This is a genomic window from Candidatus Rokuibacteriota bacterium (genome assembly GCA_030647435.1).
Classification (GTDB): domain Bacteria; phylum Methylomirabilota; class Methylomirabilia; order Rokubacteriales; family CSP1-6; genus AR37.
This window is the reverse complement of record JAUSJX010000022.1, coordinates 55662-113010: the sequence shown is the minus strand read 5'-3', so window position 1 is coordinate 113010 and position 57349 is coordinate 55662. Positions and strand designations below refer to the sequence as shown.

Sequence of the window (57349 nt, the reverse complement as noted above, 5' to 3'; positions counted from 1 at the left end):
TCGGCGGCGCGCTTCAGGTCGAGGGGCGCCCGCTCGACCACGAGACTCCCGCCCTCGGCCGCGAGGGCCTCTCGAAGCGGCGCCACGATCTCCCTCGCCCACGTGTCCGGGGAGACACTCCCCTCGACTGCGGCGCGAAGAATCCCATTGCCCGCCTCGCCCACGAGCGACACCGTCAGGCCGTGGCGGGATATCACTCGCTCCACCTCACCGGCCCAGAACGGCAGGCGGCGGATCTCACTCGCGAGCTTCACCACGGTGGAGCTCGCGAGCCCGCCGCCCACCCGGGTCCAGAAGCCCTCGTCGAGCGCCGAGACTCGCGCGCCGAGTCGCGACGCCATCGAGCCGAGTAGGGCGCCCTGAGACGTCACCGCCTCGGCCACCGTCGCGACCGACACGGCCAGCGCCGCTTCGGCCCTCTCGCTCCCGACGCGCTCGAGCGCCCCGGCATTGAGCCACGCCAGGCGCTCGGGCTCGAGGCTGGAGGCGAGGACGGCGGCGGCGAGCGAGCCCGCGGCCTCGCGCGAGGTGAAGGAGAAGAGCCATGATCCGGAGGCGGGTTGAACGGGATGGAGCCTGAGCGTCGCCTCGACGATGACGCCGAGGGTGCCGAGCGAGCCGGTCAAAAGCTTCGGGATGTCGTAGCCGGTCACCGACTTGACGACCTTGGAGCCGCCCCATGTCACGGTGCCGTCCGCCTGAACGAAGCGGGCTCCGAGCAGGAGGTCCCGCCCCGTGCCGTAGCGGAAGCGCCGCTGGCCGCTGGCATTCGTCGCGAGCACGCCGCCCACGCTGCGCGAGCCACCGCCGTAGGGGTCCAGCGCCAGCATCTGCCCGTGCTTGCACAGCTCGCGGGCCAGCAGATCGAGCGTGACGCCCGCCTGCACCGTCGCCACCATATCGGCGGGGACATACTCGAGAACACCCGTGAGGCGCGAGAGGTCAAGAATCACGTCCAGCCGGGCCGGTGGCGCTCCGAGATCGAGCGCCGAGCCGCTGCCCCGTGGGGCGACCGCCAGCCCCTCGACGGATGCGAGGGACATCACCCTGCCGACCTCGTCAAGGGAACCCGGTCGGGCGAGCCAGCGCGGGGGCACTCCCTCGACCGCCGCGGCCGCGAGCTGCGATGGGGCCGTGGTGAGATGCTCGCCGCCGACGATGGCGGCGAACGCGTCCCCGAGCGCCGGAGCCGAGACGGCCACGCTCAGACCCAGGCGCCGGCCGGAAGCCGGGGGACGGACGGCCTGAAGCCTTCGCCGCAGGCCGGGTGCGAGGGCAAGAGCTTGCCGGGGTTCATGATCCCGTCGGGATCGAAAACGCGCCTGAAGCGCGCCATGAAGTTCAGATCGGCGTCGCCGAACTGGAGCGGCATGCTCGAGGCCTTGTCGAGTCCGACGCCGTGCTCGCCGGTGACGCTGCCGCCCATGGTGAGGCACGCGCGCAGCAGCTCGTCGTTGGCCAGGATGGCCCGCTCGAGCTCGCCGGGCTCGAGGTCGTTGTAGAGGATCATCGGGTGGAGGTTGCCGTCGCCCGCGTGGAAGACGTTGGCGATGACGAGTCGGTGCCGCGCGCCGATGGCCTGCACCTCCCGCATGATCTCCGGCAGCCGCGAGCGCGGCACCACGGCGTCCTGCAGGATCCAGGCGGGCGACATGCGGCCGACCACGCCGGCGGCCTCCTTGCGCCCCTTCCAGAGCAGCGCCCGCTCGGCCTCGTCCTGGGCGACCCGGATCTCGAGAGCGGCGTGGTCCCGGCAGATCTGCACGATGCGCCCCGCCTGGGCCTCGATTTCCGCCGCGGGGCCGTCGAGCTCGATCAGCAGCACGGCGCCCGCGCCCTTGGGATAGCCCGCGCCGACGCCCTCGTTGATGGCGCGGACGAAGGTCTCGTCGATCATCTCGAGCGCCGCCGGGATGATGCCCGCCGCCACGATGGCCGAGACCGCCTCCGAGGCGTCGTCGATTGCGGAGAAGGACGCGAGCAGGGTCCGGACGCCGGCGGGCACGTGGAGGAGCCGCACGGTGATCGCCGTCAGCAGTCCGAGCGTCCCTTCGCCGCCCACGAGCGCGCCCGTGAGGTCGTAGCCCGGGTGGTCGTGCGCTTTGCCGCCCACCGACAGGATCTCCCCCGCCCCCGTGACGACCTCGAGCCCCAGCACGTGATTGACCGTGATGCCGTACTTGAGGCAGTGCGGGCCGCCCGCGTTGGTCGAAGCGTTGCCGCCGATGGAGGAGACCATCTGGCTGGAGGGATCCGGGGCGAAGTAGTAGCCGGCGTCTCGGGTGGCCTGGGACAGCCACAGGTTGATGAGCCCGGGCTGGACGGTCGCGCAGCGGTTGGCGAAATCCAGCTCGAGGATCCGGTTCATCCGCGTCAGCGAGACCATGACACCGCCATGGGGCGCCATGGCGCCGCCGATCAGCCCCGTGCCCGAGCCCCGCGGTACCAGGGCGACGTGCTCGCGCCGGCAGAGGCGCACCAGCAGGGCGACCTGCGCCGTCGTCTCAGGCAGCACCACCACGTCGGGCGCGCCCTTGTAGAACGTATGCATGTCGCACTCGTACGCCATGCGCCCTTCCGGGGTCGACACCACCCCCCCGGCCCCAAGAATCCCCTCAAGCTCACGAAGAACAGCGGGACTCAGCGCCATGGTGTCCTCTGGGCTACTGCGTACGGGGCGGCGAGAAGGGGTCAGATGCGAGGCGGCGCCCGAAGGGCCGCACGCGAGGCGTACTCCCGTACGTTGAGCGTGCGGCCGAGGGCGCCAACGAAGCAGCTGGCCCCTTATCGGCGGCCCGCGTTAACCTATTTTCCAGGTCTCGCCCGAGACCAAGAGCTTCGCGACATCGCCCGGGCCGCGCTCCGATATGGCCTTCTGCTCCTGCTGAATCACGATCTCTTCGTACGTGGCCTCGCCCTCGAGATTCAGGAGCACGCCCACGGGGACGGGGTATTCGGGCGCCCACAGCTGGGCGAGCAGCATGGCGGTGGCACGGTCGGTCGCGTCGTGGACCCAGAGCGTGCCCTCCGCCACGTCCTTGACCTTGACAACCTTGGGCTTGAGGCCTTCCAGCACGAGGCCGCGCCGGTCGTCTGCCGGTCCGAACGTGATGGGCTTGCCGTGCTCGAGCCTGCACTCGTAGAGGGCCTTGGAGTCCTTGTCGTAGAGCACGTTCCACGCGAGGTCGTTGTAGACGTTGCAGTTCTGGAGGATCTCGACGAAGGCCGCGCCCTTGTGCTGGGCGGCGCGTCTGAACGTCTCCTCCATGTGCGCGATGCTCCGGTCCACGGTGCGGGCGACGAAGGTGGCGCCGGCCGCCAGGGCGAAGGCGCATGGGCTGACGGGACGGTCGGCCGAGCCCATGGGCGTGGACTTGGTCACCTTGCCCAGCTCGCTCGTCGGCGAGTACTGGCCCTTGGTGAGGCCGTAGATCTTGTTGTTGAAGAGCAGGATCGTGACGTCCACATTCCGCCGCAGCACGTGCAGCAGATGGTTGCCGCCGATCGAGAGGCCGTCGCCGTCGCCCGTGATCACGAAGACCTTGAGCTCCGGCCTCGCCAGCTTGAGCCCGGTGGCGATGGCCGGCGCCCGCCCGTGGATCGTGTGAAAGCCGTACGTGTCCATGTAGTACGGGAAGCGGCTTGAGCAGCCGATCCCTGAGATGAACACGATGTCCTCCTTCGGGATGCCGAGACCCGGCATCGTCTTCTGCATCGCGCTCAGGATGGCGTAGTCCCCGCAGCCGGGGCACCAGCGCACGTCCTGGTCGGACTCGAAGTCCTTCTTGGTGTACTTCGGCGCCGCTCCGGGCGTGCCCGTGACCGTGCTCACTCCTTCGCCTCCAGAAGTTGGTTGATGGCCTCGAGGATCTCCTGGCTGGCCAGCGGCATGCCGCGGACGCGGTTGAACCCGACGGCGTCCACGAGGTACTCGGCCCGGAGCACCCGCACGAGCTGGCCGCTGTTGATCTCGGGCACGAGGACCCGCCGGTACTGGCGCAGGATCTGGCCGAGATCTGGCGGCAGCGGGTTCAGGTGGCGGATGTGGACGGAGGCGACCGCCTTGCCCTCCATCTGCGCTTCCTCGACAGCCGCGGTAATGGCCCCGTACGTACCGCCCCAGCCGACCACGAGCACGTCGCCGGATTCCTTGCCGTTGACAACCGTCGGCGGGATCTCCTGCGCGACCCGCCGGACCTTCTCGGCGCGCGTGCGCACCATGTGGTCGTGGTTGTCGGCCTCGTAGGAGATGTTGCCCGTGACGTCCTGCTTCTCGATGCCGCCGATCCGGTGCTCGAGCCCCGGCGTACCGGGGCGCACCCACGGCCGCGCCAGGGTCGCCGCATCGCGCAAGTAGGGAGCGAACCCGTCCTTCTCGGTCCGGAACGAGACCGGGATGTCGGGCAGCGTCTTGACGTCCGGGATGAGCCAGGGCTCGGAGCCGTTGGCCAAGTACCCGTCCGAGAGCACCATCACCGGCACCATGTACTTGATCGCGATCCGCACCGCCTCGTAGGCGATGTAGAAGCAGTCGCCGGGCGTACACGGCGCGATGACGACGATGGGGCACTCGCTGTTGCGGCCGTACAGGGCCTGCATCAGGTCGGCCTGCTCGGTCTTGGTCGGCAGGCCCGTGCTGGGGCCGCCCCGCTGGATGTCGAAGATCACGAGCGGCAGCTCGGCCATCACCGCGAGCCCGATGCCTTCGCCCTTGAGGGCGATGCCGGGGCCGCTCGAGGCCGTGACTCCGAGAGCGCCGCCGAAGGACGCGCCGATGGCGGAGGTAACGGCGGCGATCTCGTCCTCGGCCTGGAACGTGCGCACCCGCCAGCGCTTGTGCAGCGCCAACTCCTCGAGGATGCTCGAGGCCGGCGTGATCGGGTAGGCGCCGAAGACGATCGGGATCTTCGTCCTCTCCGCCGCGGCGAGCAGTCCCCAGGCGAGCGCCCGGTTGCCCGTCATGCTGCGGTACACGCCCGGCGGCATCTCGGCCGCCTCGATGCCGTAGTGCTCGGAGAACATCTCGGCGGTCTCGCCGAATGCGTGGCCGGCCTTGAGCACCCGGATATTGGCCTCGACGAAGGTCGGGTTCTTGGCGAAGCGCTGCTTGATGGCGTCGAGCGTCGGGTCGAGGGGCCGCGTGTAGATCCAGGAGACGAGCCCGAGGGCGAAGAAGTTCTTGCAGCGCTCCTTCTCCTTGGTGTTGAGCGGCAGGTCTTCGAGCGACTTTTTCGTCATCGCGCCGATGTCCACCTGGTAGAGGCGGTACTTCTCGGCCAGGCCCGGGTCGGCGAGCGGGTTCTTCGGCTCGCCCTTCTCATCCTTCGGGTAGCCGGCCTTCTCCAGGTTGCGCTGGTCGAAGGCGGCCGTGTTCACGATGAGGATGCCGCCCGGCTTGAGATCGGCCACGTGCACCTTCAGCGCCGCGGGGTTCATCACGACGAGCGTATCGAGCTGGTCGCCCGGCGTGTAGACCCGCTGGCTGCCGAACTGCAGCTGGAAGCTCGACACCCCGAAGAGGGTGCCGGCGGGCGCGCGGATCTCGGCCGGGAAGTTCGGCAGGGTCGAGATGTCGTTGCCGGCCCAGGCCGCCTCGGTGGTGAACTGCTCACCCGTGACCTGGATGCCGTCGCCGGAGTCACCGGCGAAGCGGATGACCGCGCGAGTCAGCGTCCGGCGCGGCTTGGCGACCGCGGGAGCAGGCATTACGGTGTCACTCATGGTCTCGGTCGTCCTCTCAGTGACTGCCGTCGTCGGCGCAGAGCGGCCCCGAACGCATCGTCGCTGGGAACCCCCTCCAGGCGAGAGCCGCTACGGCTTTATGCTACCCAAAACCCCTCGGATAGGCAAGGTTCTCTCCAGTCCGACCGCCGGAGTTCGCCGCGCCGCGCCACGGCCCGTGGCCTATAGCTCGAGCAGCTCCATCTTGGGCGACCGCGTGAGGTTGCGACAGCCCCCGGGCTCCACGAGAACCATGTCCTCGATGCGCGCGGCCCCCCGTTTCGGGTAGTAGAGGCCGGGCTCGACGGTCACCACCTGCCCCGCCTTGAGCTCGTAGTCGAGCCGGCTGATGCGGGGCAGCTCGTGTATGTCGAGGCCGACGCCGTGGCCCGTCCCGTGGAAGAACCCCTGGTTGCGCCCGTCCACGACGCCAGTCGCATAGCCGCGGGCCTCCATCGTGCGTGCAACTTCTGCGTGGACCGCCCCGCCCGAGGCCCCGTCCTTGACCAGCTCGATCCCGCGCAGCTGGGCCGCCAGGACGGCGTCATAGATCCGGCAAAGCTCGTCGGGCGCCTTGCCCTTGACCACCGTGCGCGTCATGTCGGCGAAATAGTGGGAGGTCGAGGAGCGCGGAAAAATGTCGAAGATGATGCCCTGGTTGGGGCGGATGGGGCCCGAGCCCTGGTTGTGCGGGTCCACGCCCTGCTCGCCGCAGGCGATGATGGTGTGCTGGGCGATGCAGTCGTTCTCCATCAGCGACACGTTGACGACCTTCTTCAGGTCCTCGGAGGTCAGCGCCCGGCCCTTCCAGACCACCTCGTCACCGCGGATCACGCTCTGCCTGAGCACGGCGAGCGCCGCCGCGAGCGCGGTCTCCGTATGCCGCTGGGCCAGCTCGATGGCCGCCACCTCCTCGGCCGACTTGACGACGCGCTCCGGAAAGAACGGGTGCGGCCTCACCTGCACCGTGACCCCGCGCTCGCGCAGCCGGTCGGCAGCTTCGAGCGGGAAGTCGGCGGGCACCTCGACGGTCGCGACGCCATAGTCCTCGAGAAGCAGGCTGACGGTGTCGGTGAGCTTCGGCTGGGCCCAGCGCTGCTTGGCCTTGGCTTCCCACTCGGAGAGCGACAGCACCTCGTCGACGCGGGCCTGCTGGCGCGCGCGGTCTACCTCGAGGTCGGACATGAGCAGGATCTTCCTGCCGCCGGCCTCGAGGAAGACGAAGGGGTCGGGAGCCATGAACCGGCAGGCGTAGTAGAGATTCGAGTCTCCCTCGCTGGCGGCGATGATCAGCGACGCAGTCATGCGGCGGATCCTCGTCGGGTCTCGTACTGGATGACGGGATTGGCCTGCTCGCTGACCTCGCTCAGGTTGGCGATGCCGAGCTCGCCGCGCTGGAAGAGGTACTCGACGTGCGCCCCCGCCTCCTCGAGCGCCAGGAGCCGCGTGTAGCCCGCCCTCGGCCCGAAGAGACGCTGGGAGACCTCCACCAGCGTCATCGGGTCACGACAGAACTCGAGCACCTGGGCGAGCCGGCGCTCGTGGTGGGCCGCGATGACGCCGATGCGTGCCGGCATGTCCTCGATCGGCGCCTCGTGCCCGGGCAGCGCCAGGCTGATCCCGCCCAGCCGGCGCACCTTGTCGAGGGACTGGAGGTACAGCTCGAGCCCGCAGAACGGCGTGATGGAGGCCGGCGACTGGTGGGGCGTGATGCGCGAGAGCACGTGATCGGCCGTGAAGAGAAGATCGTCCACCTCGAGGCAGATCTGCCCGGGACAGTGGCCGGGCGTGTGGTGGACCCGGTAGCCGTTGATGATGCGCTGGCCGTCCTTGACCACGCCGTCGATCGTGACGGACTTGAAGAAGGCCTTCGAGAACCGGTACATGGTCTCGAGCTCGTCCCGGAGCTCCGGCTTGACCCCGGCCCGCTCGAGGAAGACCCGCATGTCCTTCGAGGCCAGCACCATCCGCTCCTCGAAGCGGCTCAGTACCCGCGCATCCAGCTCGTGGACCCAGACACGGGCCCCGGTCTCGCGGGTGAAGTGGCCGACCCAGCCGAAGTGGTCGATGTGGGCGTGGGTGATGACGACGTGGCGGACGTCGTCGAGCGAGACGCGCTCGCCGAAGCGCTCGCGCATCTCGTCGAAGCGCTGGTGGAGCCCCTTGACCGAGTCCTCGGTGCCGGAGCCGACGTCCACGAGGGTCGGCGTGTCGCCGTCGACGATCAGGTAGATGTTGTTGACGTGGCCCGGGAAGGTCTCGACGGGCATCCCGTAGACCCGGATGCCGCCCCGGCTCACAAACTTCTGCACCGCCATCACTTGCTCCGCCATGCCCCTACCGTACCACGCACGACGCGCCATTTTCCTGGCGAGGAGTCCGTCGGTCCCGCCGCCGCGATGTCATCGGCCACGTGCTGCCGGCAGTGGGGTGCCCTCGGGAGCGAATCCGACGAGCCGTAGCGCGCCCCGAAGCGCAGGGCGCCTCCGCCGCGCGAGCCGTCCCCGCGGAGCGGGGCGGCGAGCGCACCCCCGTCTCGGGGGATGGGGGGCAGGCGGAGGCGCCCGAGCGAGGAGGCGCGTCGAGGCGAGGAGGTTGAGCGGACGAGGGCACTCCACTGCCGGCAGCACCCCTCGGGATACCGCGGGCTCCTGCCCGTCTACTCTGCGGGGGACTCGTCGGCTTTGCGGAGGGTCTCGATGAAGCGCGCGACGGCGGGAGTGAGGCGCTTGCCCCGCCGGTAGATGAGCCCGATCGGCCTCGCGAGGCCGGAGAGCGCGAGCGGCACCGTGGCCAGCGTCCGCATGCCCGACTCCATCACCACGGTGGGCCGCGGCAGGATGCTGACCCCGGCGGCGATGCCGATGGCCTGCTTGATGGTCTCGACGTTGTCGAACTCCATGACCACCTCCACCTTGACCCCGTGCTGCTTGAGCGCGCGGTCGATCGCCTTGCGCACCGCGAGATCGCGGTCGAACGCGATGAACTTCTCGCCCGCGAGGTCGCCGGCCTCCACGTGCTTCCGCTTGGCGAGACGGTGGCTCGGATGCGTCACCAGCACCATCGGCTCCGATCGGAGCGGCAACACGTTGAGTGTCCGGGTCGCCGCGGGATACGACAGGACGCCCACGTCGGCCTCGTCGTTCTGGACCGCCTCCACCACCTTGTGAGGGTGCAGGCATTCGAGCAGGACCCGCGCGCGCGGATGCGCCGACATGAAGGGCTGCATGTGTCGGCTCATGTCGTGGAGCCCCACCGAGTAGATCGCCGCGACGCGCACCGTCCCCTCCACCCGCTCCCTGGAGGCGAGCAGCCCGGCCCGCGCCTTTTCGAAGCCCTCGAGGAGGTCGCGGCAGGCGTCGAAAAAAACGCGGCCGGCCTCTGTGGCGACCAGCGGCCTGCGAGAGCGGTCGAGGAGCGGCACGTCGAGGTCGCCCTCGAGCTGCTGGATGGACTGGCTGGCAGCGGACTGCGTGACGCCGTTGGCCGTCGCGGCGCGCGAGAAGCTCCGCAGCCTCACGACGTCGCAGTAGAGCTTGAGCGTCTCGAGGTTCACGGGCCGAGGTTATCCTATTAGAATCTCTAATGCTATGTTTTTTCTATTTTGTCCTTGGCTAATGCTCGGCCCTAGTGTAGGCTCACTCCTCAAGTCGAGGTTGTTCCGAGAGTTCACAAGGACGCGGGAGGCTAGGAGAGGGATGGCGATGGAAGACGGGTTGTCAGCGACGACGCCTGCCGGGATGCCCGGGGCCCAGGGCCTCTACGATCCCGCCCACGAGCACGACGCCTGCGGCGTCGGGTTCGTCGTGGACATGAAGGGGCGGAAGTCCCACGCCATCGTGAGCCAGGCTCTCCAGGTGCTCAAGAACCTTCTCCACCGCGGCGCCTGCGGCTGTGAAGCCAACACGGGGGACGGCGCCGGCATCCTGATCCAGATGCCGCACGCCTTCCTCGCCCGCGAGTGCGCCGCGCTCGGCTGGAGCCTCCCCTCGCCCAGGCACTACGGCGCCGGCCTCGTCTTCCTGCCGCGCGATGCGGCCCAGTCCGCGCAGTGCCGCGCGATGCTGGACGGGATCGTCCGGGAGGAGGGCCAGACCTTACTCGGGTGGCGAGTGGTGCCAACCGACGACGCGCCGGTGGGGCCGAGCGCGCGCGCGGCCGAGCCTCTCATAGAACAGGTCTTCATCGGCCGGGCCGCAGGCATCTCCGACGCGCAGGCCTTCGAGCGCAAGCTCTACGTCATCCGCAAGCGCGTCGAGCACGCGGTGCGGCGCTCGGACATCCCGGGCCGCGGCTACTTCTACCTGCCGAGCCTCTCGGCCAATACCCTCATCTACAAGGGCATGCTCTCGGCCGACCAGATCGAGACCATGTTTCCGGACATCGTGGACCCGCGGGTCGAGTCCGCGCTCGCGCTCGTCCACCAGCGCTTCTCCACCAATACGTTCCCGTCGTGGCCGCTGGCGCATCCGTACCGCTACATCGCCCACAACGGAGAGATCAACACGCTGCGCGGCAACATCAACTGGATGCACGCGCGGGAAGCCCTCTGCCGGTCGAACCTTCTCGGCGACGACCTCAAGAAGATCCTGCCGATCGTCGTCGAGGGCGGCAGCGACTCGGCCATCTTCGACAACGTGCTGGAGCTCCTCGTCATGGCGGGCCGCCCCCTTCCGCTGGCGGTCCTGATGATGATTCCCGAGGCCTGGAGCGGGCACGAGTCCATGCCCAGCGAGCGCAAGGACTTCTACGAGTATCACGGCTGCCTCATGGAGCCGTGGGACGGCCCGGCCTCGATCGCCTTCACCGACGGGACCGTCATCGGCGCGGTCCTCGACCGGAATGGCCTCCGCCCGTCGCGGTACTACGTCACGAAGGACGGGCTCGTGGTCATGGCGTCCGAGGTGGGCGTGCTCGACATCCCGCCCGAGCGGGTGCTGATCAAGGAGCGCCTCCACCCGGGCCGGATCTTCCTCGTGGACACGGCGCAGGGGCGCATCATCGACGACGCGGAGTTGAAGCACACCTTCGCGACCGCGCACCCGTACGGCGAGTGGCTCGCGACCCACCTCACGCCGCTCGAGAGCCTGCCCGAGCCGCCTCACCTGCCCGAGCCCGCGCACGAGACCGTCCTCGAGCGCCAGCAGGCCTTCGGCTACACACACGAGGATCTCCGCCTGCTGCTGGGGCCCATGGCGACCGCGGGCGAGGAGCCCATAGGCTCCATGGGCACCGACACGTCGCTCGCCGTGCTCTCGGACCGCCCGCGACTCCTCTACGACTACTTCAAGCAGCTCTTCGCGCAGGTGACCAACCCGCCGCTCGACGGCATCCGCGAAGAGCTGGTGACCCAGATCGCGACCAGTATCGGTCCCGAGGGCAACCTCCTCGAGCCCACGCCCGAGGCCTGCCGGCAGATCAAGCTCAAGACCCCGATCCTCGACAATGCCGAGCTGGCACGGATCCGCCACGTTGACCGGCCGGGCTTCAAGGCCACGACCGTGCCCATGCTGTTCCGCGTGGCCGACGGCCCGGACGGCCTGGCGCGCGCGACGGAAGAGCTCTGCCGGAAGGCGAGCCAGGCGGTGGATGCGGGATTCACCTATCTCATCCTCTCCGACCGCGGTGTCGATCGCGAGCACGCGCCCATTCCGGCGCTCTTGGCGACGGCCGGAGTCCACCACCACCTGATCCGCGAGGGCAAGCGCGTCAAGGTCGGTCTGGTCATCGAGACGGGCGAGCCGCGCGAGGTCCACCACATGGCGCTCCTCTTAGGCTACGGCGCGGGCGCCGTCAACCCGTACCTGGCCTTCGAGACGCTCGACGACATGATCCGCCAGGGCATGCTGCCGGCGCTGGACCACAAGACCGCGATCAAGAACTACATCAAGGCGCTCAACAAGGGCGTCCTCAAGGTCATCTCGAAGATGGGCATCTCGACCATCCAGTCGTACCGGGCGGCCCAGATCTTCGAGGCGATCGGGCTCGCGAAGGACTTCGTGGACCGCTACTTCACGTGGACGGCGTCCCGCATTGGCGGCATCGGCATCGACGTGGTCGCGAAAGAGGCGCTCCTGCGCCACCACCACGCCTTCCCGGAGCGGCCCGTGGGCGAGCCCGAGCTCGACTGGGGCGGCGAGTACCAGTGGCGGCGCGACGGCGAGTACCACCTCTTCAATCCTGACACCGTGTTCAAGCTCCAGCACGCCACGCGCTCGAAGCAGTACGCGATCTTCAAGGAGTACACGGACCTCGTCAACACGCAGAACGGGCACCTGGCGACGCTCCGCGGGCTCTTCACGTTCAAGTTCATACCAAAGCCTATCGCGCTCCAAGACGTCGAGCCCGTCGAGGCGATCCTCAGGCGCTTCGCCACCGGCGCCATGTCCTACGGCTCGATCAGCCTCGAGGCTCACGAGACGCTGGCCATCGCCATGAATCGGATGGGCGGACGCTCAAACACCGGCGAGGGCGGTGAAGACCCGGCGCGTTACAAGCGCGACCCGAACGGCGACTGGCGGCGCAGCGCGGTCAAGCAGGTCGCGTCGGGGCGCTTCGGCGTCACGAGCTGGTACCTGCTCAACGCGGACGAGCTCCAGATCAAGATGGCCCAGGGCGCCAAGCCCGGCGAGGGCGGCCAGCTGCCGGGCCACAAGGTCTACCCGTGGATCGCCAAGGTCCGGCACTCGATGCCGGGCGTGGGGCTCATCTCGCCGCCCCCACACCACGACATCTACTCGATCGAGGACCTGGCCCAGCTGATCCACGACTTGAAGAACTCGAACCCGCGGGCGCGGATCAGCGTCAAGCTGGTCGCCGAGGTCGGAGTCGGAACGGTCGCGGCGGGCGTCGCCAAGGCGCATTCGGACGTGGTGCTGATCTCGGGCCACGACGGCGGCACCGGCGCGTCGCCCTTGACCTCGATCAAGCATGGTGGAATTCCGTGGGAGCTGGGCCTAGCGGAGACCCAGCAGGTGCTGGTCATGAACAAGCTCCGCGACCGGATCATCGTGCAAACGGACGGGCAGATGAAGACCGGGCGCGACGTCGTCATCGCGGCGCTCCTCGGCGCCGAGGAGTACGGCTTCTCCACTGCGCCGCTCGTCGTCATGGGCTGCATCATGATGCGCGTCTGCCATCTCAACACCTGCCCGGTCGGCATCGCGACCCAGGACCCGAAGCTCCGGGCCAAGTTCGAGGGCAAGGCAGAATTCGTCGAGACCTTCTTCCGCTACATCGCGCAGGAGGTCCGCGAACACATGGCGCGCCTCGGCTTCCGCACCATGGACGAGATGATCGGCCGCTCGGACTTCCTCGACGTCCGCAAGGCCGTCGACCACTGGAAGGCCCGCGGCATCGACTTCTCCTCGATCCTCCACCGGCCGCAGGTCGGGCCCGAGGTCGCCGTTCGGAGGGTGGTCGAGCAGGACCACGGTCTCGAGAAATCTCTCGACGTGACGACCCTCGTGCCGCTCTGCCGCGAGGCGCTCGAGCGCCGCGAGCCAGTGGACATCCGGCTGCCGATCAGGAACGTCAATCGCACGGTGGGCACCATCCTCGGCTCGGAGGTGACGCGTCGCCACGGCCCGGACGGGCTCCCGGACGACAGCATCCGCATCCACTTCACGGGCTCGGCGGGGCAGAGCTTCGGCGCCTTCGTGCCGCGCGGCATCACGCTGACGCTCGAAGGAGACGCCAACGACTACCTCGGCAAGGGCCTCTCCGGCGGCAAGCTCATCGTCTACCCCCCGCGCGAGGCGACCTTCGTGGCCGAGGAGAACATCCTGGTCGGCAACGTGGTGCTCTACGGCGCCACGAGCGGGGAGGCCTACTTCCGCGGCGTGGCCGGCGAGCGGTTCGGCGTCAGGAACAGCGGCGCGCTCGCGGTCGTGGAGGGCGCCGGGGACCACGGCTGCGAGTACATGACCGGCGGCCGTGTGGTGGTCATCGGGCGCACGGGCCGCAACTTCGCCGCCGGCATGTCGGGCGGCATCGCCTACGTCCTCGACGAGGCGGGCGATTTCAAGCGCCGGTGCAACCTGGGCATGGTGGATCTCGAGTCCCTGGTGGACGTCGAGGACGTCGAGCTCGTCAAGGACCTCCTGTCCCGCCACATCCGCCACACGCAGAGCCCGGTCGCCGCGCGCCTTCTCGTCAGCTGGGAGGCGACGCAGCAACTGTTCGTCAAGATCATGCCGCGCGACTACAAGCGCGTGCTCCAGGCCATCAAGAAGGCCGAGGAGAGCGGCATGTCCGTGGACGAGGCCGTGATGGCCTCGGCACACAACTAGGCTCCCCACATCTAGGCTCATGGGCAAGATCACCGGCTTTCTCGAGATCAAGCGCGAGACACCCAAGCGGCGTCCCGTCGGCGAGCGGGTCCACGACTGGCAGGAGGTCTACCTACCCTTCGAGGCCGACAAGCTCAAGAAGCAGGGCGCGCGCTGCATGGACTGCGGCATCCCCTTCTGCCACCAGGGCTGCCCGCTCGGGAACCTGATCCCCGATTGGAACGACCTCGTCTATCGGGACCGCTGGCGCGAGGCCATCGACCGCCTCCACGCCACGAACAACTTCCCGGAGTTCACGGGCCGCCTCTGCCCCGCCCCCTGCGAGGGCTCCTGCGTGCTGGGCATCAACGACGACCCGGTCACGATCAAGCAGGTCGAGGTCGGCATCATCGACCACGCCTTCGACGAGGGCTGGGTCGTTCCCGCCCCGCCCGCAGCGCGCACGGGAAAGAAGGTCGCCGTGGTGGGCTCGGGCCCGGCAGGTCTCGCCGCCGCCGAGCAGCTCAACCGCGCCGGGCACTCGGTGACCGTGTTCGAGAAGGCCGACCGTATCGGCGGACTCCTCCGCTACGGCATCCCGGAATTCAAAATGGAGAAGCGCGTTCTCGACCGCCGCCTCGCGCTGATGGAAGCGGCGGAGATCGCCTTCAGGACGAGCGTGAACGTGGGCGAGACACTGCCCGTCGAGGCGCTCCGCAAGGACTTCGACGCCACCGTCCTGGCCGGAGGAGCGGAGTGGCCCCGGGATCTCCAGATCCCCGGGCGCGAGCTCCGGGGCATCCACTTCGCCATGGACTACCTCACGCTCCAGAACCGGCGCTGCGAGGGCGACAGCGTCCCGGATCGCGAGGTCATCACGGCCGAAGGCAAGAACGTCGTCATCATCGGCGGCGGCGACACCGGCGCCGACTGCCTCGGCACGGTCCACCGCCAGAGCGCGCGCTCCGTCACGCAGTTCGAGATCCTGCCTCGCCCGCCTGAAGAGCGCGAGCCCGCCAGCAATCCCTGGCCCCTCTGGCCCAACATCTTCCGCGTCTCCTCGGCCCACGAGGAAGGAGGCGTGCGCGAGTACTCCGTCAACACCTCGCACTTCTCGGGGGTCGACGGGCGCGTGACGACCCTCCATGCGGTACGCGTGGAGATGATCAAAGAGGGCGGCCGGATCGGCTTCAAGAACGTCCCGGGCACCGAGTACGCCATGGAGGCCGACCTGGTCCTGCTCGCCATGGGCTTCCTCGGCCCGCGGCGCGAGGGACTCCTGGCAGACCTCGGCGTCAAGCTCACCGATCGCGGCAACGTCTGGCGGGACCCGAACTGGATGACGAGCGTGCCGGGCGTGTTCACCGCCGGCGACATCCAGCGCGGCCAATCGCTCATCGTCTGGGCCATCGCCGAGGGCCGAAGCGCCGCCCGTGGCGTGGATCTCTACCTGATGGGCAAGTCCGACCTCCCCGCCCCGCTTAAGTAGCCTCCGCCCCGACCCTGCTACTTGAGCGGCCTCACCTGCGCGTCCCAGCCTCCGAAGTCCGGTTTGAGCGTGATGACGCGCCCCTGGGCCTCTTCGTAGTAGTACAGGTCCCCGCTCGACGTGGGGAAGCTGAAGCGCGCCTTGCCGCCACTGAGCGTCACCTTGCCCCAGCGCGTCGTCGCGCCCCAGGACGCGACGATCGTGGCGTCGGGATTGACCGTCAAGTAGTAGATCTCGTACGGCCCGCCGGCGAACTTGATCTGGCCTCGCCACTTCCCCTCGATCGTGCGGATGTCCGTGATCGGCTTGCCCGTCACGTTCGAGGCGCCCAGGAGGAGGGCGGCGGCGAGCAGGATCAGCGTGGCGCGCCCGATCATCCGCGGCGTGGTCATCGAATATCCCGGCCGGGCTACTTGAGCGGGGTCACGTAGACGTACCAGCCGCCGAAATCCGGCGTCATCGTGATGACGCGGCCGTCCGACCCATCGAAGTACAAAAGGGTGCCGCTCGTGAGGTGGGAGATCTCGAAGCGCGCCTGGCCCCCGCTCAGCGTGATCTTGCCCCACTGCCAGTTCGGGCCCCATTCCGCGACGATCGTGGAGTCGGGGTTGACCGTGAGGTAGTAGAATTGCGGCGCGCCCATGCCGACGGTGATGGTGCCCCGCCACTTGCCCTCGATGGCCCGGACGTCCGTGAGAGGCTTCGACGGCACTGAGGCGCAGCCCGCGACCAGGACAATGACCAGCACGATCCGTCCCGCGAAGTTGACCACTCGTGAGGGGCTCAACGCTCCCGCCTCCTCACCCGTGAACGGTGGCGTCTCTTCAGTGCCCGGACCCGCCGGCTGATCTCCCGATCGACCAAACGCTCAAGCCTCCGCCCAAAGGCCACACCAAGAGAGGTGGGGATCGACCGTTCGAAGCCCGTCCACCCGGGTTCTCCTCCAAACAACGAGAGCTTGGCGCGGCTCCGATCGAGCGTCACCCGAACCGCCTGAAGCGCGTTGCCCACGGCCTGGATCCCGTCCTCGCCGTAGCCGTGCTGAACGCCGCGCTGCCCCAGCCCCGTGATTTGGAAGGGACACGCCCACTCCCCTGTTGGCTCTTTGCGAGGTTTGCCAAGGCGCACAATGACCGTCTTCCTGGGCGATCCAACAATCTGGAGCGCGCGGGCGCCGAGGACGGGGCCCAAACCCCGTCCTCTTCCGGTGAGTCGCGTCCCGGCTCTCATCCTCTTGCCCCGGCTACGTCAGCGCAGGGGGCTCTGCCAGATGGCGTGGCCCACGAAGAAGGGGCCGAGGCTCGCCATGTACTCCGATGTCTGGACTGTCTTGCGCATGGTCTGGACGAGGTGCGAGAGCGGCTGGAGCTCCTTGCCGACCAGGCCGATGAGGAAATCGTTGTCGTGGGCGTCGAGACCGTGGCAGGCGAGCCTGATGTCATGCGCGAGATCGGCGTCGCCGTACGCGCGTCCGATCGTGCCGTGCTCGCGGAGGATGGCGCCCTGCTCCTGGGCGGACAGCTTGGCGAAGGCGCCCGTCCGCCTCAGCGGGTACCAGACTGCCCAAGGCCAGTCCGGGTTGAGCACGGTGCGGCGGGGGCGGCTCAGCAGCCAGTCTTCGAGGTCGGGCTCGAAGCCGCTCGAGTAGGTCCTGCCGATCATTGCCAGCTCGGGCTTGGGAACGAGGCCGGCGAAGGGCTCGGCTGCCAGGACCTCGCGCGCTCGCGTGACGAGGAACGCCGGGTCCTCGGCGAACGTGAGCACGCCCACGCCGCGAGGGTCCTGGAGGTCGGCGTACAGCACCACCTCGATCCGGCTTCTCTCGAGCGCCGCGGCCAGGGTCTTGGGCTCGGAGCACCCCCCGAAGGCCTGGAGCTGCATGAAGAGGCGGCGGTTCGAGGTCTGCCCGTTGGCGCCGCGCTCGGCGACCTCGACCTTGACTCCGTCTGGGACCTTGACTTCGTCTGGCACCTTGACCTCGTCAGGCTTGCCGGGCCCCGGGGTGGTCATACGCGCTCACTACCCTCCGCGAGTGTGCATCTCGAGATGGGGCTTGGCCTTGAGCTCGCCGATCTGGACCAGGGGCTGCCGGTCTTTGAGCAGGAGCCGCTGCTCCGCGCCCCTGTCCCGGCGCCTCTCCCATGCCGAGCGGATCAGCAATGCCAGATGATCTTTTGAAGTGCCATCCCTCAAGTGTTTCCTCAAGTCCATTCCGGCCGTAGCATACAGGCACAGGAGCCACTGCCCGTCGGCGGTGAGCCGGCTCCTGTCGCAGGTCTGGCAGAAGGGCGCCGTGGTCGAGGAGATGATCCCGAAGCTCAGCCCGTCCGGCAGCCGGAAGCGGTCGGCGGGCGCCGATGACTCTTCCACGATGGGCTCGATCCGGCCATAGCGCGCGCCCAGGCGCTCGAGGATCTCGGCACGCGCGACGACCTGGTCCATGGACCAGCGCGTGGCGCCCCCCACGTCCATGTACTCGATGAAGCGCAGCTCGGCAGCCACGCCGCGGGCGAACTCGATCAGATCGAGCATCTCGTCGTCGTTGACCCCGCGCATCACCACGGTGTCGAGCTTGAGCCCGGGCCAGCCCGTGCGGCTGACGGCTTCGATCCCCTCGCGGACCTGCTGGTACGCGTCGCGACGGGTCAGCGCCCGGAAACGATCCGGCTTGAGGGTGTCGAGGCTGACCGTCACGCGCTGGATGCCCGCGTCACGGAGCGCCTGGGCCTCCTGGGCCAGAAGGATGCCGTTGGTCGTAATGGCCAGGTCGCGGATGCGGGGCTCGGCCGCGATCATCTTGACGAGGCGGGGCAGGTCCTTCCGCAGGAGCGGCTCGCCGCCCGTGAAGCGCACCTTGTCCACGCCGAGGCCGGCGAAGACGTCCACCAGCCGCGCGATCTCTTCGAAGGTCAGGATGTCGGCGCGCGGCAGCCACGCGTACTCCTCTTCCGGCATGCAGTAGGCGCAGCGCAGGTTGCAGCGGTCGGTGACGGAGAGGCGGAGGTTGCGGAGCGGCCGCGCGAAGGCGTCGCGGATCACGGCAGCTCCACGAAGACACGGTCGCCGTCCACCGAGACCGGGAAGCAGGGTATCTTGACGGCCGGGTTGTTGACGTTGGCGCCCGTCTTCACGTCCCAGCGCCAGGCATGCCACGGGCACACGACCACCGTGCTTTCGAGATCTCCCTCGCCCAGCGGCCCGCCGCGGTGCGCGCAGGCATTGTCGAGGGCGTAGAAGGCGCCGTCCACGTTGAAGAGGGCGAGAGCCCTGCCTTCGGCCTCCACGACCCGCCCCTCTCCCACCGGGACGTCGGCGACCTGCCCGACGAAAATGCGGCGGCTCATGCCGGCACCGGCTCGCCCAGCCCGGCGCGCTGCCATTCGCGAAGGAGACCGGCCTTCTTCACGCCGACGTCGAAGTGGTCCCACGGCATGATCTCGCCCTCGGGGCGCTCGCGCCGCGTGTAGAAGGATGGGTCCGCCCCCCACTCGCGAAGCGCCCGGCGCCAGTCCCCGTCGAGCCGGGCGGCGATTTCGAGGAAGTCGGCGACCCGGCGGTCGCCGCGCGCGAGCAGCGCCTGGAGCCCCGCCTCGCGCGGGTTCTCGTGCACCACCCGCACCTGGAGCCGCCGCGCGCCGCTCTTGATCGCTTCGAGCTTGGTCTCGAGGTCGCGCGGCTCGTCGAAGGGCGCCCACTGGAACGGCGTCCACGGCTTGGGCACGAAGGAGGACACGGACAGCGTCAGCTTGCCGAAGGGGTGACCGTCGGGCCCGGGCACGCGCAGGCGCTCCAGCATGCGTCGCGCCAGATCGGGGATGGCTTCCACGTCCTCCATGGTCTCGGTCGGCTGCCCGATCATGAAGTAGCACTTGAGGTTCGGGATGCCGTACTTGCGCAGGAGGTCGCAGGCGGCGTAGAGCTGCTCGTCCGTGATGACCTTACGGATGACTCGACGTAGCCTCTCCGTGCCCGCCTCGGGCGCCATGGTCAGCGTCCGGTGCCCGCCGCGCTGGAGTGAGGCGACTAGGTCTTCGGTCAGGCTGTCGGCCCGCAGCGAGGAGATCGAGACCTCGACACCGTACTCCTCGAGCATCTTCATGAGGTCGCCTATCCACGGGTAGTCCGACACGCAGGCGCCCACGAGACCCACGCGCTTGGACTCCTTGGCAATCTGGGCGACGGACTCGCGCAGCGACTCGAGACTCCGGTGGCGCACGGGCCGGTAGACCTGGCCTTCCAGACAAAAGCGGCACCCTCTTCCGCAACCCTTGCCCACCTCGAGAAGGGCCATGTGGCCGTATTCCGCCTTGGGGGTCTTGAGAATGGAACGCGTTTCGAAACGGTTGACGTCGCCGAGCCGGCGCTTGACCACGACGGCCGGCACGTCGGCGTCACGCGGGGTGACCGCGCCGATGGTGCCGTCGGCGGCGTAACGAACGTCGTAGGCCGCGGGCACGTAGATGCCTTGGAGCGGCTTGAGCCGCTCTATCACCCGCTGCCTCTGGCCGTCCCGCCCGTCGGCGCGGCAGGATGCGTAGGCCGCGACGATCTCCCCGACCAGCTCCTCCCCCTCGCCGACGGCGATGGCATCCATGAAGGGCGCCATGGGCTCCGGGTTCGAGAAGGCGCAGACCCCACCCATGAGCACCAACGGGTCACCCGACCCGCGATCCGCCGGCCGCGCGGGGATCCCCGCCATGCGGAGGAGCCGCAGCACGTTGATGTAGTCGCCCTCGTAGGTGACGGAGAACCCGACCACGTCGAAGTCGCGGAGCGGACGCAGCGACTCCAGAGAGAACGGCTCGGTGCCGGTGCGCGCGTACTCGTCGGAATCCTCGGGATCGGGGAAGAACACGCGCTCACAGACGGCGTCGGGGAGGGCGTTCAGGTGCTCGTAGATCGTCTGGAAGCCCAGGTTGGACATGCCCACGGCGTAGGTGTTGGGGTAGACCAGCGCGACCGAGACGCGGCCGCCCCAGTCCTTGCGGACCACACCCTCTTCACCGGCGACGAGGGATTGAGCTTTTTTCTTGAGTTTCCACGACATGCAACGAGTCTACCACGGAGGGTCGGGGGCTAAGGCCGCGGGAGCGGCGGAGACCGGGGGGGCGCCTCGCGCAGAGTCCGCGCTAGATGCCCATGATCTGGACATCGATGCTGCGCGGCCTCGGCCCGTCGAGCTCGGCGAAGAGGATGGACTGGAAGCGGCCCAGCGACAGCTCCCCGCCGCTGATGCCGACGGCGATGCTCCGGCCCAGCAGCGCGGCGCGGAGGTGCGAATGCGCGTTGCCGCGCTCGCAGTCCGAGTAGCGGGGGTCGTCGTGCCGGTAGCCGTCGTTCTCGGCCACCAGGGTCTCGATCATGGACTTGAGGTCCTCGACCAGGGCGCCCTGGAACTCGTTGACGAAGAGCGCGCACGTCGTGTGCAGCGAGTTGACGAGAAGGATGCCTTCCTTGATGTCGGCGCTCAGCATGACGTCGCGGATCGTCTTGGTGATGTCGAGGATCTGCGTCCGGTGCTCGCTCAACATCGTGAAGGTCTTGCGCGCGACCTTAAGGGTCTGCACCTAGGTCTCCTCCGTCATTCCGAGCGCTGCCTGCTGCGGCGCTCGCGCTGAAGTTCACCGCACTGCTGGTGCCGAGGGAGGGAATCGAACCCCCACGGCCCCAAAGGGCCAGCGGATTTTAAGTCCGCTGCGTCTCCCAGTTCCGCCACCCCGGCGCTTGCTGCGCCCGCCTGCCTGTAGTGGAGGCGGCGAGCGGATTCGAACCGCTGAATAGAGGTTTTGCAGACCTCCGCCTTAACCACTTGGCTACGCCGCCACATACGTCAACAGGGTCCGGTCCAACCCCCGGTCCCCGCATCGAACCAATGGAGCGGGAAACGGGATTCGAACCCGCGACCCCAACCTTGGCAAGGTTGTGCTCTACCACTGAGCTATTCCCGCAAGAAATCATCTGCTTCACAAGCCTGACGGAGTGTAACAAACGCCTTAGGTGGTGTCAACTTAGGTCGCCGTCGGCACTCCCTCCCGGAGATACCGGGCGGCCTCCTCGGGGGGGGTCGGGTTGATGAAGAAGCCGGTTCCCCACTCGAAACCCGCCACCTTGGTCAATTTTGGGATGATTTCGAGGTGCCAGTGGAAGTGGTCGAGGGTCGGAGTCTTCAGCGGCGCCGAGTGGAGGCTCAGGTTCCAGGCGGGATCGCCTAGTACCCGGTTCATCCGCCTCAAGACCTCGCCCAGGAGCCTCGCGAGGGCCCCGAGATCCACGCCCTCGGAGTCTTCGTAGCTCGAACGGTGGCCCTCGGGCAGGATCCAGGTCTCGAATGGGAAGCGGGGAGCATACGGGCAGAGCGCCACGAAGCCCCCCTCGCCCAGGATGAGCCGGCCGAGACCTTTGGCCCTCCCCTGCATCTCCTGGCGGATGATGTCGCACCAGATACAGCGCTTCTTCATGCGGAAGTGACGAAGCGCCCCCTCCAGCTCCTGCTCGACCATCATGGGGACGATGGGCGTTGCGATGAGTTGGGAGTGCGGGTGCTCGAGCGAGGCGCCGGCGGCCTCGCCGTGGTTCTTGAAGACGCTGACGTACTCGAAGCGCGCGTCCTTCTGGAGGTCGACCATGCGCCGGCGCCACGCCTCGAGCACGGCGACCACCTGGGTCTCAGGCAGTCCCGCCAGCGAGGCGCCGTGGTCGGGGGTCTCGATGATGACTTCGTGGGCCCCGATCCCGTTCATCCGGTCGTAGACGCCCTCGCCCGCGGGCTCGAGATCTCCCTCTATCCTGAGCGCCGGGAACTTGTTGGGCACCACCCGGACCTCCCATCCGGGGCCATTGGGCGGGCTCGCCGGCTCGCGCACCGCGAGGATCTCTTCGGGCGTGCGCGACTCCTGCCCGGGGCAGAAGACGCAGGGACCGGTCTCCTTTGGATGGACCGGCGCGGAGGCGAAGTCGGAGGGCCGCCTGGAGCGCTCGGTCGAGATGATCACCCATCGGCCGACGACGGGATCGCGCCTCAGCTCAGGCACGGCCGGCGTGCTCCTCCTCGGGGCGCGGCTCCCGGGCTAAGAGCGAAACCAGCGCGTCCTTCACAGGTTTCGCCTCGAAGAGCACGGCCGAGACCTCGTCGCAAATCGGCATGCTCACCCCGGTCCGCCCCGCCAGGATCCTGGCCGAGGCGACGGTGCGCACGCCCTCGGCGACCATGGGAGTCGACCCTTCCGCCTGGGCCAAGCTCTGGCCTTTCGCGACGGCCAGGCCGAGCCGGTGGTTGCGGCTCTGTGAACCCGTGCAGGTCAGCACGAGGTCGCCGAGCCCGGCCAGCCCCGCGAGCGTCGCGGGCTGGCCTCCGAGGTGGACCGCCAGACGCCCCATCTCAGCCAGGCCGCGGGTGATGAGGGCCGCGCGCGCGTTCTCGCCGAGCCCGAGCCCGTCTGAGAGCCCGGTGGCGATCGCCATCACGTTTTTCAGCGCGCCCCCGATCTCGACCCCGACGACGTCGCGGTTCGTGTAGAGCCGGAAGGCGGGAGCGCTCAGTCGCTCCTGGAGGCTCCGCGCGACGCCGGCATCCGTCGAAGCCACGACCAGCGCGGTGGGCTTGCCCAGCGCCACCTCGCGGGCGAAGGACGGGCCCGAGAGCACCGCGACTTGGTGCGCGGGGAGGATCTGGGAGAGAAGCTCGGACATGCGGAGCGTGCTCGAGGGCTCGAGACCCTTGGTCGCCGAAAGCAGCACCGCCCCGCTGGGGACCGCGGCCGCCATCGGCTGCAGGACGCCGCGCAGAAAGTGAGACGGCACCGCGAGGATCACGAGGTCGCTGCCGTCGAGCGTCTCGACGAGGTCGGCGCCGGCGACAACGCTCTCTGGAAGGGGGACGTCGGGGAGATAGCGCCGGTTCTCGCGCGCGCCGCCGATCGCCCGGGCCAGCGCCGGATCGCGGGCCCAGAGGCGCACCGCCATGCCGCTCCGGCCGAGCTGGACGGCCAGCGCCGTCCCCCAGCTCCCGGCGCCGATGACCGCCACCGCGCCGCCGCGGGATGTCATGCGCCCCGGAATGTCATGCGCCAAAGCTTGTCATCCGCCAAGGCTTGTCATACGCCAAAGGCTGTCATACGGTAGACGCCCGCTCCCCAAGCCGGCGCTCCGTGCCCGAGAGGAGCCGCTTCACGTTGTCGTGGTGGCGCCACACGATGACCGCGGCAGCGCAGGCCGCCGCCACCGCGTACATCGGCGTATAGCCGAAGAGCCACGCGCCGATCGCCAGGCTCACGCACCCCAGGATGGAGGCGAGCGACACGTAGCGGAAGGCCGCCGTGAGGACAATCCACACGGCCATCGCGAGCAGGATGGCTCTCGGAGTCAGCGCGAGGAAGGCCCCCAGCGCCGTGGCCACGCCCTTGCCTCCCTTGAAGCGGAGGAATACCGGCCAGCAGTTCCCCACGATGGCGAGCACCGCCCCCGCGGCGCCCCACACGGGCTCGGGCCCAATCACTTCTGCCCCTCTGACGGCAACATAACCCTTTGCAACGTCGCCGAGCAATGTCAGCACCGCGGGGACGGGGCCGAGAGTCCGGAGGACGTTGGTGGCGCCGATGGTGCCGCTGCCCTTGCCCCGGATGTCGAAGCCTCCCGCGGCGCGGGCGACCAGGAACCCGATAGGGATCGAGCCGATGAGATAGACCCCGACGAGGCCCAGCGCCCTCACGGCCAGCGTTCCTGGTCCTTGATGATCGCCCGCGGCCCCGCCTTGACGAAAAACCGGTAGAAGTAGTCGGCGCCCGAGACAACCGTCAGCACCAGGGCGCCCCACAGCGCGACCACCGAGATGAGGTGGAAGGGCACGTACTCGGGCGGCACCCCGCGCTCGAGAATGAGGATCGTGATGGCGACGTACTGGGAGACGGTCTTGAGCTTGCCGAACTTGGAGGCGGGCACCACCACGCCCATGGAGAGCGCGACGCCTCGGAGTCCCGTCACGGCCAGCTCGCGGCCGATGATGACCATGGCGACCCAGGCGCCGATCATCTCCACCTGCACCAGGGCGACGAGCGCGGCGGCAACGAGCAGCTTGTCCGCCACCGGGTCGAGCAGGGTCCCGAACCGCGTCACCTGGTTCCGGCGTCGCGCCATGCGCCCGTCGAGCCAGTCGGTGAGCGAGGCGGCGACGAAGATGACGGCGGCGATCAGCACCCAGAGGCGATCGGAGGAGATCACGAAGACGATGATGAGCGGGACCAGGACGATCCGGAACAGCGTCAACGCGATGGGAAGGTTCATCGATTCGCACCCGGGCCCGCAGGGCGGCCCGGTCGAGTATCGGCTCCGGCGGCGGGCCAAGTCAAGACGCCGGACCCAGCCGTAATCGCCCCGCCCGTCAGCACCGGCACGACGGCTGACGTGTCGAGCCGCAGACAGCAGTCGAGGTCCGCCCCGCGCGCGCGGGCCTCGAGGTGGCGCGCCCAGCCGGAGTCGCTCCGCAGCCTGTCGAGGCGCGCGCCGTAGAGGATCCCCAGGCAGCGGACCGCTTGGGCGGCGTCGCTCAGCGTCGCCCCAGCCGCCGCCCGAACGATACCCTCGGCCAGGAGGCCCGCGCAGACGGCGTCTTCGAGAGAGAACCCCCCCTTCTCGCCCGCGCACAGCACCGTCAGGTCTCTCCCCTCCGAGACGGCCCAGCGCACCGCCGCCCCGACATTGGTCAGCGCGGCGACAGCCGCCGCGTCGGCCTGCGATGCCCTGAGCATGGCAGCCGTGCCGTTGGTCGTGGTGAGCAGGATGCTGCGCCCGCCGACGCGCTCGGGACTGCAGTCGAGCGGAGAATTGCCGAGATCGAAACCTTCGATCGGCTCTCCGCCGCGCTCGCCGGCCAGCAGGACGGGCTCCGGAGCCAGCGCCCGAGCCCGCTCGCGCGCCTCGGCGGCGCCCGCCACGGGGATGACGCGCGCGCAGCCCGCGTCGAAGGCCGCGATGACCATGCTCGTGGCACGGAGCACGTCCACAACGAGGGCCGCTCGGCCGCCGAGTACGAGATCGGGGAATTCCCCCGGTGTCAGCGCCACGTGGACGCGCATGGCCGGGGGCGACCTACCGGCTGCGGTCGCGGAGAGCGCGGATCTTGAGGCGGAGGGCGTTGAGGTTGATGAAGCCCTCGGCGTCCTGCTGGCGGTACACGCGGTCGGCCTCGAAGGTGACGAAGTCCCCGCGATAGAGCGAGCGAGGTGACCGGCGGCCGGCGACGGTCACCGTGCCCTTGTAGAGCTTGAGCCTCACGGTGCCGGTGACGTCTCGCTGGACCTGGTCCATCAAACCCTGGAGGACCTCGCGCTCGGGAGCGAACCAGAAGCCGTAGTAGATCATCTCGGCGTAGCGCGGCACGAGGGAATCGCGGAGGTGCAGCAGCTCGCGGTCGAGGGTTATCGACTCGAGGGCGCGGTGGGCCGCGTGCAGGATGGTCCCGCCGGGCGTCTCGTAGACGCCGCGCGACTTCATCCCGACGTAGCGGTTCTCGACCAGGTCCACCCGGCCGATCCCGTGCTCGCCGCCCAGCCGGTTGAGGGTTTCCAGGAGCGCCACGGGCCCGAGCTTCTTGCCGTCCACGGCCACCGGGTTGCCCGCTTCGTAGTCGATCTCGACGTAGATGGGCACATCGGGGGCGGACTCCGGCGAGTTCGTCAGCAGGAACATCTTGGGCGGCGGCTCGGCCCATGGGTCTTCCAGGATCCCGCCCTCGAAGGAGATGTGGAAGAGGTTGCGGTCCGTGGAGTACGGCCGCTCGGCCGTGACGGGCACGGGAATGTCGTGCTTCCTGGCGAACTCCATGAGAGCGGTCCGCGAGTTGAGGTCCCACTCTCTCCACGGCGCGATCACGGTCAGCTCTGGAGCGAGGGCGGCGTACGTCAGCTCGAAGCGCACCTGGTCGTTGCCCTTGCCGGTCGCGCCGTGACTGACCGCGTCCGCGCCCTCGGCGAGCGCGATCTCCACCTGCGCCTTGGCGATGAGCGGGCGCGCGATGGAGGTGCCCATGAGGTAGGAGCCCTCGTAGATCGCGTTGGCGCGCAGCATGGGGAAGACGAAGTCCCTGACGAACTCTTCACGTAGGTCGCGGATGTGGACGCTCGACGCGCCGGTGCGAAGAGCCTTGTCGCGGACCGGAATGAGCTCCTCGCCCTGCCCCAGGTCGGCGCAGTAGGCGACCACGTCGCACTTGTAGGTCTCGATGAGCCAGCGCAGAATGACGGAGGTGTCGAGCCCGCCGGAATAGGCCAGCACGACCTTCTTGACCGACGCGCTCATGCCGCCCCCGACAGGTGCATCACGATGCCCTTCTGGACGTGCAGGCGGTTCTCGGCCTGGTCGAGGACGATGCTGCGCGGCCCGTCCAGGACCGCGTCGGTGATCTCCTCCCCGCGGTGCGCCGGCAGGCAGTGCATGACGAGCGCCTTCGGCGAGGCGAATCCCAGGAGCGTCTCGGTGACCTGGTATCGCTGGAAGGCCTCGAGCCGCTTCTCGCGCTCGGCCTCCTGTCCCATGCTGATCCAGACGTCGGTGTAGAGCACGTCGGCGCCCTCGGCCGCTTCGCGGGCGTCCGTGGTGACCCGCACCAGGCCGCCCAGGGCGCCGCAGGCGTCGAGCACGGCTGGCGCAGGCTCGTAGCCCGGCGGGCAGGCGGCGCGCACCCTGACGCCCATCAGCGCCGAGAGGAGCAGCACCGAGTTGAAGACATTGTTACCGTCCCCGATCCAAGCCAGCTCGAGCCCCTTGAGCTCGATCCCCCGCTCCCAGAGCGTGTAGAGGTCCGCCATGGCCTGGCACGGGTGCTCGAGGTCTGAGAGCGCATTGATCACGGGGATCGTTGCGTGAGCGGCCAGCTCCTCGAGCGTCTTGTGGGCGAAGACGCGCGCGGCGATGCCGTCCACCCACCGCGAGAGGTTGCGCGCGATGTCGGGCACGGACTCGCGCTTGCCCGGACCGATGTCCTGGGCCGAGAGGTACACGGCCGCCCCGCCGAGCTGGACCATGGCGACCTCGAAGGTGACGCGCGTCCGCAGCGAGGGCTTCTCGAAGATGAGCGCGAGCGTGCGGCCGGCGAGCGGGGTGACCCGCTGGCCCGCCTTGAGCTCGGCCTTGAGCTCGGCCGTCAGCTTGAAGATGTCGAGCACGTGCTTCCTGTCGAGGTCGCGAATCGAGACGAAGTGGTTCACGGGGTCACGGCCTTGAGCGCCACGTCGATGATGGCGCAGGCCTCCGCGATCTCCTTCTCGGCGACGATGAGGGCGGGCGCCAAGCGCAGGGTGTTGTCCCCGGCCGTGAGCACGAGAAGCCCCCGCTCGCGGCAGGCGGTCACCACGTCGCCCACCGGCGGCACCAGGTCCAGGCCAACCAGGAGGCCGCGGCCGCGGATCTCCTTCACGGCCTTCGGATGCTTGGCCCGGATCGCCTCGAGCGCCTCCAGCATTAGCTTGCCCATGCGCCCGGCGCGTTCGGCGAGCCTGTCTTCGATGAGCGTGCTGAAAACGGTGACGCCGACAGCCGTGGCGAGCGGGTTTCCGCCAAAGGTAGACCCGTGCGTGCCGGGCGTGAAAACCCGGGCCACGTCCTCAGTGGCGAGCGTCGCGCCTATCGGCACGCCATTGGCCAGCGCCTTGGCCACGGTCATGATGTCGGGCGCCACCCCCGAGTGCTCGTAGGCCCAAAGCTTGCCGGTGCGACCCATGCCGGTCTGGATCTCGTCGAGGATGAGCAGGATACCCGCCTCGTCGCAGAGCTTGCGCAGCCCGGGCAGGTAGCCCTCGTCGGGCACGATGACCCCGCCCTCGCCCTGGATCGGCTCGACCAGCACGGCCGCGGTCCGGCTGTCGATCGCGCGCTCAAGCGCCTTGAGGTCGTTGAACGCGACGTACTTGAAGCCCCCCGGCAGGGGCTCGAAGCCGTGGTGATACTTCTCCTGCGCCGTGGCCGTGACGGTCGCCAGCGTCCTGCCGTGGAAGCCGCCCCGCATGCTGATGATGTCGCCGCGGTCGCTCGACCCGTGCTCCTTGGCCCATTTCCGGGCGAGCTTGATCGCCGTCTCGTTGGCCTCGGCGCCCGAGTTCGAGAAGAAGACGCGATCGGCGAAGGAGTGCTCGCAGAGGAGCTGCGCCAGCTGCGCCTGCTGGGGGATGTAGAAGTAGTTGGACACGTGGACGAGGGTCGCCGCCTGCTCGCGCAGCGTCCCCACGACCTTCGGGTGGCTGTGGCCGAGCGCCGTCACCGCGATGCCCCCGGTGAAGTCCAGGTATTCCTTGCCGTTCGAGTCCCAGACCCGCGACCCCTCGCCTCGCACCAGGGCTACCGGATACCGCTTGGTGAAGGTCATGAGGTGCTTGTCGGACAGCTCGAACATCCGCTTCGTGTCCACCTTGTCTCTCCTCGCGCGTTGAAACGGTTTTAGGTAGTGCTAAGGGATGCCGTCGTAGCTGTTTTAGAGGACGATCTCGGTCCCGATGCCTTCCTTCGTGAGCACCTCGAGCAGGATGGCGTGGGGCACGCGGCCGTCGATGATGTGCGCCTTCTGCGCCCCGCCCGCCAGCGCCCGCAGCGCCGACTCGACCTTCGGCAGCATCCCGCCGTCGATCACGTTGCTCTTGATCAGCCGCTCCGCTTCCCGCTTGGTCAAGGTCGAGATGTGCTTGCCGTCACCGCTCTTGATGCCCTGCACGTCCGTGAGGTGGATCAGCTTCTCGGCGAAGAGCGCCGCCGCCACCTCGCCCGCCACGAGGTCGGCGTTGATGTTGTACGTCTCACCCGTCGCGCCCACGCCCACGGGAGCGATCACGGGGATGAAGCCGCCGTCCTCGAGCACCCGGATGGGCTCGGGGTTGACCGCCTCCACCTCGCCGACGAGCCCGATGTCGACCATGCTCCCGTCGGCCTGCCGGTGCAGCCGCTTGCGCGCGCGGATCAGGGTGCCGTCTTTGCCGCTGAGCCCCACCGCCCGCCCGCCGTGGAGGTTGATCAGGCCGACGATCTCCTTGTTGATCTTGCCGACCAGCACCATCTCCACGATCTCCATGGTCTCGGCGTCCGTCACCCGCATCCCGCCGACGAAGTGCGGCTCCTTGCCCAGCCGCTTCATGAGGGCGCCGATCTGGGGGCCGCCGCCATGGACGATGACGGGGCGCATGCCGACCAGCCTCAACAGGAGCACGTCCTTGGCGAACTGCTCCTTGAGGTCGGCCTGCTCCATGGCCGCCCCGCCGTACTTGATGACGAGGGTCTTGCCCTGGAAGGCGCGGATGTACGGCAGCGCCTCGAGCAGCACCTCCGCCCGCTGGACCATCGCCTGCGTGTCCGTGTCCACCCTGTCGCTCCGGCCTGCTTTATTAAAGGATGAAGCGCGAGAGGTCCTCGTCCTCGAGGACGGCGGCCAGGTGGGCGCGCACGTAGGGCGCGTCGATCTTGACTTCCTGGCCGCGCATCTCGGGCGCGGCGAAGGAGACCTCCTCGAGCAGCTTCTCCATGACCGTGTAGAGCCTCCGCGCCCCGATGTTCTCGGCGCGCTGGTTGACCGTGGAGGCGATCTCGGCCACCTCCTCGACGGCATCCTGCGCGAACGCGAGCGTCACGCCCTCGGTCTTCAGCAGCTCCACGTACTGGCGGATGAGGGCGTTCTGCGGTTCGATCAGAATGCGGACAAAATCCTCCCGCGTCAAGGGCTCGAGCTCGACCCGGATGGGGAAGCGGCCCTGCAGCTCCGGGATCAGGTCCGACGGCTTGGACGCGTGGAAGGCTCCGGCGGCGATGAACAGGATGTGGTCCGTCCGAACCATGCCGTACTTCGTCGTCACCGTCGAGCCCTCGACGATGGGCAGGAGATCACGCTGGACCCCCTCCCGGGAGACGTCGGGCCCGTGAGAGCCCTCCCGTCCGGCGATCTTGTCGAGCTCGTCGAGGAAGACGATCCCTGAATCCTCCACCCGGCGGATGGCCTGGCTGACCGCCTCGTCCACGTCCACCAGCTTCTGGGCCTCCTCCTGGGCCAGGAGCCGCCTCGCCTCGCCCACCTTGAGCCGGCGGCGGCGGGTCTTGCCGGGCATGAGATTGGCCAGCATGTCCTTGATGTTCATGCCGACCTCTTCCATGCCCTGGCCCGAGAAGATCTCGAACATGGGTCCGGCCTGAGCCTGGACGTCCAACTCGAGCATGCGCTCTTCCAGCTTGCCCGCCCTCAGCTGGGCCCGGAGCTTGTCGCGGGTTGCGTCCCTCGAGGCGTCGGGCGAGACTTCCTCGAGCGTCCCGCTCGAGAACGCCTCCCCCGCGCGGCGGGGCAGCAGCAGGTCGAGCACCCGCTCTTCCGCCAGGGCTTCGGCCCGCTCGCGCACCGCGGCCGCCATCTCGGCCTTGACCATCGTGACCGAGAGCTCCGTCAGGTCCCTGATCATGGACTCGACGTCCCGCCCGACGTAGCCGACCTCGGTGTACTTCGAGGCCTCGACCTTGATGAAGGGCGCCTGCGAGAGCTTCGCCAGCCTGCGCGCGATCTCGGTCTTCCCGACCCCGGTCGGCCCGATCATGATGATGTTCTTCGGCGCGACCTCGTCGCGGAGCTCGGCCGGCAGGTTCTGGCGCCGCCAGCGGTTGCGCAGCGCGATGGCGACCGCCTTCTTGGCCGCCTGCTGGCCCACGATGTAGCGGTCGAGCTCGGTGACGATCTCGGTCGGCGTCAGCGGGGTCGCCAAGCTCATGGGTCCAATGTCTCTTTCGATAGCCTCAAACTGGATGACATAGGGTTGCGGTCGTGCTCCTTCGCGCCTCTGGCGCTCATCCGAACTGCACTCCGTCGGCGGCGCTCAATCGAGCGTCTCTACCGTGATGTGGTCGTTGGTATAGACGCAGATGCCCGCGGCGATCCGGAGCGCCTGCTCGGCGATCTGCTCGGCCGGGAGGCTGGAGTGGGCGCACAGGGCCCGCGCCGCCGCCAGCGCGAACGGCCCGCCCGAGCCGATGCCGATCAGCCCGTCGTCGGGCTCGATCACGTCGCCCGTGCCGGACACGATGAAGGAGACCTCCGCGTCCGCTACCGCCAAGAGCGCCTCAAGGCGGCGCAGCACGCGGTCCATCCGCCAGTCCTTCGCCAGCTCGACGGCGGCGCGGGACAGGTTGCCGCGGTGCTCCTCGAGCTTCGCCTCGAACTTGGCGAAGAGCGTGAAGGCGTCGGCCGCCGCGCCCGCGAAGCCGGCCAGGACGCGCCCGTGGTAGACCTTGCGCACCTTGCGCGCTCCGGCCTTGACGATCGTCTGGCCGATCGAAACCTGCCCGTCGCCGGCCAGCGCCACGCGCCCCTTGTGGCGGACACAGGCGACAGTCGTTGAATGAAAGGAATCGCTGACCATCGTCACAGCATCACGCGCGCGGGTGGGCGGAGTCGTACACCTTCATGAGATGCTCTGGGCTCACGTGGGTGTAGCGCTGCGTGGTGGTGAGGCGGCTGTGGCCGAGGAGCTCCTGGATGAGGCGCAGGTCGGCGCCCTCGCCGAGCATGTGCGTGGCGAAGGTGTGGCGCAGCGTATGAGGCGTCACGCGCCTGTCGATGCCGGCGGCCCGCGCCCGCCACTTGACGATCCGGTGCACGCTCCGCGTCCCGAGCCGCCCGCCGCGCGAATTGGTGAAGAGCGCGCCTCTCCCCTCGCCGCGCACCGAGAGCCATGCGTCGAGCGCCCCGAGCGCCGCGTCCCCGGCGGGCACCACGCGCTCCTTGCCGCCCTTGCCCATGACCCGCACCGCGCCACGGCGCCGGTCGACGTCGTCGAGGTCGAGGCCGCAGCATTCGGCGACGCGGACCCCCGTGGCGTAGAGGAGTTCGAGCAGCGCGTGGTCCCGCAGTCCCGCCTCCGACCGCTCCGTCTCGGCGTCCAAGAGCCCTTTCGACTCGTCCTTGGGCAGGAAGGAGGGCAGCCGCTTGGGCAGCCTGGGGCTCCTGACCTGGCGGGCGGGGTTGAATTCGACCACGCCGAGCCTGGCAAGGTACCTGAAGCAGCTCCTCACCGTGGCGAGCTTACGCGCGATGGAGCTCTTGGCGAGCTTCCTGTCGTGGAGCCGGACGAGCCAGGCCCTAATCGCCCGTGAATCGGCGTCAGCGAGGTCGCCGATGCCCTCGCGGGAGAGAAAGGCGCGGAACTCTGCCAGGTCGGTGGCGTAGCCCCTGAGCGTGTGGCGCGAGGCGCCGCGCTGGAGATCAAGGTAGCGGAGAAACTCGGCCGCCGAATCCTTCATGGCCGCAGGCTCACGCCACCGAAGGGGCGACCTCTTCCTTGTAGCCGCACTCGCCGCGGATGCAGGCGCGGGTTCGCTTGCCGCCCTTGGCGATCCGCTCGGTCAGGAACGGCGCGGCGCAGCGCGGGCACGGCTCCGCGATGGGGCGCGTCCAGGCGACGAACTTGCAGTCGGGGTACTTGCTGCAGGCGTAGAAGGTCTTGCCCCGCTTGCTCCGGCGCTCGACGAGCTGGCCGCCGCAGCCGGCCTCCGAGCAGGCGATCCCGAGGGTCACGGGCTTGGTCGTCTTGCACTCGGGGTAGCCCGAGCAGGCGATGAACTTCCCGAAGCGGCCGTGCTTGATGACCATGGGCTTGCCGCACGTCGGGCAGGCCTCGTCGGTCATCTCGTCGGCGGGCTTCTCGCGGCCGCTGAGGTCCTTGGTGTACTTGCAGTCCGGGTAGCCGGAGCAGGCCAGGAACTTGCCGAACCGTCCCCACTTCTCGAGGACGGGCTTGCCGCAGTCGGGGCACTTCTTTCCCGTGTCCTCCCCGACCTTGTTGTCCGGCATGCCCGACTTCGCCTTGCGGAGGTCCTTGTCGAACTGCCTGTTGAACTTCCCGACCAGCTCCACCCAGTCGGCGTCGCCCTCCTCGACCTTGTCGAGCGACTCCTCGAGCTGGGCCGTGAAGTCGATATCCATAACCTCCGGGAAGAACGGCACCAGCCGGTCCGTCACGAGCATCCCCAGCTCGGTCGGGAACAGCGTGCCCTTCTCCCGCCGCACGTACTCGCGGTCCTGGATGGTCGAGAGGATCTGGGCGTACGTGGACGGCCGACCGATCCCCCGCTCCTCGAGCGTCTTGACCAGCGAGGCCTCGGTGTAGCGCGGCAGCGGCTGGGTAAAGTGCTGCTTGGGGTCGAGCGCCAGGAGCTTGAGGATCTCGCCCTGGGTGAGCGGGGGCACCACGGCCTCCTGCTCTTCCTCGGGCACGACTTCCGACTCTTCGCGTGATTCGACGTAGACCGCCATGAAGCCCGCGAACTTGAGCGTCGAGCCCTGGGCCCGGAAGAGGCACGTGCCGGCCTCGATGTCCGCCGCCACGGTGTCGTAGACGGCCGGGAGCATCTGGCTCGCCAGGAAGCGCTCCCATATCAGACGGTAGAGCGCCAGCTGGTCCTTGGAGAGAAAGCGCGCCACCGCCTTGGGCTCCCGCGCGACCGAGCTCGGCCGCACGGCCTCGTGGGCCTCCTGGGCGCTCTTCTTGGCCTTGTAGAACGGCGGGACATCGGGGAGATACTCCCGGCCGAGCCGTCCCGTGATCCAGCTCCGCGCCTCGTCCTGGGCCTCGCCCGCGACCCGCACGGCGTCGGTGCGCATGTAGGTGATGAGGCCGACCGCACCCTCGCTGCCCAGCTCGATGCCCTCGTAGAGCTGCTGCGCCAGCATCATGGTCTTCTTGGCCGTGAAGTGGAGCTTGCGGCTCGCCTCCTGCTGCAGCGTGGAGGTGATGAACGGCGCAGAGGGATTGCGCCGGCGCTCGCCGCGCGTGACGCTCTTGACCTGCCAGGACGCGCCGTGTAGCAACGTCATCACCGCCATGGTGGCGGCCTCGGTCGCCAGCGCGGCCTTCTCGCCCTTGACCTCGCGCAGAGTGGCGATGAACTCCGGCGGGTTCTTGCCCTTGAGCCGCGCGTGCAGCGACCAGTACTCGGTCGGGACGAAGGCCAGGACCTCGCGCTCGCGCTCGGTGATGAGCCGCACCGCGACGGACTGGACGCGGCCGGCCGAGAGCCCCCGCCGGATCTTTTGCCAGAGCAGCGGGGACAGCTTGTAGCCCACCAGCCGGTCCAGGATGCGCCGCGCCTGCTGCGCGTCCACCTTGTTCGTGTCGATCTTGCCGGGGTGCTGGAAGGCCGCCTTGACCGCCCGCTCCGTGATCTCGTTGAACATGATCCGGTACGTCTTGGCCTTGGGCACGCCCAGCTCCTGGGCAAGGTGCCAGCCGATCGCCTCGCCCTCGCGGTCCGGGTCCGTGGCGATATAGAGGGCGCCGACCTTCTCGGCCGCCTTCTTGAGCTCGTCGAGCACCTTCTTCTTCGCCGGCAGCACGCGGTAGTCGGGCTTGAAACTCTTCTTCTCGTCCACCCCCAGCTTGCTCTTGGGCAGGTCGCGGACGTGCCCCATCGAGGCCCTGACGATGAAGCTCGAATCCAGGTACTTCTGGATCGTCTTGACCTTGGTGGGCGATTCCACCACCACCAGCGACTTTACCGACCCGGGCGACTTTGCCGATGCGGGCGACTTTACCGACCCGGGCGACTTTGCCGGCGCCGGCGACTTCGTCTCCGTCGGAGACTTCTTCTGGGCGACCTTGGCCTTCATCCGAGCCTCACCTGTACGAAGCGCTTGCCGTCCAGCTGCCGGATGCGCCCCTCGACCTCGAGCGTGACGAGCAGGGCCGAAGCCCGGCCCACCGCCATCCCGCTGCTCTCGATGATGCTGTCGATACCCACCGGCTCTTCACCGATGATCCGGAGGAGTAGACCCGCTTCCGTGTTGTCCTCGGGTAGAGACTCCCCGTGGGCCTCGGCGCTTCGCGGCAGCGCGCGGACCCGATCGCGCCACCGCAGGGGCAGCTGGCCTACGACGTCCTCCCAGCCCTGGATCAGCGCGGCACCGTCCTGGATCAGCCGGTGCGCGCCAACGCTCCGCGGGCTCGTCAGCGGCCCGGGCACGGCCATGACCTCGCGGCCAAGCTCGCCCGCCAGCCCCGCCGTGATCAACGAGCCGCTCCTCGAAGCGGCCTCGACGACCACCACGCCGAGCGACAGGCCCGCGATCACACGGTTGCGGGCCGGGAAATATCCCGCCAGGGGCCGCGTCCCGGGCTCGAACTGCGACACGAGCGCGCCAGACGCCTCGATCTCTCCCGCGAGCGGGCGATTCTCGGGCGGGTAGATCACGTCCACTCCCGAGCCCAGCACCGCGATCGTCCGGCCACCAGCCCGAAGTGCCCCGCGGTGGGCGGCGCTGTCGATGCCGCGAGCGAGTCCGCTCACCACGGTGACGCCGCGGGCTGCGAGATCGGCCCCGAGCCGTTCCGCCACGGCCAAGCCGTAGGGCGTCGCCGCGCGCGAGCCGACGATGGCAATTGCGAGGGCGTCGTCCTCCGCGAGCGCGCCGCGAACGTAGAGCCGCGCGGGCGGCGCCTGGATCTCGCGGAGGTTGGCAGGGTACGCCGTGTCGCCGAGCGCGATCTGCCTCGGCTCGCGGCCTGTCTCTGTCCGGATACATTCGCGCGTGGTGTTCATGGCTTTGTCCGTCGGCTCGACGGAATGAAAATCAGTATAGCAGACCGCCATGGCCGCCCCCTCAAACCCCCAGCAGGCCGCTGAAAAAGGCCCATCTGCTTCGTTGGCGCCCTCGGCCGCACGCTCAACGTACAGGGAGTACGCCTCGCGTGCAGAATCAGCCCAGCCCTCGTCTCGCGACGGCACAGGCCGTCGCTCAACTCGAACAGCGGGGCGCCGCCTCGCATCTGGACCTTTTTGAGCGGCCTGCGGGTTTTTCAGCATCCTGCTAGCGCCCGGGGGGGGCCCGCGAAGCCAGGAGCGTGCGGGCCTGTCGGGCCGCGTCACTCTTCGGAAACTGCTTGACCACCTGCTCCCAGGAGGCCTTCGCGCGCGCGGCGTCCCCCAGCGCGCGGTGGCAGAGGCCGATCTTCAACAGGGCCTCGGAGACCTGGGCGGCCTGCGTGTAGCCGTCCACCGTTTTCTGGAACTCCGCCATCGCCTGCCGGTAGTCGCGCTGGCGGTAGTACGCCTCGCCGATGTGGTTCTGCGCCGCGGCCGCCTGCGGGTGCGCGGGGTATTGGACCACGAACTCAGTGAACTCGAGCGCCGCCTGCCCGTTATCCCCAGCGCGCAGCTTGGCGAGCGCGGCGGCGAATAGCCGGTTCGCCTCCGCATTGCGCGAGGGAGGCGCGGCCGGCGCGGGCGCGGCGGGCTTCGGCGCGGGCGCGGGAATCGGAACGGGCGTGACGGGCGGGGCCGGGGGCGGCACCACAGCGGGAGCGGGGCGCGACTCCGGCGGCACGGGCGTCGCGCGCAGGGAGCGCATCGCGCCCTCGGCTTCGCTCAGCGACGATTTGAGCTTTGCGATCTGCTCGCTGAGATTTTTGATCTCGGCCACGAGGAATGCCTGCTGCGCGTCCATTGCCTTGACGTCGCCCGCGAGGCGCGCGATCTCCTGCACCTGCGCGTCCTGCGTGTTCTTCATGTCGGCCAGCGTGACCCTGGCCGGCGGCGCGTCCTGGGGTGTTTGAGCGCCGCGGCCAGTCGCGCAGCCGGCAAGTGCGGCCGCGGCCACGCCGCAGAGCAGCGCGCGGACGGAGAGTGAGAGCATCACGGCCACCGTAGCACCCGCCTCCACGCCAAGTCAAACTCGCAACCCGCGCCCCCCGCAACTTTGACTCGCCGGGGGCTTTTCGCTAGCATGCGCACATGGCCGACGCCGCCTGGCCCTTCTACGTCTCGGCCGCGATCGCAGGCGCGGCGTTCGGCTACGTCATCCAGCGCGGCGGCTTCTGCCTCATGCGGGCGCTGGCCAACCTGTTCCTCATGGGCGATACGGCCATCGCGCGCGCGTACGTGCTGGCCCTCCTCGTCGCCATGGCCTCCGTGCAGGCGCTCTCCGCCGCCGGGCTCGTCGAGTTCCCCATCCGGCCGTTCCACTGGATGTCGAACTCCATCGGCGGGCTCGTCTTCGGCGTGGGCATGGTGCTGGCCGGCGGCTGCTCGGGCAGCACGTGGTACCGCGTGGGCGAGGGCGCGGTCGGCGCGTGGGTCATCCTGCTGGGCTTCGCGATGGGCGCCACGACGGTGAGGCTGGGCTCGCTCTCCCCGCTGCGCGCCGCGCTCCAGGTCCCCACGATCACGATCGGCGACGCGCCGCCCACTCTCGCGACGGCGCTCGGCGTCTCCCCGTGGCTCGTGATCGCCGCGCTCTGGGTCGTGGGCGGTATCTGGCTCGTGCGCGCGCGCGGGCAGTCGCACCACGGCAAGTGGCCCTGGCATGTCACCGGCGCGGCGGTCGGCGTCCTCATCGCCGCCGGCTGGTGGGCGTCGACCGTTGGCGAGCCGCCCGTCGGGCTGACCTTTGCCGTCAACACAGGCGAGCTCCTGACCTACCCGTTGGTCGGGTTCCCCAACCGCGTCAACTGGAGCATGGTCATGCTGGTGGCCGTACCGGTCGGCGCTTTCGCCGCCGCGTGGCCGTCGGGCGATTTCCGCTGGAAGCTGCCGCCCGGGTGGTCCCTCGTGAAGATATTCTCCGGCGGGCTGCTCATGGGGGGCTCGGCAATTCTCGCCGAGGGATGCAACATCACGCAGGGGCTGACGAACGGATCCACGCTCGCGCTCGGAAGCCTCGTCACCCTCGCCTCCATGCTCGTCGGAGGCTGGCTGACCCTTCGCGCTCTCTACGGCACGACGCGCTGATCGGTCCTAGCGGACCTCGCGAAGCAGAATGACCGGGACGGTTGCGCCCGCCTCGACCGTCGTATCTCCCGGCACGACAGCCAGGCCGTCGGCGGCCACCATGGAGCGCAAGATCCCCGAGCTCTGGTCGCCCGTCAGCCGCGCGCGATAGCCGCTGTCCTCGCCAACGGACAGCGTCACGCGAAGGTAGCCGCGGCGCCTTTCCGGATTCGCGATGGGCGCCTCCGCGCGCGCCCGGACGACGGGCCGCTGGAGCCGCGCGTGACCGCCGAGCCTCAGGAGGGCGGGGCGCACGAAGAGCTCGAAGGTGACCATGGCCGAGACCGGGTTGCCCGGCAGCGCGAAGACGGGCAGCGCGCGCTTGCCCGCGGATGGAATGGTCGCGAAGGCGATGGGCTTGCCGGGCCGCATGTCCACGAGCCAGAGGTGCTGCTCCGCGCCGAGACGCTCGAGCGCGGCCTTGACCAAGTCGTGCTCGCCGACCGAGACGCCCGCCGAGGAAATCACGAGATCGCAGTCGAGGCCCCAGCGGAGTCGCGTCTCGATCTCGTCCAGCCGGTCCGGCGCCACGCCCAGCGAGACGGGATCGCCGCCCGCCTCGTCGATCTGCGCCATCAGCGAATACGTATTCGAGTTCAAGATCTGCCCCGGTCCCGGGTGCCCGCCCAGGTCCACGATTTCGTCGCCCGTGGACAGGACGCCGACTCGCGGCCGCCGGAGCACGCGCACCTGGGAGCGGCCGAGCGCCGCCAGCAGACCAATCTCGGCGGGGCCCAGCAGCCGCCCGCGCTCGAGGACACCATCGCCCGCCCGCATATCCTCGCCTTGGGGGCGGATGAAGTCGCCCGTCTTGACCGGGCGCGACACGACGATCGCTCCACCGTCCTTGCTCACGTCTTCCTGGGGAATGACGCTGTCCGCGCCTTCGGGCACCGGCCCGCCCGTGAAGATCCGGAAGGCCTCACCCGCCCCGAGCGCGCGCAGGGCGACGTGCCCCGCAGCCACCCGCCCCGCAATGGTCAGACGGACCGCCGCCGTCGTCGAGGCGCGCCGCGTGTCGGCGCTCCGGAGCGCATAGCCGTCCATGGACGAATTGGGCCAGGGCGGGACGTCGAAGCCCGAGACGACGCTCTCGGCGAGGACGCGGCGCAGCGCGCGCGCCAGCGGCACCAGCTCGTCGCCGAGCACGCCCACGCGGGCCAGGATACGCTCGAGGGCTTCCTCTACAGGGATCACGCGGGGACCTGGATCACGCGGGTATTGTACCGCGGGCCGCCGCCGGCCGGGGCACGCGGCCTGGCTACTTGGGCTGGCGGAGGACCGGCTGATACTTCGCGATGAACCGCCGGCGGCTCAGCGAGAAGAGCGCGAAGAACCCGGCGGTGATCAGGACCGCGGTGGGCCCCAGCGGGAAGGCGATGTTCTTGTCGAGCGATGGGAAGATGATCAGGATGCGCTCGACGAAGATGGCGATCCAGCCCATGAAGAGGATGACCGTGAAGACCTTGTGGCGCGTCGGCGGGCGCCCCGTCAGCCGCTTCAGCAGGTACGCGAACGGGACGAGCCAGCCCACGATGAAGATGGCCCAGGCGATGTGCCCCCACGGCGGATTGAAGAATCGGTTGAGGAAGAACCGGGTCTCGACGGGCACGTTGCCGTACCAGATCACGAGGTACTGCGAGAAGAAGAAGTACATCCACATGACGCACATGGCGAAGGTCAGCTTGGCCATGTCCTGGATCACGGACGGGGTGACCTGAATCACCCCGCGGGCGTTGGCCCGGATCGTCAGGAACGTTACCAGCCCGAATCCCGAGTAGAGCGAGGTGACCACGTAGTAGCCGCCGAAGAGGCCGCTGTACCAGGCTGGGTCGAGCGACATCATCAGGTCGAAGCCCCAGAGCGACAGGATCGTCACGAAGAGAATGAGGAGCACGGTCGCGAGCCTGTTGCGGCGCGCGTGGGCCTCGGGAGAGTCCGCTCCCGGCGCGTCCTGGGCGAACACCGCCTTGGCGAAGGTCAGCGCCACCCAGTAGAGCGCGAGGCTCCCCAACGCGATCCGCAGCGACATGAACGGCACGTTGAGCCAGGCCGCCTTCTTCTCGAGCGGATGGCTGACCCATGAGAAGAGCGCCGACCGCCCGAAGAAGAGAATGACGAACCCGACGAAGGACACCGGCAGGAAGCCCGCGGTCGTGAGCGCCAGGCGCTTGACGGACGGCGACCACCTCGCCTCCGTCATCTGCATCATCCCGGCCAGGGCCGGGCCCGTGATGCCGAAGCTCGACCAGAAGAGCAGGTTGACGAGGTAGATGCCCCACGTCGCCCGAGGGTCGGAGCCCAGGACGCCCCAGAGGAAGGCGGCGGCGCCGGCCACGGCCAGCGCCCAGAGGAGCCCCGCGTGCTCTCCCCTGCTCTGCGCATCCCCGCTTCGCGCGACCATAGGGGCGGCGCTCATTTCGCGGCCAGGGTCCGGAGGTAGTTGATCACGTGCCACCGTTCCTCGGCGGACAGCGACTCGCCATAGGACGGCATGACGGCGCCGCCGACCGAGAGGTAGCTCTGCCAGTAGCCGTCGGTACGCGCCTTCTGGAGGGCGGGGTTGGTCAGATCCGCGGGAGTCACGAACTTCGCCGCCACGAGGCCGTCGCCCTTGCCCGAGGCGCCGTGGCAGGGCGTGCAGTACACGACGTAGAGATCGCCGCCCTTCTTGGTGGACTCGGGGGTGGCCGGCACCGGGTTCTTCCTTAGGGACGCGGCCTCGCGCTGCTCCTTCGCGTAGTAGAGCTGGCTGCCGCTCCGAGGGAGACTGCCGGGGGCCATCGCGAAGTTCATCTCGCCGGGCATCACGCGCTGGGTCTCTGCCATGTCGTGGTTCCAGCGGTACAGGAGGGCCACGCCCTGCACACCCGCGACCGCGCCCACGGCCAGGAGCACGAGGACGAAGACGTACTTCATCATCGCCTGACCTCCTCCGCCCCCGCGGCGGTCAGGAGGGAGCGGACCTGGTCGGCGGTCTCGGCGGGGCAGGCGACGGCCACCCCGAAGCGGTCCACGGTGAAGCGCGGGTCGTAGGTCGCCGACGGCTTGAGCCTCGGCAGCCTGCCCAGCAGGAGGACGGCGACCAGGGTCGCGAGACCTCCGAAGAGGATCGTCAGCTCGAAGGCGATGATGACGAACGGCGGGAAGGACACCGGCGCCTTGCCCCCCGTGACCAGCTCCCACTTGAGCGAGGACCAGATGGTCAGGAAGAAGCCCGTGGCCGTCCCCGTCAGGGCGCCGACCAGCGTGAAGAGCCGCACCTTGCTGAGCGGCCGGACCTTCTCGATCTCCTCCTCGATCTCCTCGACCGGCACCGGCGTGTAGACGGTCAGCTCCGAGAAGCCCTTGTCGCGGAGCGTCCGGATGGCGTCCAGTGTCGTGTCGACGTGGGCGAAGACTCCCAGCACGTTGGCCGTGGCCATGCTAGTGATGCCCTTCGTGGGCGTGCTTGAACGGGTGCGGCAGCGTTTCCTTGACCTCCACGATGGATAGGGACGGCATCACCCGGATGAAGCCCAGGAACAGCAGGAAGAACCACGCGAAGGAGCCGACGATGATGGTCGAGTCCGTCACGGTCGGGACGTACGTGCCCCAGGTGTACGGGTAGAAGTCGAAACCCAGGCCCAGGACGATGATGTTGAAGCGCTCGAACCACATCCCGATCAGCACCAGGATCGAGACCACGTACAGCGTTATCACGTGGGTGCGCGGCTTCTTCCAGAAGAAGACGAGCGGCGCCAGGCTGTTGCAGAGGTACTGCAGCCAGAAGGCCCAGGCGTACTGCTTGGTCGCCCGGTCGAAGAGCGAAGCCCGCTCGTAGTGGTCGGCACTGTACCAGGACGTGAAAGCCTCGCACGCGTAGAAGTAGGTCAGGACCAGGCTCGTGACCAGGATCAGCTTGGCCATCGCGTCGAGGTGCTTGTCCGTGATGTAGCCGTACCAGTTGAACACGTAGCGCATGGGCAGGATCAGCACCAGCACCATGGCGAAGCCGGAGAAGATGGCGCCGTCCACGAAGAAGGGCGCGAAGAGCGTCGAGTGCCATCCGGGCACGAGCGCCACCGCGAAGTCGAAGGACACGACGCTGTGCACCGAGAGCACCAGCGGTGTCGCCAGGGCGGCGAGGAGACCGTACCCGCGCCGGTAGTGGCGCCACTGCGAGTCCGAACCCTCCCAGCCGAGCGCCATCACCGTGTAGATCTTCTTCTTGAAGCCCGTCGCGCTGTCGCGGAGTGCCGCGATGTCCGGCACCAGCCCGACGATGAAGAAGACCACGCTGATCGTCAGGTAGGTCGAGATGGCGAAGACGTCCCAGACGAGCGGGGATTTGAAATTCGGCCAGAGGTAGCGCTGGTTCGGGTACGGCATCAGCCAGTAGGCGAACCACATGCGGCCGGCGTGGATCAGCGGGAAAAGGCCCGCGGTCATGACGGCGAAGACCGTCATCGCCTCCGCGCCGCGGTAGATGGACGTCCGCCACCTGGCCCGGAACAGGTACAGGACCGCCGAGATCAGCGTGCCCGCGTGCCCGATGCCGATCCAGAACACGAAGGTCGTGATGTACATCGCCCACATCTGCGGCGTGCGCTTGCCGGCCGCGCCCATGCCCGACCAGATCTGCCAGCTCCACGCGACCACACCCGCGCCGAGCGTCAGCCCGACGAGGCACATCCAGGCGAAGTAGGTGTTGCCCGGCATGCCCACGGTCCGGATGACGTCGCGGTTGACGTCCGCCCAACTCGGCTGCCCCGGTTGGGTCGCCGCGCTCATGCCTTGTGCTCCTTCCCGTCGCCGTGGCCGGGCACCGCGCCGCGGACCACCTTCGCGAGGTACGTGACGGCCGGCCGCGTGCCGAGCTCGCGGAGCACGTGGTAGCCTCGCGGACTCACGGAGAGCTTCGACACCCTTGCTGTGGCCTCCTTGAGGTTGCCGAAGGTGATGGCCTGGGTCGGGCAGGTCTGCTGGCAGGCCGTTTGGACGTCGCCGTCCTTGACGGCGCGGCCGGCATCGCGGGCGTCGTTCTTGCCCTTCTCGATGCGCTGCAGGCACATGGTGCACTTCTCCATGACGCCAAGCTGGCGCACGGTCACGTCGGGATTCAGCTGAAGGTCAAGCGGCGCCGTCCACGTGTAGTTGAACCAGTTGAAGCGCCGGACGTGGTACGGGCAGTTGTTGCCGCAGTAGCGCGTGCCGACACAGCGGTTGTAGACCTGCGCGTTGAGGCCTTCCTTGGTGTGGTAGGCGGCGTAGACCGGGCAGACAGGCTCGCACGGCGCGATCTCGCAGTGCTGGCAGAACATGGGCTGGAAAACGTTGACGGCCTTGCCCGCCGGGCCGTGCTCCCAGCGCTCGAGGCGTATCCACTGCTGGGCGCGGCCGTACGCGACCTGGGCCTTGCCGACAACCGGCACGTTGTTCTCGGCCGAGCAGGCAACGACACAGGCCTGGCAGCCGGTGCACGCGTCGGAGTCCACCGCCATGCCCCATCGGTACTCGGGGTACTTGACCGCGGGGTACATGCTCGGGTGGCTCGCGCCCTCCGGGGCCTTGCCGCGCAGCTCCATCTCGCGCGCCGCGGCCAGCCCCACCACCTCGACGATGTCGCGGTTGTCGTCGTCGAAGGTGGCCTGCGGGATGGCGAGCGGTCGCCGCGCCCCTGTCTTGGCGAGGGAGACCCTCACGGCCAGGTGCGGCAGCCCGCCCGAGGCGGTCTCGGGCGCGGGGCCGAGAAGGTGCATGGGATTGGCGCCCGTATTGAGAACCACGTCGTTGGAAACGGTGCTTCGAAGCCGGCCGCCTCGAGCAAAGGCGCCCGGGAATTCGTGCCCCTGCCCCATGGCCACGGCCACCGCCGCCGGGTGCAGCGTCTTGGACGGCCAGGCGGGAAGCTCGATGCTGCCGTGGGGCGAGGTCAGCTTGACCATGTCGCCGCGTTCGAGCGCGAGCTTGGCCGCGGCCTCGACCGGCACCTCGACCCATCCGTCCCAGGCGATCTGCGTCATGGTGTCGGGCGTTTCCTGGAGCCAGGGCTGGTCGGCGCCGCGACCGTCGTAGAAGCGCGACGAGGGATAGACGATGAGCGCGTGGGTGCCGGCGCCCTCCAGCTTCGCGGGCTCTCTACTCACGCGGCTCGGGTCGATCTTCGCCGCTACGCCGGCGGGAACCGCAGCGCGCCAGGCGCCGCCCCGTCTCAATGATTCTTCCCAGAAGTCGGCGAAGGGCTTGCCCGCGCCGTACTCCCGCTGGAGCCCCTGCCACTGCTCCTTGACGTAGGCCTCGAAGCTCGCCCACTTGAGCGGGCCCTTGCCTTCTTCCGTCCCGAGCGCCTGGCGGCCGACCGACAGCAGGATGTCACCCGTCGCCTTCCCCTCGACCGGCTTGCCGTCGATCACCACGGGTCCCATCGTCGGCTGCATGAGCCCGATGACGCCGTCCCGCGCCGCATAGTCGCCCCAGGACTCGAGCGGGTGCAGCGACGGGAGAACGAGCCCGGCCTTCGCCGTGCTGTCGCTTGGCCGGCTGGCCAAGCTCACCACCAGCGGCACCTTGGCGAGCGCCTCGACGAAGCCCGACTTGGGCGGCATGCCGTAGACCGGGTTGACGTCGGCCAGGATCAGCACCTCGATCTCGCCCGCGGCCATGGCCTTCGCCAGCTTGAGCATGTCGGCGTAGGGGCTCGCCTTGCCGAGCGGCGAGTCGGCGCCGAAGCGGACGGTCTTCCCGACCGCGCCGACGGCGACATTCAGGAGGTTGACCGCCACGAGAGTCTCCGTAGCCTGAGGCCCCGCCGCGGCCATGCCGCCGCCCACCGCCAGAGCGCCGTTGGCACCCGCGAAAGCGTGGGCGACGCGCTTGATCGCTTCGGCGGAGACGCCCGAGACTAGGGCGGCCTTCGCCAGATCCACGCCCTTGACCGCGGCGCGTAGCGCCCCCGCGTCAGCCTCCTTGGCCTGGAGCCCCTCGTCGACGATCGCCTTGAGGATCGCCAAGGCCAGGAGCCCTTCGGTGCCAGGGGCATTGCGCAGCCATTCGTCCGCGTTGCCGGCCGTCATGGACTGGCGGGGCTCGACGGCGACGAACGTGCCGGCCCGCCCGCGGCCGAGCGCGTGCATCTTGGCAAATGAACCGGCGTAAGAGACTGGGTTGAGCCAGGTCTCGAGGAAGTCGGCGCCGAAGGACAGCAAATAGCCCGCGTCTTCGATGGCGTAGTGCGGGATGGCGTCGCGGCCGAAGGTCGCGCGGTTGGCCGCGCGGAGGGCTTCGTAGCCGAGCGGTTCGTACGCGATGCGCGCTCTCGCGCCGAGCGCGCGCGTCCATTCGTCCATGAGCCGTCCGAGGCTTCCCGTCTCGAGGCCGCTTACGAGGGCGACCCGGCTCCCCTGCCGTCCCTTGACGAGCTCCGCCAGCTTGGCTGCGAGCTGCTTCTCGGCCTCATCCCAGCCGACCGGCTTGCCGGCCTGGAGCGGGCCGCGGTAGCGGTCCGGGTGGTACAGCCCCGGGAGCGCGGCCTGCCCACGGATGCAGAGGGCGCCCGCGTTGACCGGGTGGTCGGGATTGCCCTCCAGCTTGATGACCCTCCCGTCGCGGTTCTTGGCGACGAGGCCGCAGCCCGCCGGGCACTCGCGGCACACCGTGGAAAAATACGACGCCACGCCCGGCACGATCCCGTCCGGCGGGACTACGTATGGAATCAGCTTCTGCGGTACCCGCCCCAAGAGCTCGTCTGCGTCCTGGCCGCAGCCGCCCGCGGCCACGGCCGCCCCGGAGGTCGCGACGATTTTGAAGAATGACCGGCGATCGATCCCGCTCATTCACCTCTCCCTGCAGCGGCTGTCCTGGAATGGGCCGAACTGCTGCGGTGATGAAACGGGGGCGCTTGGATTCCGGAGGTTGAGGCTGGGACGGAAACGGCGAGCTCACAGACCATCTACGCTCGTACGCTCCTCGCGCGGCATCGCGCAGGCAAGACATGCGCTTCCAAGACGTGCGATCCAAGCTGGCCTGTGAATGGAACGACGAGGCTCCGGGCTCGCGGCCGTGCGAACCCTATCACGCTGGAAAATCGAGGTCAATAGCGATGTCCGGCCAGAGGGCCCGGCGGGCCAATGTGGACCGGCTCAGCGGACCTTCGCGAAGGCCCGGCGGGCCGCCCCGGCGGCCTCTTCGAGGTCGGAGACGCCGTGGGCGAGCGACACGAAGGCCGCCTCGAACTGCGAGGCGGCGAGGAAGACGCCCCCGTCGAGCATCGCGTGGAAGAAGCGCCCGTAGCGCGCCGTGTCCGAGCGCATGGCTGAGGCGTAGTCGGTCACAGGGCCGTCGGTGAAGAAGGCGGTCAGCATCGAGCCAACGCGGTTGACCACGAGCGGCACGCCGGCGGCCTTCGCCCCGTCGACGAGGCCCGCCTCGAGCCGCGCTCCAGATTCTTCGAGGCGCGCGTAGACCCCGGGGCTCGCGAGCGCCCGCAGCGTGGCGAGGCCCGCCGCCACGGCGAGCGGGTTGCCGGAGAGCGTGCCCGCCTGGTAGACGCCGCCGAGCGGCGCCACGCGCTCCATGATAGCCCGCGCGCCGCCGTAGGCGCCCACCGGCAGGCCGCCCCCGATGATCTTGCCGAGGCACGTGAGATCCGGCCGCACGCCGTACAGCGCCTGGGCGCCGCCGTAGGCGACGCGGAAGCCGGTGATCACCTCGTCGAAGATCAGCAGCGCCCCGTACGTGTCGCAGAGGGCTCTCAACCCCTGGAGGAAGCCCGACGCCGGCGGTACGACGCCCATGTTGCCGGCGACGGGCTCGACGATGATGGCGGCCACGTCCCGCCCCCGCGCCGCCATGACGCGCTCGACGGCAGGAAGGTCGTTGAACGGCGCGGTCACTGTCAGCGAAGCGAGGACCGCGGGAACGCCCAGGCTGTCGGGCACGCCGAAGGTGGCGCCGCCCGAGCCTGCCTTGACCAGCAGGCTGTCGGCGTGGCCGTGGTAGCACCCCTCGAACTTGACGATGACGTCACGCCCCGTGGCGCCTCGTGCCAGACGGATGGCGCTCATCGCGGCCTCGGTGCCGGAGGAGACGAGGCGCGCCATCTCGATGGAGGGCACGGCGCGCGAGATCAGCTCCGCCATGTCCACCTCGGCCGCCGTGGGGGCGCCGTAGCTCGTCCCGCGCTGGAGCGCCTCGCCCACGGCCTCGACCAGCATGGGCGCCGCGTGGCCCAGGATCAGCGGACCCCACGAGCCCAGGAAATCGATATAGGTGCGGCCGTCCACGTCCGTGATGCGGCAGCCCTCGGCGCGCGCGACGAAGAAGGGCCTGCCGCCAACGCCGCGGAAGGCGCGCACGGGACTGTTGACGCCGCCGGGGATCACCCGCTGGGCTCTCTCAAAGAGCGCGTCGGAACCCTGCGCGGTCGCGCCTCCGGGATCAGCCATCCGGCTTCTTCCAGTTGACGGCGCCGAAGTCGCGGATCGCCAGGTCCCACCGAAACGCCTCCACCTCCGCCACACGCCGCTCGGCGACGGAGAGCACCACGTAGGCCGCGTCGGGATAGGCGGGCTCGCCGTTGATCAAGGCGTTGGCCCTGTCGGTGGGGGAAAAGTATGCGCCGGCGTCGATGTGCGAGTGGTAGATCGTCAGGACCCGGAAGCCCTGCGCCTCGTGGCGGCCCATGGCGATCAGGTCTCGCGGGTCGATGTAGTAGGCCGTCCGCGCATCGCGAGGGTGACGCTTGGGGTCCTTGGCATGCAGCTCGTTCTGAATGTTGCGGCACGCCAGGAGGAGACGCTCGGGCGAAGCACCTGGTCGCTCCATCACGACCCCGCAGCACTCGGACGGGTACTCAGCAAGCGCCTGGGCCTGGATCCGGGCGTATTCCTCTGGCGTCAGGATCATCGTGCGCGAGTCAGCCCCACGCAAGGGCCGGCCCGCCCCCGGCAAGGGCCGGCCCGCCGCCTGCAAGGGCTGGCCCGCCCCCGGCAAGGGCTGGAATGATCGAGACCTCGTCGCCATCCTTCAGCGGCGTCTGAAGCCCCTGGAGCGACTCGATGCCCTCATTGTTCACGTAGATGTTGACGTGGTGGTGAACTTCGCCGGCCTCGTTGCGGACGAGACCCTTCAGGCCGCTGAAGCGCCCCTCGAGCTCGTCGAGCAGCCCGCGGACGTCGCGCGCATCGACGGACACGCGATCCGTGTTGTTCGTGGCGCGGCGAAACGGCGTCGGGATATAGACGTCAATGCTCATGGCCCTTCTCCTTGCGTTCCTAGAAAGACACGCTGAGATAGCGCTCGCCAGTATCGCACAGCACCGTCACGACGACCCGGTCCGACGGCAGCGCTTCGGCGACGCGGCAGGCCGCCCAGACGTTGGCGCCGGCCGAGATGCCGACCAGCAGCCCTTCTTCCCGCGCCAGGCGCCGGGCCGTCGCGGTGGCGTCCTCGTCACGGACCAGGATGACCTCGTCGAGGACGGCGCGGTTGAGCACGCCCGGCACGAAGGATGCCCCGATGCCCTGGATGCCGTGGGGCCGCGCCCGGCCGCCCGAGAGCACGGGCGAGCGCGCGGGCTCGACGCCGATCACGCGGACGCCCGGCACCCGCTCCTTGAGCACCTCGCCCACGCCCGTGACGGTGCCCCCGGTGCCCACGCCGGCGACAAAGGCGTGCAGGCGCTCCCCGGTCGCGTCCAGGATCTCGAGCGCCGTCGTCCGCCGGTGCGCCTCGGGGTTGGCGGGGTTCTCGAACTGCTGCGGCATGAAGTAGTCGGGGTGCTCGCGCCGGAGCTCCTGCGCGGCGAACACGGCGCCGCTCATGCCCTCGACGGCCGGGGTCAGGTGAATCTCGGCGCCGTAGCGCGCGAGGAGACGCTGGCGCTCCACGCTCATGTCATCGGGCATGGTCAGGATGAGCCGGTAGCCGCGGACCGCGCAGACCATGGCGAGCCCGATGCCCGTATTGCCGCTCGTCGGCTCGACCACGACGGCGCCGGGCTTGAGCAGCCCCCGGCGCTCGGCGTCCTCGATCATGGCGACGGCGATCCTGTCCTTCACGCTGCCTCCCGGGTTGAGCGACTCCATCTTCGCGAGGACCGCGGCGCCGCCGGCAGCGGGCAACCTGTTGAGCTTCACGAGCGGCGTGCCTCCCACGAGATCGAGCACCGACGCGGCGATGCGCGGGCGAGCGGCCGCTGAAGGTCTACGTTGGGTCATGGCGTCCAATCCTATCGGGAACGCAGGTTCCCAGCCAAAAAAAAAGGTCAGATGTGGTACATCGGCTTGGTCGACGCCCGCCGCTCCAACGCCTGCCGCCTGAGATCCTCGAGGGTCGTGCCGTCCACCACCGAATCCACGGCCTCCCACACCGCCCGCCAGAGGTGCATGAGGTCGCCGCCCGCATCACCGACCGACCCGCGCGCGGAGCGCCCGGCGGAACCGACCCCCTGCTGGCCCTCGACGGCGCGGAGCAGCGCGCCGGCCGTGATCTGGGCGGGCGGCTTCGCGAGGCGGTAGCCGCCGGCCGAGCCGCGCCGCGAGTGGAGAAACCCCGCCCGCTTGAGCCCGAGCAGCACCTGCTCGAGGTAGCGCTGGGGAATGCCTTGCCGCCTGGCGATGTCCTGGATCGGCTGGAGCCTCTCGCCGTCGTCGCACAGGGCGAGGTCGAGCATCGCCTTGATGGCGTACTCGCCCTTCGCGGAGATCCTCACCTCCGCCCCCGCTCCAGAATCCGCGCCGCCTCCTTGGCGAAGTAGGTGATGACGATGTCGGCGCCGGCCCGCCTGATGCCCGTCAGCGCCTCCATCATGGCGGCCTCTTCGTCGAGCCAGCCGAGCTGGCCCGCCGCGCGAAGCATGGCGTACTCGCCGGACACCGAGTAGGCCGCCACGGGAAGCCCGAACTCGTTCTTGACCCTGGCAATGACGTCGAGGTACGGCAGCGCCGGCTTGACCATCACGATGTCGGCGCCCTCGTCAATGTCGAGCGCGACCTCGCGCATCGCCTCGACCGAGTTCGCGGGATCCATCTGGTAGGAGCGCCGATCGCCGAACTGCGGCGTCGAGTCCGCCGCCTCCCGAAACGGCCCGTAGAACGCCGAGGCGTACTTGGCCGAGTAGGCCATGATCGGCGTCTCCTGGTAGCCCGACTCGTCGAGGGCCTCGCGGATGGCCGCCACGCGCCCGTCCATCATGTCGGACGGCGCCACCATGTCGGCGCCCGCCTCGACGTGAGACACCGCCGTGCGCGCGAGAAGATCGAGCGTCGGGTCGTTCTTGACCCTGCCGTCCTCGACGACGCCGCAGTGGCCGTGGCTCGTGTACTCGCAGAGGCAGACATCGGTCACGACGAGGAGATCGGGGATGGTCTCCTTCACCGCGCGCACGGCCTGCTGGACGATGCCGTCCTCCGCGTACGCCTCGCCGCCGCGCGGGTCCTTCTCCGCCGGCAGGCCGAAAAGCAGCACCGCGGGGATGCCCATGGACGCGGCGTCCTTACACTCCTTGAGCAGCTCGTCTATGGATAGGCGGAATTGCCCCGGCATGGGGCCGATGGGCTCGCGCACGCCACGACCGTGAACGGCAAAGAGCGGATAGATGAGGTCGTCCGTGCGGAGCACGGTCTCGCGGACCATCTTGCGCAGGAGCGGAGACTCGCGGAGCCGGCGGGGCCGGTACAGTGGATACGGCATAAATCAGGCCTCCTCATTCATCCTCAACATGCCTTTCGGCATGTTGACCGTGGGCCAATTCAATCGCTTCAAGATGCCGTTCGGCATGTTGACCGTAGTTCAATCATGTTGGGTCACTCGCGCGCGATGGTCCCGAGGCATAGTGGTCGGCGATGGCTCGGGCCAGCGCTGGAATAGTGTACTCCCTCGGGACGATGCGTGTCTCGAGTCCGAGGGCCCCGGCGGTGGCGCGCGTCACGGGGCCGATGCAGGCCACGGCTACGCCGCGGAGGAGCCCCGGCAGGTCCTCGCCGGGGAAGAGCTCGGCGAAATGACGGACGGTCGACGAGCTGGTGAAGGTGACGACGTCGACCCTGCCCTCGCCGAGCGCCCCGCGGAGCTCGCCCGCGTCCTCGGCTCGTTCCGGCCGCGTCCGGTAGGCCGGCACTTCGTCGACCAGGGCGCCCGCGGCCTCCAGCAGCGTCACGAGCACATCGCGAGCCTCGGCGGCCCTGGCGAGAAGGACGCGCTCCCCGGGCCTGATCAGGGCCCGCAGCCGCTCGGCGAGCGCCTCGGCGACATACTCCTCGGGCACGACCTCGGTCTCGAGTCCCATCGCGTGGAGAGCCTCGGCAGTGGCGGGACCGATCGCGGCCAACCGGCGCCCGCGAAGCGCGTCGGCGCCGCGGCCCGTCTCCTCGAGACGGCGCCGCGTCATCTCGACGCCGTTGACGCTGGTGAAAACCGCCCACCGGTAGTCGTCGAGACGCTCGAGCGCGCGGTCCAGCGGCTCCCACGAGGCGGGAGGCTCGATGGCGATGGTCGGCACGAGGAGGACTCGCGCGCCGGCCGCTTCAAGCAGGCCGGCGAAGGCCTGGGCCTGGGCGCGCGGGCGCGTCACGACCACGACCCTGCCGCGGAGCGGCCGCGCGGCCGCGACGGCCGTCATGCGGGGCCTCCGGCGTCGAGTAGTGCGCGCGCCCCGCGGGCCAGCAGATCGCCCGCCAAACGCTCGCCGAGCGCTTCCGCCCGTGAGCCCGGTCCGCTCACCTCGCCCGTGAGCACGGTCACGCCGTCGGCGCTCGCCACGAGCCCGGCCATCGAGATGGCGTCGCCGTCGAGGCGCGCGTGGCCCGCCACTGGCGTGTGGCAGCCCGCGCCGAGACGGCGGAGGAACGCGCGCTCCGCCAAGGCCTGCATCCTCGTCTCGGCGTGGTCCACGCCCCGCAGCGCCTCGAGCACTTCGGCGTCGGCCGTTCTCGCCTCCACGCCCAGGATGCCCTGTCCCACGGCGGGAAGAAACTCCTCCACGGGCAGCGCGTGGGCGTGATCGGGTTTCAGGCCCAGGCGCTCGAGCCCCGCGCGGGCCATGACGAGGCCGTCGCAGAGACCTTCATCGAGCTTGCGCAGCCGCGTGTCCACGTTGCCCCGGATAGGCTCGATGCTGAGGTCGGGACGCCGGGCGAGGAGCAGGGCGCGCCGCCTCAGGCTCGAGGTGGCGACGCGGGCGCCCCGCGGCAGCTCGTCGAGCCCGCCGCCCGAGCGCGTGAGCAGCACGTCGCGCGGGTCTTCGCGCGGCGGATAGGCCGGCAGCCAGAGACCGGCGGGCAGCACAGCAGGCATGTCCTTGAGGCTGTGAACACCCGCGTCCACCCGGCCGTCGAGGAGAGCCTCCTCGATCTCCCGCACGAAGAGCGCCTTGCCCCCAAAATCGGCGAGGGCGACATCCGCCAGACGATCGCCCGACGTGCGGATGACCACGATCTCGATCTCCGCGCCGCGCGCCCGGAGCGCGTCGGCGACCTGCCCAGCCTGTGCGACGGCGAGCCGGCTGCCTCTGGTGCCGAGGCGGAGCGTCCTCATGACGGAGGCCCGGTCCGGCCCTTGGCCCCGAGCCCGAACACCTCCGAGATGACCTCGACCCAGCGGCGCCCGTGGCCGGCCCGCGACGAGTCGCGCAGCTTGACCGTGGGGCCGTGCAGGACCTTGTTCACGATGGCCTGCGAGAGCGCCTCGAGCGCCTGCTTCGTCGCCTCATCCGCTCCCGGCAGGCGCCCGAGCGCGCGCGCCACCTCGCCCCGCCTAATCGCCTCCAGCTTTTCCCTTAACGACACGATGGTCGGCACCACCTCGAGGTCCTTGAGACGGTCGGCGAACTTGGCAACCTCCCGCTCAACGAGCGCCTCGCCCCGCTGCGCTTCCCGCTGGCGCTCCCGCAAGTTGGACTCGACGACCGAGCGGAGGTCGTCGACGTCGTAGCAGAACGCGTTGTCGAGGTCGTTGACGGCCGGCTCGACGTTCCGCGGCACGGCGATGTCGATGAAAAAGAGCGGACGCTCATGGCGCGCGCGCAGCACCGCCTCGACGTCGGCTACGCTGATGATGGGCTCGGGGGCTGCCGTGGAGGTGATGACGATGTCCACCTCGGCCATCACCGACGGGAAATCCTCGTACCTGACGGCCGGGCCCGCGAGGTCACGCGCTAGGTCCTGGGCGCGGCCCCAGGTGCGGTTGGCGACGTAGACGGGCAGTGTCCCTTGGTCCTGGAGGTGCCGGGCGGCCAGCTCGCCCATCTCCCCCGCCCCGATCAGCAGCACCGTCTTGCCGTCGAGCGTGCCGAAAATCTTTCGCGCCAGCTCGACGGCGGCGAAGGACACGGACACGGCAAAGCGCCCGATCTCCGTCTCGGTGCGCACACGCTTGGCGACAGCGAAGGCCTGGCTCATCAGCGCGTGCAGCATCGGCCCCACGACGCGGCACGACTGGGCGAGCGCGAAGGCGTCCTTGACCTGGCCCAGGATCTGCGGCTCGCCCAGCACCATGGAGTCGAGGCTCGCGGCGACCCGGAAGGCGTGCAGGACCGCGTCGGCGCCCGTCTTCGTGTAGAGCAGCGGCTCGAGAGCCTCGAAGTTCATGCCCCGCTGGGCGCTCATTTGCCGAAAGGCTGCTCCGTGCGCCTCGCCGGGCACCTCCGCGATGCCGTAGACCTCGACGCGGTTGCACGTGGAGAGGATCATCAGCTCGGAGCAGACCCCGCGCCCCGCGACGTCTCGCAGGACCTCGCGCAGCTTGTCCTCCTCGAGGGCGAGCTGTTCGCGGACTTCGATGGGCGCCGTGCGGTGGGACAGCCCGGCGACGAAGACGGTGTGGATCACGAGCCGTGCCGCCCGTGGAAGAGGGCGCCCGCGCCGAGCGTTGCCAGCAGCACGCAAAAGCCGGCGATCGCGAAGTAGGCCGCCCGACGGCCCCGCCACCGCCCGACCGCGCGGCCCGACAGCGTCGCCGCGTAGACCAGCCACATGACCAACGAGAAGAGCGCCAGCGGGTCGCCCGCCAGCAGGCTGGCCCACGAGCGCCCAGCCTGGAGCACGCCCAGGAGGAGCCCGACCGTGAGGAACGGGAAACCCACGGTGAGCGTCACCAGCGTCAGATGGTCGAGCGTCTCGAGCGCCGGGAGCCCGTAGTAGAAGGCGCCGCGGCGCTTGGCTTTGATCTGCCGCTCCTGGAGCACGTACATGAGGGCGCTGCCGAAGTTGAGGACCAGCGCGGCCAACCCCACCAGGATCAGCGCCACGTGGACGACGGTCCAGCCGCTCTGCGACTGCGGCTCGAGAGCCAGGCCCCTGAGCCCGGTCGGTAGCCCCAGGCCGAGAGCCAGGATCGCCGGCAGGAAGAAGGCGCCGAAGGTCGTGATCCCGTAGCGGTACTCGATCCAGAGGCCGAAGAGCACCGCGACCCAGATCACGACCGAGACGCTCTCGGCCAGTGTCAGCACCGGCGCTCGCCGGAGCTCCACCCCGCGCAAGATGATCGCCCCGGTGTGGCACACCCAGCCGGCCGCGGTCAGCAGGCGCGCGAAGCGCGCCAGATCCTCCCGTCGCCCGAAGAGCGAGCCCAGAGCCGCCGCCGCGGCGACGATGTAGGCCGTGAGCGCGACGTCAAAGACGACGGCGTTCATGCAGCGGGGTCTCCGTCCGGCGGCAGGAGCTGGGCGAGCGACGGCGTGCCCCGCCAGTACCCTTCCCGCGCGGCGTAGTAGTCGAGGTGGGGCGAGGCCCAATCTTCCACGAGCGGCGAGGCCGCGTTCCAGCGCTCCCGCCGGTCCACGCCTTTGAGATAGCCCCGGCAGGCCAGGCACGCCTCCACGAAGTAGCCCTCCTCGGCGCCCCCGCCTACGAGCCGCACCATGTCGCCCGACTGCCACGCCTGGCAGAAGGGACAGCGAAGGCGCGCGGCCGTCCAGGCGCCGCCGCAGAGATGGCAGGACAGCCGACGCCGGCCGTCCTCAAGCAGGTCGCCGTAGGACGGCAGGCCGCCGCACCACGGGCAGAAGCCCCGGTCCCAGCCGCCCTCCGGCAGCGCGCGGACGAGTGAGAAGAAGGTCTCGAGCGCGGGACGCACCCCGGCGTGAGCGAGGAAACCCGCGAGGTGGGCGGGGAGACCGGCCTCGTCCTGGAGCGCCGCGGGCTGGAGCGCCGCGGGCTGGAGCGCCGCGGCCGCGTCCTTGCCGGAGGCCGGGAAGAGCGCGGCCGGCCCGATGCGTCCCGCGTCCCAGGCCTCGGCGAATCGTCCGAGCGCCAGGGCGTCGTCGGGTCCGGCAGCGGCAAGCCGCTCCATGACCGGCCCCAGGAGGTCTTCGAGGGACTCGGGTGCGATGGCGGGTAGAGCCTCGGCAAGGAGCGGTACGCCCCTCTCCCAGCGCTCCCGGCACTCCTCCGCGCTCCACTTTAAGGGCTCAACCCCGGGGTCCTGCCAACCGCGCCAGCCATCAAGCACCGAGGTCCACAGGGCGAGCGCGTCGCCCATGGCGCGCCGCCGCGTGAGCATCTCTTGCCACTCGGCACACAGTCCCGCGTAGTCCGGCATGGCTCAGGAGGCGTCCGGCAGCTCGAGGGCCTGGCCGGCGTACAGGTTGAGGCTTTCGCCGCGGAGATAGCCCACCACGGTCACGCCGAGCTGCTCGGCGAGCGCGACGGCCATCTCCGTGGGCGAGGTGCGCGAGGCGACGACGGGCACGCGCATGCGGGCGGCCTTGAGCAGCATCTCGGAGGACACGCGCCCAGTGGAGAGGAGAATCCTGTCCGTCGCGGGGATGCCGCGAAGCAGCGCCATGCCCATGAGCTTGTCCACGGCGTTGTGACGGCCCACGTCCTCGGCGACCAGCAGGATGCGGTCGCGGTCGGCCAAGGCGGCGCCGTGGATGCCCCGCGAAGCGCGGTAGTGGACGGCCTCCTGGATGAGATCGCGCATCCGGTCCCGCAGCTCCGCCGGGCGGACGCGCAGGTCCGACGTAATGCGCGGGAAGAGCCGCGGGTCTATGCGGAACGTGATGCCGCCGCCGCAGCCGGACGTCAGGATGCGCTCCGTGGGCAGCGTCACCGGCCGCGTCAGCGTCACGTCGGCGCGGCCGTCCACCTCTGAGATCTGGAGCCCCGCAACCTCGTCGAGACTCCCGATGACCTTCTCCATCCAGAGGTACCCCAGGACGAGGGCATCCAGCTCGAACGGCGAGCAGAGGAGAGTCAGGAAGCGCTCGCCGTCGACGTAGACTGTCAGCGGCTGCTCGCGGACGACTTCGCCCTTGACCTCGTCCAGGCGGCCGCTCTTGAGCTGGAAATAGGTGCGCATCGCCCTATCGTGCCATGCCCGCCGGGAAAGGCAAAGGGCCCCGCTTGGGAGACCCTTGCTCTATCGCCAAACCTGAAACAGAAGCCGGTGGGGGGCCCGGGGAAGCACTGTGAGGCGCAGCCGGAGGCGAGCCGAGCCAACCCTCAGTGGAAGCGGCGGTCGCTCCCCCCCGGAAGCAGCGGAAGCCGGTGGGGGGGGCCGGGGGAGGAGCGGCGGTCCGCTCCCCCCCGGAACCAAATGGTTCAGGCGTTGGCCATGACGATGACGTAGCGCAGGATGAATCCGCCGACCAGCACAAGGGCGGCGGGCACGGCCCCGGGCAGCTTGAGCCCGACAAGATCCACCAGCAGCGGGATGACGAGCCCGACAACCACGAGGCCTCCCCAGAAGAGCGGAGCCAGCTGGCCCGAGACGAGCGGCCCGGCCGCCCCCCCCAACAGCACAAGGAAGGCCGCGAGCACCACTATCTCGAACATGATGGTGTAGCGGTCGGCGCGCTTGACCTTGCCGAATCCCTCGCCCGCCGACTCGCCGGAGAGGTAGAGCAGCAGCGAGATCGCCGCCATGCCCGTCGAAGCCCCCGACGCCAGGAAGAGCGCGCCCATGAGCCGCGCGTCGGTCCAGAACGGCAGCGCCGTGCCGGAGAGGAGCACGCCCGTGTAGGCCGCGATGAAGAAGCCGGAGATGGTGCCGAGCAGGCTCAGCCGCCGCCTGAACGGGGCAACGCCCTCCCCGCCGGCGAAGGACAGCGCCGAGGAGACGAAAGCAAAAATCCCGAAGATGCCGAGCATCCACGCGCCGATCGACATCGGGTTCCAGA

At 69.3% G+C, this 57349-nt stretch carries 50 protein-coding genes, 3 tRNA genes and 1 pseudogene (2 of these 54 only partly in view); 3 read left to right on the top strand and 51 right to left on the bottom strand.

Annotation, left to right across the window (positions count from 1 at the left end; genetic code table 11):
- From Q7W02_04495 to Q7W02_04465, 7 genes are all read right to left on the bottom strand, one after another.
- On the bottom strand, nucleotides 1-1202 hold the 5' portion of the coding sequence (locus tag Q7W02_04495) for an FAD-binding oxidoreductase (GenBank protein MDO8475448.1). Its footprint begins 109 nt before the window's first position; only the first 1202 of its 1311 coding nucleotides appear in the window; its start codon is at nucleotides 1200-1202; the stop codon falls past the left edge of the window.
- A 2-nt stretch (nucleotides 1203-1204) separates the two neighbouring features.
- Entirely contained in the window at nucleotides 1205-2569 is a 1365-nt protein-coding gene (locus Q7W02_04490) for an FAD-linked oxidase C-terminal domain-containing protein (protein ID MDO8475447.1), read from the bottom strand.
- 231 nt (nucleotides 2570-2800) lie between these two features.
- Nucleotides 2801-3832, bottom strand: coding sequence for a 2-oxoacid:ferredoxin oxidoreductase subunit beta (locus tag Q7W02_04485; protein MDO8475446.1), 1032 nt, complete (start codon nucleotides 3830-3832; stop codon nucleotides 2801-2803).
- Nucleotides 3829-5721, bottom strand: a complete 1893-nt coding sequence (locus Q7W02_04480) for a 2-oxoacid:acceptor oxidoreductase subunit alpha (protein ID MDO8475445.1) — start codon at nucleotides 5719-5721, stop codon at nucleotides 3829-3831. The genes Q7W02_04485 and Q7W02_04480 overlap by 4 nt, the downstream gene beginning before the upstream one ends.
- 183 nt (nucleotides 5722-5904) lie before the next feature.
- Complete coding sequence (locus tag Q7W02_04475; GenBank protein ID MDO8475444.1) at nucleotides 5905-7026, bottom strand: Xaa-Pro peptidase family protein; 1122 nt, start codon at nucleotides 7024-7026, stop codon at nucleotides 5905-5907.
- Entirely contained in the window at nucleotides 7023-8054 is a 1032-nt protein-coding gene (locus Q7W02_04470) for an MBL fold metallo-hydrolase (GenBank protein MDO8475443.1), read from the bottom strand. Before Q7W02_04470 ends, Q7W02_04475 begins: the two co-directional genes overlap by 4 nt.
- Before the next feature lie 326 nt (nucleotides 8055-8380).
- Nucleotides 8381-9277: a LysR family transcriptional regulator gene (locus tag Q7W02_04465; protein MDO8475442.1), complete on the bottom strand. Its 897-nt coding sequence runs from the start codon at nucleotides 9275-9277 to the stop codon at nucleotides 8381-8383.
- A gap of 142 nt (nucleotides 9278-9419) precedes the next feature.
- Here Q7W02_04465 and gltB point away from each other — a divergent pair, with 142 nt between their 5' ends.
- Together gltB and Q7W02_04455 are read left to right on the top strand one after the other, a co-directional pair.
- On the top strand, nucleotides 9420-14012 hold the full coding sequence (gltB, locus tag Q7W02_04460; GenBank protein MDO8475441.1) for a glutamate synthase large subunit: 4593 nt from the start codon (nucleotides 9420-9422) through the stop codon (nucleotides 14010-14012).
- A 19-nt stretch (nucleotides 14013-14031) separates the two neighbouring features.
- Entirely contained in the window at nucleotides 14032-15480 is a 1449-nt protein-coding gene (locus Q7W02_04455; protein MDO8475440.1) for a glutamate synthase subunit beta, read from the top strand.
- A gap of 17 nt (nucleotides 15481-15497) precedes the next feature.
- Here the strand turns inward: Q7W02_04455 and Q7W02_04450 are convergent, their stop codons facing one another.
- The 25 genes from Q7W02_04450 to ybgF form a co-directional block, all read right to left on the bottom strand.
- Entirely contained in the window at nucleotides 15498-15872 is a 375-nt protein-coding gene (locus Q7W02_04450; GenBank protein ID MDO8475439.1) for a hypothetical protein, read from the bottom strand.
- A 17-nt stretch (nucleotides 15873-15889) separates the two neighbouring features.
- Nucleotides 15890-16267 (bottom strand): hypothetical protein, encoded by a 378-nt coding sequence (locus Q7W02_04445; protein MDO8475438.1) that lies wholly within the window; start codon nucleotides 16265-16267, stop codon nucleotides 15890-15892.
- 461 nt (nucleotides 16268-16728) lie between these two features.
- The gene (locus Q7W02_04440; GenBank protein ID MDO8475437.1) at nucleotides 16729-17490 is read right to left on the bottom strand and encodes a chlorite dismutase family protein; all 762 of its coding nucleotides are present in this window, start codon (nucleotides 17488-17490) and stop codon (nucleotides 16729-16731) included.
- Nucleotides 17491-17499: 9 nt separating this feature from the next.
- Entirely contained in the window at nucleotides 17500-18519 is a 1020-nt protein-coding gene (gene moaA / locus Q7W02_04435; protein ID MDO8475436.1) for a GTP 3',8-cyclase MoaA, read from the bottom strand.
- Complete coding sequence (locus Q7W02_04430) at nucleotides 18516-18824, bottom strand: Rieske 2Fe-2S domain-containing protein (protein ID MDO8475435.1); 309 nt, start codon at nucleotides 18822-18824, stop codon at nucleotides 18516-18518. The genes moaA and Q7W02_04430 overlap by 4 nt, the downstream gene beginning before the upstream one ends.
- Nucleotides 18821-20527 carry a radical SAM protein gene (locus tag Q7W02_04425; GenBank protein ID MDO8475434.1) on the bottom strand — a complete coding sequence of 569 codons (1707 nt, stop codon included), beginning with the start codon at nucleotides 20525-20527 and terminating at the stop codon, nucleotides 18821-18823. The genes Q7W02_04430 and Q7W02_04425 overlap by 4 nt, the downstream gene beginning before the upstream one ends.
- 82 nt (nucleotides 20528-20609) lie before the next feature.
- Nucleotides 20610-21047 carry a secondary thiamine-phosphate synthase enzyme YjbQ gene (locus Q7W02_04420; GenBank protein MDO8475433.1) on the bottom strand — a complete coding sequence of 146 codons (438 nt, stop codon included), beginning with the start codon at nucleotides 21045-21047 and terminating at the stop codon, nucleotides 20610-20612.
- A 66-nt stretch (nucleotides 21048-21113) separates the two neighbouring features.
- Nucleotides 21114-21202: transfer RNA gene (locus tag Q7W02_04415), tRNA-Leu, on the bottom strand.
- A gap of 25 nt (nucleotides 21203-21227) precedes the next feature.
- Nucleotides 21228-21303 (bottom strand) — tRNA-Cys (locus Q7W02_04410).
- Nucleotides 21304-21353: 50 nt separating this feature from the next.
- Nucleotides 21354-21428, bottom strand: a tRNA-Gly gene (locus Q7W02_04405).
- 60 nt (nucleotides 21429-21488) lie between these two features.
- Complete coding sequence (galT, locus tag Q7W02_04400; GenBank protein ID MDO8475432.1) at nucleotides 21489-22511, bottom strand: galactose-1-phosphate uridylyltransferase; 1023 nt, start codon at nucleotides 22509-22511, stop codon at nucleotides 21489-21491.
- Complete coding sequence (locus Q7W02_04395; GenBank protein MDO8475431.1) at nucleotides 22504-23526, bottom strand: NAD(P)H-dependent glycerol-3-phosphate dehydrogenase; 1023 nt, start codon at nucleotides 23524-23526, stop codon at nucleotides 22504-22506. The genes galT and Q7W02_04395 overlap by 8 nt, the downstream gene beginning before the upstream one ends.
- Nucleotides 23527-23590: 64 nt before the next feature.
- Nucleotides 23591-24187, bottom strand: coding sequence for a glycerol-3-phosphate 1-O-acyltransferase PlsY (plsY, locus tag Q7W02_04390; GenBank protein MDO8475430.1), 597 nt, complete (start codon nucleotides 24185-24187; stop codon nucleotides 23591-23593).
- Nucleotides 24184-24759 (bottom strand): CDP-diacylglycerol--glycerol-3-phosphate 3-phosphatidyltransferase, encoded by a 576-nt coding sequence (gene pgsA, locus Q7W02_04385; GenBank protein MDO8475429.1) that lies wholly within the window; start codon nucleotides 24757-24759, stop codon nucleotides 24184-24186. Before pgsA ends, plsY begins: the two co-directional genes overlap by 4 nt.
- Entirely contained in the window at nucleotides 24756-25550 is a 795-nt protein-coding gene (locus Q7W02_04380) for a 2-phosphosulfolactate phosphatase (protein MDO8475428.1), read from the bottom strand. The genes pgsA and Q7W02_04380 overlap by 4 nt, the downstream gene beginning before the upstream one ends.
- Nucleotides 25551-25563: 13 nt before the next feature.
- Entirely contained in the window at nucleotides 25564-26772 is a 1209-nt protein-coding gene (locus Q7W02_04375; GenBank protein ID MDO8475427.1) for an argininosuccinate synthase, read from the bottom strand.
- Nucleotides 26769-27680, bottom strand: a complete 912-nt coding sequence (gene argF, locus Q7W02_04370; protein ID MDO8475426.1) for an ornithine carbamoyltransferase — start codon at nucleotides 27678-27680, stop codon at nucleotides 26769-26771. The genes Q7W02_04375 and argF overlap by 4 nt, the downstream gene beginning before the upstream one ends.
- Entirely contained in the window at nucleotides 27677-28876 is a 1200-nt protein-coding gene (locus Q7W02_04365) for an aspartate aminotransferase family protein (GenBank protein ID MDO8475425.1), read from the bottom strand. Before Q7W02_04365 ends, argF begins: the two co-directional genes overlap by 4 nt.
- Nucleotides 28877-28939: 63 nt before the next feature.
- The gene (argB, locus tag Q7W02_04360) at nucleotides 28940-29797 is read right to left on the bottom strand and encodes an acetylglutamate kinase (protein MDO8475424.1); all 858 of its coding nucleotides are present in this window, start codon (nucleotides 29795-29797) and stop codon (nucleotides 28940-28942) included.
- A gap of 43 nt (nucleotides 29798-29840) precedes the next feature.
- Nucleotides 29841-31202, bottom strand: a complete 1362-nt coding sequence (gene hslU / locus Q7W02_04355) for an ATP-dependent protease ATPase subunit HslU (protein ID MDO8475423.1) — start codon at nucleotides 31200-31202, stop codon at nucleotides 29841-29843.
- A 105-nt stretch (nucleotides 31203-31307) separates the two neighbouring features.
- Nucleotides 31308-31850, bottom strand: a complete 543-nt coding sequence (gene hslV / locus Q7W02_04350; GenBank protein ID MDO8475422.1) for an ATP-dependent protease subunit HslV — start codon at nucleotides 31848-31850, stop codon at nucleotides 31308-31310.
- 10 nt (nucleotides 31851-31860) lie between these two features.
- Nucleotides 31861-32730 (bottom strand): tyrosine recombinase XerC, encoded by an 870-nt coding sequence (gene xerC / locus Q7W02_04345; GenBank protein MDO8475421.1) that lies wholly within the window; start codon nucleotides 32728-32730, stop codon nucleotides 31861-31863.
- A 10-nt stretch (nucleotides 32731-32740) separates the two neighbouring features.
- The gene (gene topA, locus Q7W02_04340; protein MDO8475420.1) at nucleotides 32741-35095 is read right to left on the bottom strand and encodes a type I DNA topoisomerase; all 2355 of its coding nucleotides are present in this window, start codon (nucleotides 35093-35095) and stop codon (nucleotides 32741-32743) included.
- Nucleotides 35092-36075: a DNA-processing protein DprA gene (gene dprA, locus Q7W02_04335; protein ID MDO8475419.1), complete on the bottom strand. Its 984-nt coding sequence runs from the start codon at nucleotides 36073-36075 to the stop codon at nucleotides 35092-35094. Before dprA ends, topA begins: the two co-directional genes overlap by 4 nt.
- A 217-nt stretch (nucleotides 36076-36292) precedes the next feature.
- A complete protein-coding gene (gene ybgF, locus Q7W02_04330) occupies nucleotides 36293-37117 on the bottom strand; it encodes a tol-pal system protein YbgF (protein MDO8475418.1) in 825 nt (274 codons plus the stop codon).
- Between the two features lie 98 nt (nucleotides 37118-37215).
- Here ybgF and Q7W02_04325 point away from each other — a divergent pair, with 98 nt between their 5' ends.
- Nucleotides 37216-38211 (top strand): YeeE/YedE family protein, encoded by a 996-nt coding sequence (locus tag Q7W02_04325; protein ID MDO8475417.1) that lies wholly within the window; start codon nucleotides 37216-37218, stop codon nucleotides 38209-38211.
- Nucleotides 38212-38217: 6 nt separating this feature from the next.
- Here the strand turns inward: Q7W02_04325 and Q7W02_04320 are convergent, their stop codons facing one another.
- The 19 genes and pseudogenes from Q7W02_04320 to nrfD (Q7W02_04230) all read right to left on the bottom strand — a co-directional run.
- Nucleotides 38218-39447, bottom strand: coding sequence for a molybdopterin molybdotransferase MoeA (locus tag Q7W02_04320; GenBank protein MDO8475416.1), 1230 nt, complete (start codon nucleotides 39445-39447; stop codon nucleotides 38218-38220).
- Between the two features lie 64 nt (nucleotides 39448-39511).
- Nucleotides 39512-40654, bottom strand: coding sequence for a hypothetical protein (locus Q7W02_04315; GenBank protein MDO8475415.1), 1143 nt, complete (start codon nucleotides 40652-40654; stop codon nucleotides 39512-39514).
- 11 nt (nucleotides 40655-40665) lie between these two features.
- Entirely contained in the window at nucleotides 40666-41172 is a 507-nt protein-coding gene (locus Q7W02_04310) for a cytochrome c (GenBank protein ID MDO8475414.1), read from the bottom strand.
- Nucleotides 41169-41675 carry a DUF3341 domain-containing protein gene (locus Q7W02_04305; protein ID MDO8475413.1) on the bottom strand — a complete coding sequence of 169 codons (507 nt, stop codon included), beginning with the start codon at nucleotides 41673-41675 and terminating at the stop codon, nucleotides 41169-41171. The genes Q7W02_04310 and Q7W02_04305 overlap by 4 nt, the downstream gene beginning before the upstream one ends.
- Before the next feature lies 1 nt (nucleotide 41676).
- A complete protein-coding gene (gene nrfD / locus Q7W02_04300) occupies nucleotides 41677-43023 on the bottom strand; it encodes an NrfD/PsrC family molybdoenzyme membrane anchor subunit (protein MDO8475412.1) in 1347 nt (448 codons plus the stop codon).
- Nucleotides 43020-46064, bottom strand: a complete 3045-nt coding sequence (locus Q7W02_04295) for a molybdopterin-dependent oxidoreductase (GenBank protein MDO8475411.1) — start codon at nucleotides 46062-46064, stop codon at nucleotides 43020-43022. Before Q7W02_04295 ends, nrfD (Q7W02_04300) begins: the two co-directional genes overlap by 4 nt.
- 306 nt (nucleotides 46065-46370) lie before the next feature.
- On the bottom strand, nucleotides 46371-47675 hold the full coding sequence (gene hemL, locus Q7W02_04290) for a glutamate-1-semialdehyde 2,1-aminomutase (protein MDO8475410.1): 1305 nt from the start codon (nucleotides 47673-47675) through the stop codon (nucleotides 46371-46373).
- Nucleotides 47668-48135: a M67 family metallopeptidase gene (locus Q7W02_04285; GenBank protein MDO8475409.1), complete on the bottom strand. Its 468-nt coding sequence runs from the start codon at nucleotides 48133-48135 to the stop codon at nucleotides 47668-47670. The genes hemL and Q7W02_04285 overlap by 8 nt, the downstream gene beginning before the upstream one ends.
- Before the next feature lie 76 nt (nucleotides 48136-48211).
- Nucleotides 48212-48484 (bottom strand): annotated as a pseudogene (locus Q7W02_04280) (MoaD/ThiS family protein).
- Nucleotides 48485-48503: 19 nt separating this feature from the next.
- Complete coding sequence (gene cysK / locus Q7W02_04275) at nucleotides 48504-49448, bottom strand: cysteine synthase A (protein MDO8475408.1); 945 nt, start codon at nucleotides 49446-49448, stop codon at nucleotides 48504-48506.
- Nucleotides 49449-49495: 47 nt separating this feature from the next.
- Nucleotides 49496-49942 (bottom strand): Rrf2 family transcriptional regulator, encoded by a 447-nt coding sequence (locus Q7W02_04270; GenBank protein MDO8475407.1) that lies wholly within the window; start codon nucleotides 49940-49942, stop codon nucleotides 49496-49498.
- A complete protein-coding gene (gene hemB, locus Q7W02_04265) occupies nucleotides 49939-50922 on the bottom strand; it encodes a porphobilinogen synthase (protein ID MDO8475406.1) in 984 nt (327 codons plus the stop codon). The genes Q7W02_04270 and hemB overlap by 4 nt, the downstream gene beginning before the upstream one ends.
- Before the next feature lie 103 nt (nucleotides 50923-51025).
- Entirely contained in the window at nucleotides 51026-51850 is an 825-nt protein-coding gene (locus tag Q7W02_04260; protein MDO8475405.1) for a uroporphyrinogen-III synthase, read from the bottom strand.
- Nucleotides 51847-52764 (bottom strand): hydroxymethylbilane synthase, encoded by a 918-nt coding sequence (gene hemC, locus Q7W02_04255; protein MDO8475404.1) that lies wholly within the window; start codon nucleotides 52762-52764, stop codon nucleotides 51847-51849. The genes Q7W02_04260 and hemC overlap by 4 nt, the downstream gene beginning before the upstream one ends.
- Nucleotides 52761-54056 carry a glutamyl-tRNA reductase gene (hemA, locus tag Q7W02_04250; protein MDO8475403.1) on the bottom strand — a complete coding sequence of 432 codons (1296 nt, stop codon included), beginning with the start codon at nucleotides 54054-54056 and terminating at the stop codon, nucleotides 52761-52763. The genes hemC and hemA overlap by 4 nt, the downstream gene beginning before the upstream one ends.
- Nucleotides 54053-54859 carry a cytochrome c biogenesis protein CcsA gene (ccsA, locus tag Q7W02_04245; protein ID MDO8475402.1) on the bottom strand — a complete coding sequence of 269 codons (807 nt, stop codon included), beginning with the start codon at nucleotides 54857-54859 and terminating at the stop codon, nucleotides 54053-54055. Before ccsA ends, hemA begins: the two co-directional genes overlap by 4 nt.
- Nucleotides 54856-55767, bottom strand: a complete 912-nt coding sequence (locus Q7W02_04240; GenBank protein ID MDO8475401.1) for a formate dehydrogenase accessory protein FdhE — start codon at nucleotides 55765-55767, stop codon at nucleotides 54856-54858. The genes ccsA and Q7W02_04240 overlap by 4 nt, the downstream gene beginning before the upstream one ends.
- Nucleotides 55768-55770: 3 nt before the next feature.
- Nucleotides 55771-56529 carry a formate dehydrogenase accessory sulfurtransferase FdhD gene (fdhD, locus tag Q7W02_04235; protein MDO8475400.1) on the bottom strand — a complete coding sequence of 253 codons (759 nt, stop codon included), beginning with the start codon at nucleotides 56527-56529 and terminating at the stop codon, nucleotides 55771-55773.
- A 242-nt stretch (nucleotides 56530-56771) separates the two neighbouring features.
- Nucleotides 56772-57349, bottom strand: partial view of an NrfD/PsrC family molybdoenzyme membrane anchor subunit gene (gene nrfD / locus Q7W02_04230; protein ID MDO8475399.1) — the 3' portion only. The gene runs 238 nt beyond the window's last position; the window shows 578 of its 816 coding nt (coding positions 239-816); its start codon lies beyond the right edge, outside the window; it ends in the stop codon at nucleotides 56772-56774.

Coding starts and splice junctions, on each gene's coding strand:
- Q7W02_04490 (MDO8475447.1), bottom strand. CDS start 2,569: ATGGCGTACGAGTGCGACATGCATACGTTCTACAAGGGCGCGCCCGAC.
- Q7W02_04480 (MDO8475445.1), bottom strand. CDS start 5,721: ATGAGTGACACCGTAATGCCTGCTCCCGCGGTCGCCAAGCCGCGCCGG.
- Q7W02_04475 (MDO8475444.1), bottom strand. CDS start 7,026: ATGACTGCGTCGCTGATCATCGCCGCCAGCGAGGGAGACTCGAATCTC.
- Q7W02_04470 (MDO8475443.1), bottom strand. CDS start 8,054: ATGGCGGAGCAAGTGATGGCGGTGCAGAAGTTTGTGAGCCGGGGCGGC.
- gltB (MDO8475441.1), top strand. CDS start 9,420: ATGGCGATGGAAGACGGGTTGTCAGCGACGACGCCTGCCGGGATGCCC.
- Q7W02_04455 (MDO8475440.1), top strand. CDS start 14,032: ATGGGCAAGATCACCGGCTTTCTCGAGATCAAGCGCGAGACACCCAAG.
- Q7W02_04450 (MDO8475439.1), bottom strand. CDS start 15,872: ATGACCACGCCGCGGATGATCGGGCGCGCCACGCTGATCCTGCTCGCC.
- Q7W02_04440 (MDO8475437.1), bottom strand. CDS start 17,490: ATGACCACCCCGGGGCCCGGCAAGCCTGACGAGGTCAAGGTGCCAGAC.
- Q7W02_04430 (MDO8475435.1), bottom strand. CDS start 18,824: ATGAGCCGCCGCATTTTCGTCGGGCAGGTCGCCGACGTCCCGGTGGGA.
- Q7W02_04425 (MDO8475434.1), bottom strand. CDS start 20,527: ATGTCGTGGAAACTCAAGAAAAAAGCTCAATCCCTCGTCGCCGGTGAA.
- Q7W02_04395 (MDO8475431.1), bottom strand. CDS start 23,526: ATGACATCCCGCGGCGGCGCGGTGGCGGTCATCGGCGCCGGGAGCTGG.
- pgsA (MDO8475429.1), bottom strand. CDS start 24,759: ATGAACCTTCCCATCGCGTTGACGCTGTTCCGGATCGTCCTGGTCCCG.
- Q7W02_04380 (MDO8475428.1), bottom strand. CDS start 25,550: ATGCGCGTCCACGTGGCGCTGACACCGGGGGAATTCCCCGATCTCGTA.
- Q7W02_04375 (MDO8475427.1), bottom strand. CDS start 26,772: ATGAGCGCGTCGGTCAAGAAGGTCGTGCTGGCCTATTCCGGCGGGCTC.
- argB (MDO8475424.1), bottom strand. CDS start 29,797: ATGGTCCAGCGGGCGGAGGTGCTGCTCGAGGCGCTGCCGTACATCCGC.
- hslU (MDO8475423.1), bottom strand. CDS start 31,202: ATGAGCTTGGCGACCCCGCTGACGCCGACCGAGATCGTCACCGAGCTC.
- hslV (MDO8475422.1), bottom strand. CDS start 31,850: ATGGTCAGCGATTCCTTTCATTCAACGACTGTCGCCTGTGTCCGCCAC.
- xerC (MDO8475421.1), bottom strand. CDS start 32,730: ATGAAGGATTCGGCGGCCGAGTTTCTCCGCTACCTTGATCTCCAGCGC.
- topA (MDO8475420.1), bottom strand. CDS start 35,095: ATGAAGGCCAAGGTCGCCCAGAAGAAGTCTCCGACGGAGACGAAGTCG.
- dprA (MDO8475419.1), bottom strand. CDS start 36,075: ATGGCGGTCTGCTATACTGATTTTCATTCCGTCGAGCCGACGGACAAA.
- ybgF (MDO8475418.1), bottom strand. CDS start 37,117: ATGCTCTCACTCTCCGTCCGCGCGCTGCTCTGCGGCGTGGCCGCGGCC.
- Q7W02_04325 (MDO8475417.1), top strand. CDS start 37,216: ATGGCCGACGCCGCCTGGCCCTTCTACGTCTCGGCCGCGATCGCAGGC.
- Q7W02_04315 (MDO8475415.1), bottom strand. CDS start 40,654: ATGGTCGCGCGAAGCGGGGATGCGCAGAGCAGGGGAGAGCACGCGGGG.
- Q7W02_04310 (MDO8475414.1), bottom strand. CDS start 41,172: ATGATGAAGTACGTCTTCGTCCTCGTGCTCCTGGCCGTGGGCGCGGTC.
- Q7W02_04305 (MDO8475413.1), bottom strand. CDS start 41,675: ATGGCCACGGCCAACGTGCTGGGAGTCTTCGCCCACGTCGACACGACA.
- nrfD (MDO8475412.1), bottom strand. CDS start 43,023: ATGAGCGCGGCGACCCAACCGGGGCAGCCGAGTTGGGCGGACGTCAAC.
- Q7W02_04295 (MDO8475411.1), bottom strand. CDS start 46,064: ATGAGCGGGATCGATCGCCGGTCATTCTTCAAAATCGTCGCGACCTCC.
- hemL (MDO8475410.1), bottom strand. CDS start 47,675: ATGGCTGATCCCGGAGGCGCGACCGCGCAGGGTTCCGACGCGCTCTTT.
- Q7W02_04285 (MDO8475409.1), bottom strand. CDS start 48,135: ATGATCCTGACGCCAGAGGAATACGCCCGGATCCAGGCCCAGGCGCTT.
- cysK (MDO8475408.1), bottom strand. CDS start 49,448: ATGACCCAACGTAGACCTTCAGCGGCCGCTCGCCCGCGCATCGCCGCG.
- hemB (MDO8475406.1), bottom strand. CDS start 50,922: ATGCCGTATCCACTGTACCGGCCCCGCCGGCTCCGCGAGTCTCCGCTC.
- Q7W02_04260 (MDO8475405.1), bottom strand. CDS start 51,850: ATGACGGCCGTCGCGGCCGCGCGGCCGCTCCGCGGCAGGGTCGTGGTC.
- hemC (MDO8475404.1), bottom strand. CDS start 52,764: ATGAGGACGCTCCGCCTCGGCACCAGAGGCAGCCGGCTCGCCGTCGCA.
- ccsA (MDO8475402.1), bottom strand. CDS start 54,859: ATGAACGCCGTCGTCTTTGACGTCGCGCTCACGGCCTACATCGTCGCC.
- Q7W02_04240 (MDO8475401.1), bottom strand. CDS start 55,767: ATGCCGGACTACGCGGGACTGTGTGCCGAGTGGCAAGAGATGCTCACG.
- fdhD (MDO8475400.1), bottom strand. CDS start 56,529: ATGCGCACCTATTTCCAGCTCAAGAGCGGCCGCCTGGACGAGGTCAAG.